This window comes from Natronorubrum marinum (genome assembly GCF_052040125.1).
Lineage (GTDB): Archaea > Halobacteriota > Halobacteria > Halobacteriales > Natrialbaceae > Natronorubrum.
In genome coordinates, this window is record NZ_JBPPFV010000002.1 from 616,037 (window position 1) to 670,661 (window position 54,625).

General features: G+C 64.6%; 59 protein-coding genes (2 of these 59 cut by a window edge). 30 read left to right on the forward strand and 29 right to left on the reverse strand.

Features of this window, described 5'->3' with window-relative positions:
* Positions 1-45, reverse strand: the 5' end (the start) of a protein-coding gene (locus ACSFC5_RS12680) for a DUF7342 family protein (RefSeq protein ID WP_440765614.1). It extends 465 nt beyond the left edge of the window; 45 of the gene's 510 nt are visible here — the first part of the coding sequence; the start codon lies at positions 43-45; the stop codon falls past the left edge of the window.
* Between the two features lie 254 nt (positions 46-299).
* Between ACSFC5_RS12680 and ACSFC5_RS12685 the strand changes: the two genes are divergently transcribed.
* The 6 genes from ACSFC5_RS12685 (at position 300) to ACSFC5_RS12710 (ending at position 6,218) form a co-directional block, all read left to right on the forward strand.
* Positions 300-1,268: an MBL fold metallo-hydrolase gene (locus ACSFC5_RS12685; RefSeq protein WP_440765615.1), complete on the forward strand. Its 969-nt coding sequence runs from the start codon at positions 300-302 to the stop codon at positions 1,266-1,268.
* A gap of 209 nt (positions 1,269-1,477) precedes the next feature.
* Positions 1,478-2,830 (forward strand): ABC transporter substrate-binding protein, encoded by a 1,353-nt coding sequence (locus tag ACSFC5_RS12690; RefSeq protein ID WP_440765616.1) that lies wholly within the window; start codon positions 1,478-1,480, stop codon positions 2,828-2,830.
* A 54-nt stretch (positions 2,831-2,884) separates the two neighbouring features.
* The gene (locus tag ACSFC5_RS12695) at positions 2,885-3,730 is read left to right on the forward strand and encodes a branched-chain amino acid ABC transporter permease (protein ID WP_440765617.1); all 846 of its coding nucleotides are present in this window, start codon (positions 2,885-2,887) and stop codon (positions 3,728-3,730) included.
* On the forward strand, positions 3,723-4,772 hold the full coding sequence (locus ACSFC5_RS12700) for a branched-chain amino acid ABC transporter permease (RefSeq protein ID WP_440765618.1): 1,050 nt from the start codon (positions 3,723-3,725) through the stop codon (positions 4,770-4,772). The genes ACSFC5_RS12695 and ACSFC5_RS12700 overlap by 8 nt, the downstream gene beginning before the upstream one ends.
* Positions 4,769-5,500, forward strand: coding sequence for an ABC transporter ATP-binding protein (locus ACSFC5_RS12705; protein WP_440765619.1), 732 nt, complete (start codon positions 4,769-4,771; stop codon positions 5,498-5,500). The genes ACSFC5_RS12700 and ACSFC5_RS12705 overlap by 4 nt, the downstream gene beginning before the upstream one ends.
* A gap of 1 nt (position 5,501) precedes the next feature.
* Complete coding sequence (locus ACSFC5_RS12710) at positions 5,502-6,218, forward strand: ABC transporter ATP-binding protein (protein WP_440765620.1); 717 nt, start codon at positions 5,502-5,504, stop codon at positions 6,216-6,218.
* Positions 6,219-6,271: 53 nt separating this feature from the next.
* On the opposite strand, the gene ACSFC5_RS12715 is transcribed toward ACSFC5_RS12710, so the two are convergent.
* On the reverse strand, positions 6,272-6,733 hold the full coding sequence (locus tag ACSFC5_RS12715; RefSeq protein ID WP_440765621.1) for an acyl-CoA thioesterase: 462 nt from the start codon (positions 6,731-6,733) through the stop codon (positions 6,272-6,274).
* Positions 6,734-6,836: 103 nt separating this feature from the next.
* Positions 6,837-7,628, reverse strand: a complete 792-nt coding sequence (locus tag ACSFC5_RS12720; RefSeq protein WP_440765622.1) for an N-acyl homoserine lactonase family protein — start codon at positions 7,626-7,628, stop codon at positions 6,837-6,839.
* 126 nt (positions 7,629-7,754) lie between these two features.
* Between ACSFC5_RS12720 and ACSFC5_RS12725 the strand changes: the two genes are divergently transcribed.
* From ACSFC5_RS12725 to ACSFC5_RS12735, 3 genes are all read left to right on the forward strand, one after another.
* Positions 7,755-7,889, forward strand: coding sequence for a transporter (locus tag ACSFC5_RS12725; RefSeq protein WP_440765623.1), 135 nt, complete (start codon positions 7,755-7,757; stop codon positions 7,887-7,889).
* Positions 7,890-7,993: 104 nt separating this feature from the next.
* Positions 7,994-9,298 carry an NAD(P)/FAD-dependent oxidoreductase gene (locus tag ACSFC5_RS12730; protein ID WP_440765624.1) on the forward strand — a complete coding sequence of 435 codons (1,305 nt, stop codon included), beginning with the start codon at positions 7,994-7,996 and terminating at the stop codon, positions 9,296-9,298.
* A 97-nt stretch (positions 9,299-9,395) separates the two neighbouring features.
* On the forward strand, positions 9,396-9,554 hold the full coding sequence (locus ACSFC5_RS12735; RefSeq protein ID WP_440765625.1) for a hypothetical protein: 159 nt from the start codon (positions 9,396-9,398) through the stop codon (positions 9,552-9,554).
* Between the two features lie 21 nt (positions 9,555-9,575).
* Here ACSFC5_RS12735 and ACSFC5_RS12740 read toward each other — a convergent pair whose 3' ends face one another.
* From ACSFC5_RS12740 to ACSFC5_RS12750, 3 genes are all read right to left on the reverse strand, one after another.
* A complete protein-coding gene (locus ACSFC5_RS12740) occupies positions 9,576-10,283 on the reverse strand; it encodes a metallophosphoesterase (protein WP_440765626.1) in 708 nt (235 codons plus the stop codon).
* Positions 10,280-11,290: an archaeosortase A gene (gene artA / locus ACSFC5_RS12745; RefSeq protein WP_440765627.1), complete on the reverse strand. Its 1,011-nt coding sequence runs from the start codon at positions 11,288-11,290 to the stop codon at positions 10,280-10,282. Before artA ends, ACSFC5_RS12740 begins: the two co-directional genes overlap by 4 nt.
* A gap of 139 nt (positions 11,291-11,429) precedes the next feature.
* The gene (locus ACSFC5_RS12750) at positions 11,430-11,783 is read right to left on the reverse strand and encodes a hypothetical protein (RefSeq protein WP_440765628.1); all 354 of its coding nucleotides are present in this window, start codon (positions 11,781-11,783) and stop codon (positions 11,430-11,432) included.
* Positions 11,784-12,482: 699 nt separating this feature from the next.
* On the opposite strand from ACSFC5_RS12750, the gene ACSFC5_RS12755 reads away from it, so the two are divergent.
* The 3 genes from ACSFC5_RS12755 (at position 12,483) to ACSFC5_RS12765 (ending at position 14,289) form a co-directional block, all read left to right on the forward strand.
* On the forward strand, positions 12,483-13,169 hold the full coding sequence (locus tag ACSFC5_RS12755) for an OB-like fold-containing membrane protein (RefSeq protein ID WP_440765629.1): 687 nt from the start codon (positions 12,483-12,485) through the stop codon (positions 13,167-13,169).
* Complete coding sequence (locus tag ACSFC5_RS12760; RefSeq protein WP_440765630.1) at positions 13,162-13,671, forward strand: metal-dependent hydrolase; 510 nt, start codon at positions 13,162-13,164, stop codon at positions 13,669-13,671. Before ACSFC5_RS12755 ends, ACSFC5_RS12760 begins: the two co-directional genes overlap by 8 nt.
* 63 nt (positions 13,672-13,734) lie before the next feature.
* Entirely contained in the window at positions 13,735-14,289 is a 555-nt protein-coding gene (locus ACSFC5_RS12765) for a metal-dependent hydrolase (RefSeq protein WP_440765631.1), read from the forward strand.
* 75 nt (positions 14,290-14,364) lie between these two features.
* Here ACSFC5_RS12765 and ACSFC5_RS12770 read toward each other — a convergent pair whose 3' ends face one another.
* Positions 14,365-14,535, reverse strand: a complete 171-nt coding sequence (locus ACSFC5_RS12770; protein WP_440765632.1) for an HVO_0758 family zinc finger protein — start codon at positions 14,533-14,535, stop codon at positions 14,365-14,367.
* Positions 14,536-14,857: 322 nt separating this feature from the next.
* Between ACSFC5_RS12770 and ACSFC5_RS12775 the strand changes: the two genes are divergently transcribed.
* Genes ACSFC5_RS12775 through ACSFC5_RS12785 form a run of 3 tightly spaced genes read left to right on the forward strand, consistent with a single transcriptional unit; the run spans position 14,858 to position 17,166 of the window.
* Positions 14,858-16,033, forward strand: coding sequence for a glycosyltransferase family protein (locus ACSFC5_RS12775; RefSeq protein WP_440765633.1), 1,176 nt, complete (start codon positions 14,858-14,860; stop codon positions 16,031-16,033).
* Positions 16,034-16,059: 26 nt separating this feature from the next.
* On the forward strand, positions 16,060-16,539 hold the full coding sequence (locus ACSFC5_RS12780; protein ID WP_440765634.1) for a DUF7109 family protein: 480 nt from the start codon (positions 16,060-16,062) through the stop codon (positions 16,537-16,539).
* Between the two features lie 33 nt (positions 16,540-16,572).
* Positions 16,573-17,166 carry an NUDIX hydrolase gene (locus tag ACSFC5_RS12785; protein WP_440765635.1) on the forward strand — a complete coding sequence of 198 codons (594 nt, stop codon included), beginning with the start codon at positions 16,573-16,575 and terminating at the stop codon, positions 17,164-17,166.
* 46 nt (positions 17,167-17,212) lie between these two features.
* Here ACSFC5_RS12785 and ACSFC5_RS12790 read toward each other — a convergent pair whose 3' ends face one another.
* The gene (locus ACSFC5_RS12790; RefSeq protein WP_440766305.1) at positions 17,213-17,899 is read right to left on the reverse strand and encodes a DUF502 domain-containing protein; all 687 of its coding nucleotides are present in this window, start codon (positions 17,897-17,899) and stop codon (positions 17,213-17,215) included.
* 205 nt (positions 17,900-18,104) lie between these two features.
* On the opposite strand from ACSFC5_RS12790, the gene ACSFC5_RS12795 reads away from it, so the two are divergent.
* From ACSFC5_RS12795 to ACSFC5_RS12805, 3 genes are all read left to right on the forward strand, one after another.
* Positions 18,105-18,884, forward strand: a complete 780-nt coding sequence (locus ACSFC5_RS12795; RefSeq protein ID WP_440765636.1) for a DUF7388 family protein — start codon at positions 18,105-18,107, stop codon at positions 18,882-18,884.
* Between the two features lie 389 nt (positions 18,885-19,273).
* Complete coding sequence (locus tag ACSFC5_RS12800; RefSeq protein ID WP_440765637.1) at positions 19,274-20,038, forward strand: creatininase family protein; 765 nt, start codon at positions 19,274-19,276, stop codon at positions 20,036-20,038.
* The gene (locus tag ACSFC5_RS12805; protein ID WP_440765638.1) at positions 20,035-21,228 is read left to right on the forward strand and encodes an NAD(P)/FAD-dependent oxidoreductase; all 1,194 of its coding nucleotides are present in this window, start codon (positions 20,035-20,037) and stop codon (positions 21,226-21,228) included. Before ACSFC5_RS12800 ends, ACSFC5_RS12805 begins: the two co-directional genes overlap by 4 nt.
* Before the next feature lie 25 nt (positions 21,229-21,253).
* Here ACSFC5_RS12805 and ACSFC5_RS12810 read toward each other — a convergent pair whose 3' ends face one another.
* Together ACSFC5_RS12810 and ACSFC5_RS12815 are read right to left on the reverse strand one after the other, a co-directional pair.
* On the reverse strand, positions 21,254-21,715 hold the full coding sequence (locus ACSFC5_RS12810; protein WP_440765639.1) for an Hsp20/alpha crystallin family protein: 462 nt from the start codon (positions 21,713-21,715) through the stop codon (positions 21,254-21,256).
* A gap of 168 nt (positions 21,716-21,883) precedes the next feature.
* Positions 21,884-22,042 (reverse strand): DUF7559 family protein, encoded by a 159-nt coding sequence (locus tag ACSFC5_RS12815; protein WP_440765640.1) that lies wholly within the window; start codon positions 22,040-22,042, stop codon positions 21,884-21,886.
* 201 nt (positions 22,043-22,243) lie between these two features.
* Between ACSFC5_RS12815 and ACSFC5_RS12820 the strand changes: the two genes are divergently transcribed.
* Positions 22,244-23,971, forward strand: a complete 1,728-nt coding sequence (locus ACSFC5_RS12820) for a radical SAM protein (RefSeq protein ID WP_440765641.1) — start codon at positions 22,244-22,246, stop codon at positions 23,969-23,971.
* A 171-nt stretch (positions 23,972-24,142) separates the two neighbouring features.
* The gene (locus ACSFC5_RS12825) at positions 24,143-24,547 is read left to right on the forward strand and encodes a TRAM domain-containing protein (RefSeq protein ID WP_006092272.1); all 405 of its coding nucleotides are present in this window, start codon (positions 24,143-24,145) and stop codon (positions 24,545-24,547) included.
* Between the two features lie 184 nt (positions 24,548-24,731).
* Here ACSFC5_RS12825 and ACSFC5_RS12830 read toward each other — a convergent pair whose 3' ends face one another.
* On the reverse strand, positions 24,732-25,385 hold the full coding sequence (locus ACSFC5_RS12830) for a helix-turn-helix domain-containing protein (RefSeq protein ID WP_440765642.1): 654 nt from the start codon (positions 25,383-25,385) through the stop codon (positions 24,732-24,734).
* Positions 25,386-25,489: 104 nt separating this feature from the next.
* Between ACSFC5_RS12830 and ACSFC5_RS12835 the strand changes: the two genes are divergently transcribed.
* Positions 25,490-25,843: an ArsR/SmtB family transcription factor gene (locus tag ACSFC5_RS12835; protein WP_440765643.1), complete on the forward strand. Its 354-nt coding sequence runs from the start codon at positions 25,490-25,492 to the stop codon at positions 25,841-25,843.
* Positions 25,844-25,990: 147 nt separating this feature from the next.
* Here the strand turns inward: ACSFC5_RS12835 and ACSFC5_RS12840 are convergent, their stop codons facing one another.
* The 4 genes from ACSFC5_RS12840 to ACSFC5_RS12855 all read right to left on the reverse strand — a co-directional run bounded on the left by ACSFC5_RS12840 (position 25,991) and on the right by ACSFC5_RS12855 (position 28,858).
* A complete protein-coding gene (locus ACSFC5_RS12840; protein ID WP_440765644.1) occupies positions 25,991-26,758 on the reverse strand; it encodes a geranylgeranylglyceryl/heptaprenylglyceryl phosphate synthase in 768 nt (255 codons plus the stop codon).
* A 78-nt stretch (positions 26,759-26,836) separates the two neighbouring features.
* The gene (locus ACSFC5_RS12845; protein ID WP_440765645.1) at positions 26,837-27,619 is read right to left on the reverse strand and encodes a YkgJ family cysteine cluster protein; all 783 of its coding nucleotides are present in this window, start codon (positions 27,617-27,619) and stop codon (positions 26,837-26,839) included.
* Positions 27,620-27,667: 48 nt separating this feature from the next.
* Positions 27,668-28,462: an MBL fold metallo-hydrolase gene (locus ACSFC5_RS12850; protein ID WP_440765646.1), complete on the reverse strand. Its 795-nt coding sequence runs from the start codon at positions 28,460-28,462 to the stop codon at positions 27,668-27,670.
* 114 nt (positions 28,463-28,576) lie between these two features.
* Entirely contained in the window at positions 28,577-28,858 is a 282-nt protein-coding gene (locus ACSFC5_RS12855; RefSeq protein ID WP_440765647.1) for a MarR family transcriptional regulator, read from the reverse strand.
* Between the two features lie 323 nt (positions 28,859-29,181).
* On the opposite strand from ACSFC5_RS12855, the gene ACSFC5_RS12860 reads away from it, so the two are divergent.
* Together ACSFC5_RS12860 and ACSFC5_RS12865 are read left to right on the forward strand one after the other, a co-directional pair.
* The gene (locus ACSFC5_RS12860; RefSeq protein ID WP_440765648.1) at positions 29,182-29,889 is read left to right on the forward strand and encodes a class I SAM-dependent methyltransferase; all 708 of its coding nucleotides are present in this window, start codon (positions 29,182-29,184) and stop codon (positions 29,887-29,889) included.
* A gap of 172 nt (positions 29,890-30,061) precedes the next feature.
* On the forward strand, positions 30,062-30,967 hold the full coding sequence (locus ACSFC5_RS12865) for a glycosyltransferase family 2 protein (RefSeq protein ID WP_440765649.1): 906 nt from the start codon (positions 30,062-30,064) through the stop codon (positions 30,965-30,967).
* A gap of 103 nt (positions 30,968-31,070) precedes the next feature.
* Here ACSFC5_RS12865 and ACSFC5_RS12870 read toward each other — a convergent pair whose 3' ends face one another.
* Complete coding sequence (locus ACSFC5_RS12870) at positions 31,071-31,859, reverse strand: enoyl-CoA hydratase/isomerase family protein (protein WP_440765650.1); 789 nt, start codon at positions 31,857-31,859, stop codon at positions 31,071-31,073.
* 271 nt (positions 31,860-32,130) lie between these two features.
* A complete protein-coding gene (locus tag ACSFC5_RS12875) occupies positions 32,131-32,910 on the reverse strand; it encodes a DUF7839 domain-containing protein (protein ID WP_440765651.1) in 780 nt (259 codons plus the stop codon).
* Positions 32,911-33,208: 298 nt separating this feature from the next.
* On the opposite strand from ACSFC5_RS12875, the gene ACSFC5_RS12880 reads away from it, so the two are divergent.
* Positions 33,209-33,709, forward strand: a complete 501-nt coding sequence (locus tag ACSFC5_RS12880; protein WP_440765652.1) for a hypothetical protein — start codon at positions 33,209-33,211, stop codon at positions 33,707-33,709.
* A gap of 336 nt (positions 33,710-34,045) precedes the next feature.
* Here ACSFC5_RS12880 and ACSFC5_RS12885 read toward each other — a convergent pair whose 3' ends face one another.
* Positions 34,046-34,888: a hypothetical protein gene (locus ACSFC5_RS12885; protein WP_440765653.1), complete on the reverse strand. Its 843-nt coding sequence runs from the start codon at positions 34,886-34,888 to the stop codon at positions 34,046-34,048.
* A gap of 141 nt (positions 34,889-35,029) precedes the next feature.
* On the reverse strand, positions 35,030-36,211 hold the full coding sequence (gene glmU / locus ACSFC5_RS12890) for a bifunctional sugar-1-phosphate nucleotidylyltransferase/acetyltransferase (protein ID WP_440765654.1): 1,182 nt from the start codon (positions 36,209-36,211) through the stop codon (positions 35,030-35,032).
* A 153-nt stretch (positions 36,212-36,364) separates the two neighbouring features.
* On the opposite strand from glmU, the gene ACSFC5_RS12895 reads away from it, so the two are divergent.
* Entirely contained in the window at positions 36,365-37,480 is a 1,116-nt protein-coding gene (locus ACSFC5_RS12895; RefSeq protein ID WP_440765655.1) for an outer membrane lipoprotein-sorting protein, read from the forward strand.
* Between the two features lie 131 nt (positions 37,481-37,611).
* Here ACSFC5_RS12895 and ACSFC5_RS12900 read toward each other — a convergent pair whose 3' ends face one another.
* The 4 genes from ACSFC5_RS12900 to ACSFC5_RS12915 form a co-directional block, all read right to left on the reverse strand.
* Positions 37,612-39,150, reverse strand: coding sequence for an aldehyde dehydrogenase family protein (locus ACSFC5_RS12900; protein ID WP_440765656.1), 1,539 nt, complete (start codon positions 39,148-39,150; stop codon positions 37,612-37,614).
* Between the two features lie 117 nt (positions 39,151-39,267).
* Positions 39,268-40,209, reverse strand: a complete 942-nt coding sequence (locus ACSFC5_RS12905) for a phosphatase PAP2 family protein (RefSeq protein WP_440765657.1) — start codon at positions 40,207-40,209, stop codon at positions 39,268-39,270.
* Positions 40,210-40,322: 113 nt separating this feature from the next.
* Positions 40,323-40,853 (reverse strand): DUF8593 domain-containing protein, encoded by a 531-nt coding sequence (locus ACSFC5_RS12910; protein ID WP_440765658.1) that lies wholly within the window; start codon positions 40,851-40,853, stop codon positions 40,323-40,325.
* Positions 40,854-41,040: 187 nt separating this feature from the next.
* Positions 41,041-41,850: an RIO1 family regulatory kinase/ATPase domain-containing protein gene (locus ACSFC5_RS12915; protein WP_440765659.1), complete on the reverse strand. Its 810-nt coding sequence runs from the start codon at positions 41,848-41,850 to the stop codon at positions 41,041-41,043.
* 171 nt (positions 41,851-42,021) lie between these two features.
* Between ACSFC5_RS12915 and ACSFC5_RS12920 the strand changes: the two genes are divergently transcribed.
* From ACSFC5_RS12920 to ACSFC5_RS12930, 3 genes are all read left to right on the forward strand, one after another.
* Positions 42,022-43,224 (forward strand): DUF7544 domain-containing protein, encoded by a 1,203-nt coding sequence (locus ACSFC5_RS12920; protein ID WP_440765660.1) that lies wholly within the window; start codon positions 42,022-42,024, stop codon positions 43,222-43,224.
* 327 nt (positions 43,225-43,551) lie between these two features.
* Positions 43,552-44,694 (forward strand): acyl-CoA dehydrogenase family protein, encoded by a 1,143-nt coding sequence (locus ACSFC5_RS12925; RefSeq protein ID WP_440765661.1) that lies wholly within the window; start codon positions 43,552-43,554, stop codon positions 44,692-44,694.
* Positions 44,695-44,710: 16 nt separating this feature from the next.
* Positions 44,711-44,938, forward strand: coding sequence for a hypothetical protein (locus tag ACSFC5_RS12930; protein WP_440765662.1), 228 nt, complete (start codon positions 44,711-44,713; stop codon positions 44,936-44,938).
* A gap of 45 nt (positions 44,939-44,983) precedes the next feature.
* Here ACSFC5_RS12930 and ACSFC5_RS12935 read toward each other — a convergent pair whose 3' ends face one another.
* The 3 genes from ACSFC5_RS12935 to ACSFC5_RS12945 form a co-directional block, all read right to left on the reverse strand.
* Positions 44,984-45,772 (reverse strand): DUF6517 family protein, encoded by a 789-nt coding sequence (locus tag ACSFC5_RS12935; RefSeq protein ID WP_440765663.1) that lies wholly within the window; start codon positions 45,770-45,772, stop codon positions 44,984-44,986.
* Positions 45,773-45,939: 167 nt separating this feature from the next.
* Positions 45,940-46,443 (reverse strand): DUF2062 domain-containing protein, encoded by a 504-nt coding sequence (locus ACSFC5_RS12940; protein ID WP_440765664.1) that lies wholly within the window; start codon positions 46,441-46,443, stop codon positions 45,940-45,942.
* A gap of 118 nt (positions 46,444-46,561) precedes the next feature.
* The gene (locus ACSFC5_RS12945) at positions 46,562-47,818 is read right to left on the reverse strand and encodes a Glu/Leu/Phe/Val family dehydrogenase (protein ID WP_440765665.1); all 1,257 of its coding nucleotides are present in this window, start codon (positions 47,816-47,818) and stop codon (positions 46,562-46,564) included.
* A 1,478-nt stretch (positions 47,819-49,296) separates the two neighbouring features.
* Between ACSFC5_RS12945 and ACSFC5_RS12950 the strand changes: the two genes are divergently transcribed.
* Positions 49,297-50,580, forward strand: coding sequence for a Cdc6/Cdc18 family protein (locus tag ACSFC5_RS12950; protein WP_440765666.1), 1,284 nt, complete (start codon positions 49,297-49,299; stop codon positions 50,578-50,580).
* Positions 50,581-50,874: 294 nt separating this feature from the next.
* On the opposite strand, the gene ACSFC5_RS12955 is transcribed toward ACSFC5_RS12950, so the two are convergent.
* The 3 genes from ACSFC5_RS12955 to gdhB form a co-directional block, all read right to left on the reverse strand.
* Entirely contained in the window at positions 50,875-51,570 is a 696-nt protein-coding gene (locus ACSFC5_RS12955) for a cytochrome C biogenesis protein (protein WP_440765667.1), read from the reverse strand.
* A gap of 81 nt (positions 51,571-51,651) precedes the next feature.
* Complete coding sequence (locus ACSFC5_RS12960) at positions 51,652-52,236, reverse strand: TlpA family protein disulfide reductase (RefSeq protein ID WP_440765668.1); 585 nt, start codon at positions 52,234-52,236, stop codon at positions 51,652-51,654.
* 92 nt (positions 52,237-52,328) lie between these two features.
* Complete coding sequence (gene gdhB, locus ACSFC5_RS12965; protein ID WP_440765669.1) at positions 52,329-53,615, reverse strand: glutamate dehydrogenase GdhB; 1,287 nt, start codon at positions 53,613-53,615, stop codon at positions 52,329-52,331.
* Between the two features lie 154 nt (positions 53,616-53,769).
* Between gdhB and ACSFC5_RS12970 the strand changes: the two genes are divergently transcribed.
* On the forward strand, positions 53,770-54,625 hold the 5' portion of the coding sequence (locus tag ACSFC5_RS12970; protein WP_440765670.1) for an NAD-dependent succinate-semialdehyde dehydrogenase. 545 nt of this gene lie beyond the right edge of the window; the window shows 856 of its 1,401 coding nt (coding positions 1-856); it begins with the start codon at positions 53,770-53,772; its stop codon lies beyond the right edge, outside the window.

A 54,625-nucleotide genomic window follows, 5' to 3' on the forward strand; every position in this document is an offset into this window, starting at 1 on the left:
ATCCTCCTTCCACTCCTCTTTAACGACGTCATTGACATCAGCCATACCCACGGAACACTACTGTACGAGTAATAATCAATTTGCGGCTCAATATATCAGTGTTAGCGAGTCATAGTCCGCTCAATCTCCGTGATTCAAATCACCTCATCGAGAGGCTCACTAGTCTCGACTGGTTTTGACCGCCGATTGTCGTCGACAACTCCACTCCCGTCCACCCGTGGGCGGTGAATCTGGAAGGGGCCAGAACCGATGTGCCGCTACCAGTACAATTACGAACGGACGACCTGTGCTGTGTCGACATGGACCGTATCACGTTGGGGAACGACGAGTTCGAGGGGCGTAACAACGCGTACGTCCTCGCCGACGAAAATAGCGAGACACCGAAGTCACGTGACGACAAACTCGCGCTCGTCGATACCGGACTCGCGACGGAAGGGATTCGAGCGGAACTGCGGGAGGGACTGGCCGAACGCGGCTACGCGTTTTCTGACGTCGACGACATCGTTCTGACTCACTTCCACGTCGATCACGCGGGACTCGCCGGCGAGATTCAGTCGGAAAGCGGCGCGACAGTGTACGCACACGAGGCCGACGCGCCGCTCGTCGAACAGGAACCCGACGCGGTGGCTGCCCTCGAGGAACGACGCCGGGAGTATTTGGATCGGTGGGGCGTCCCCGACGACGCCCAGGAGTCGTTGCTGGAGTTCCTCGAGCGAGCCGCCCACCTCGAGGGCGAACCGGCCGAGGTCACGCCGATCGAGGACGGCGAGGTGCTCGAGGTCGGCGGTCGAACGCTCGAAGCGGTCCACGCACCGGGTCACGCGGCGGGGCTCTGCTGTTTCGAAGTCGAAACGGGTGGACGGTCGGACGCGTTCGTCGGCGACGCCGTCCTCCCGGTTTACACCCCGAACGTCGGGGGCGCGGACGCGCGCGTCGACCGGCCGCTCGAGAAGTACCTCACGACGCTCCGACGGCTCGCCGACCGGGAGTACGACCGGCTCTGGCCCGGCCATCGGGATCCGATCGACGACCCGCGCGACCGAGCGCTCGAGATTGTCGATCACCACCGCGAGCGAAGCGAGGAGGTCCTCGGGATTCTCGAGGAGCACGGCCCGGCCAACGCGTGGGAGGTGAGTGCACACCTATTCGGCGACCTCGAGGGGATTCACATCGTCCACGGGCCGGGTGAAGCGTTCGCCCATCTCGATTACCTCCGTCGGGAAGGGACGCTCTCGGTCAGCGAGGAGAGATACCGGTTGGGAGAGTGATCGGCTGCGACGGGAATTTTGGTTTCACGAACGATTGACGTAATCGCTCTGTGTTTGTAAAGGAGGTGACGATCGTTCCCACCCCGCCACAGTGTGTCTGTTTCGCGACACATATTCATTGGTAAATTTAGACGGGAAAATTGGTAACAACCCTCAGAGTTAAGGTGACATGATTAATATACCAAGATGGATGTCCTAAGTGGTATATAATGGATAACGATAATCAACAGAGCGGATCTGACAGTGGTGGACGGTTTGGGATCGGACGACGGAACTTCCTCGGAGCGGCCGGGGCGACGGCAGTAACGACCTCGTTGGCCGGCTGTTTCGGGGGAGTTGGCGGCGGCGACGACGATATCTTTCGGATCGGACACCTCGGGCCGACGGAACTCCAGATGGGACGTGGTGCAGAGCGGAGTGCGGAGCTCGCGGTCCAGGAACTGAACGACAACGGCGGAATTCTCGATCAGGAGGTCGAACTCCTCTCGGAAGACACTGGTGGAGAACCGACGGAAGGGGAGCGGGTGACTGAAAGTCTTGTTCAGGAAGACCAGGTCGATCTCCTCGTGGGGACCTTCGTCAGTGAGGTCACGCAGGGACTCATCGATTTCGTCGCGGAGATGGACGTGCCGTTCGTTATTACGGGCTCGGCCGACCCCGACACGATCACGCAGAACCACGGGCAGGACTACGAGCACTACAAAAACGTCGTCAGAACTGGACCGATCAACTCCGACCTGCAGGCCGAGGGGATGGCAGGGTACGCGAACTACCTCAACGACCTCCACGGCTGGGAGGACTTCGCGATCCTGTCCGACGACGCCGCCTGGACGACGTCGTTCAGGGATATCCTTCCGGACCAGATCGAAGAGAACGACGATCTCTCGGTCGTCTACGACGACAGAATGTCGGTCGAGACCGAAGACTTCAGTCCGTTCCTCGACAATGCCGAGTCGGAAGACGCCGACGTCGTCCTCCGGTTCATCGCGCACGCGGGTGCAGCAGCCTTTACGAGCACCTGGGCCCAGAACGAGTATCCGTTCGCACTCGAAGGGATCAGCGTGCCCGGAATGTCCCCCGAGTTCTGGGGGGCTACCGAGGGTGCCTGTCTGTACGAAACGACGTCCCAGTCCGGCGCCGGTGGCGTCGCACCCCTGACCGACCGAACGATGGACTTCATCGAGGCCTACGAAGCCGAATACGTCGGCGATGGGCAGGATCCACCGAGCAAGCCCATGTACATGGGATTCAACTCCTACGACGGAATCCTCTTCTACGCGGAGGCGGCCGAAAACGCCGGCACGGCCGACTACGATAGCGACCTCGACGATATCGTCGAGGCCATGCTCGACCTCGAGTTCACCGGCGCTGCGGGTGACATATCGCTCTACGGTGAAGATTCGGACTTCCCACACGACGTCCGGGAGACCAGAAACGAGGACGACGTGATTTCGAACTTCCCGGTCACGCAGTGGCACCCGGACGGCGACGACGGTGTCGTCGAATGCGTCTACCCGGAACAGGATGCAACTGAAGAACATATCGCGCCCGATTGGCTCTGATTCGTAGCCCAAGGAATGTTAGGACAACTAGTCACAATTTTGGTATTGGGGGCGATGATCAGTGCCGTCTACGCGCTGATTGCGATCGGATTTACCATGATCTTCGGCGTCGGTGGTGTGTTGAATCTCGCACACGGCGCGTTGATCATGGTCGGTGCGTTCGCCTACCTCGCGCTTACGTCCAGTGCTGGAACGTTTGCACTGCCACCGGTCGTTGGGTTCGTTCTAGCGGTTGCGATTACAGCCGGTGCATCGTACGTCCTCTACGCGGGGCTCGTGAAGTATATCGAAGACAACGTCGTGATCACGTTCCTCGCGACGGTCGTCGTCGCACTCCTGCTGACGGAACTGGTCATCATCCAGTTCGGCGCCGCGCCATCACAGCTCATCCCGGTCGTCTCGGGATCGGTCTACCTCGAGGGCGTCGGGACACGGATCCGGTACGTACAGCTGCTCGCGTTCGCGGTCTCGTGGATCGCGATCGGACTGCTGTGGTATTACGTGACCAAAACCGACGAAGGGCGGTCGATTCTCGCGACGTCGATGAGCACTCGCGGTGCGGAGCTCACCGGTGTCGACCTCGAGAAGATCAAGTCCCGAACGTGGTTGATCGCCGGCGCCTTCGCCGGAATCGCCGGCGTCTTTCTCGGGACGCTGCAGTCGACGGCACCCGAGATGTGGCTCAATCCACTCGCATTGGCCTTCATTATCGTCGTCATCGGCGGTATCGGCAGCATCAAAGGGTCCGTCGTCGCGGCGTACCTCATCGGCTACCTCGAGACCGCATCGATCGAGATCCTCGGTCCGGGTTTCCAGGGGGTTCTGTCGCTGATCGTCCTCGCAGTCGTCTTGCTACTCTTGCCACACGGTCTCTACGGGAGGGAACTCGTCCATGAGTAATGCAACAGATCGGATACAGAGTGCGACGGGCCGTATCGATCAGTCACTCCAGCCGCTTGCGGACGTATACAACCGCCCGTTCGGCAAGTACTTCGGCGAGATGAACGGACTGCAGTTCGTGCTGGTCTTCGGCTCGCTCGTCGCACTGCTGACGGCCCCCTTCTGGGGGACCTTCGGCTTCGTCAGAGCGCTGACCGTGGCGGCCATCTGGGCGATCTTTGCGATGAGTTGGGACATTCAAAGCGGCTACACCGGCTACATCAGCTTCGGTCACTCGGTACTCTCCGGCGCCGCAGCGTACACGACGGCGATGCTCGTCCACAACGTCGATCCGGGGATGTCGATGGCGATCACGATTCCGCTATCGATCCTCGCCGCGCTCGCGGTCGGACTCCTGATCGCGCTGCCGTCGTTACGGTTGACCGGACCGTACTTCTCGCTGATCACGTTCGTCGCCGTGTTGATCTTCTACCGGCTCATCCCCTCGTTCAGCCAGTACACCGGCGGCGAAACCGGGATCCAGGCCGTCGAGGTGTTCACGTACGATCCCCTCGCTCGGTTCTACTACATGGTCGTGCCGATGCTGGTGATCGCCGTCGCGCTCACGTTCATCGCTCGATCGAACATCGGACTGGTGCTGATAGCTATCCGCGAAAACGAGGCCGCAGTCAATGCGGCGGGTATCGACGCGACGAAGTTCAAGATCTTCTCGTTCGCACTGAGCTCGATCCCGATGGGCATCGGCGGCGTGTTGCTGGTTCACTTCACCGGCGGCGTCGATCCGACCACTTTCATCGTGGTCGATCGGAGCATCGAGATGATCGCGATGGCCGTCCTCGGCGGGATGAGTTCGATCCTCGGCCCGCTCGGTGGTGCGTTCTTCCTGATTCTACTCCGGGATTTCGCCCTCGCCGGCCTCTCGTCACCGGTTCGGTGGACGGCCTTCTGGGCGCTCGTACTGATCGTGTTAGTGTTCGCCCGAGACGGCCTGTTCCGGATGCTCTGGAACGCGCTCGATCACTACGGTGGTGATCGACGATGAGTCTTCTCACCGTAGACGGAGTGACGAAGCGGTTCGGGGGACTCGTTGCAGTCGACGACTTCTCCATGGACGTCGAAGAGGGCGAGATCGTCGGGCTGATCGGTCCCAACGGCTCGGGGAAGTCGACGGTGTTCAACTGCATTATGAGCATCTACGACGTTACCGACGGGACGATTCGGTTCAACGGAACCGACATCACGGACAAGAAGACCCACGAGGTCGTCAACGGCGGCCTCTCGCGAGTGTCTCAGGAGTCCAACCCGATCGATCTCTATCCCGTCGCCGGGAACATCAAGCTGTTCACGCTGCCGAACAAGATCACCTCGCTTCGCGGCGGTGCGAGCGACGAGGAGATCTACGGGTACGCGGCCCGCGTCGGCCTCGAGGACAAACTCCAGGAAGAGCCCGGCTCATTGCCCCACGCCGACGTTCGGCGCCTGGAAATCGCGAAGGCGCTGGCGACGGAGCCAGAGATGCTGTTGCTCGACGAGCCGTTCGCCGGGATGAACCAACAGGAGATCAGCGAACTCGCCGCCCAGATCGAACAGTTCCGCGAAAACGGAATGACGATCGTCGTCGTCGACCACAACATGGGCGGGCTGATGGAGCTGGTCGACCGGATCGTCGTGATCAACAACGGGGACAGACTCGCGTCCGGTACGCCGGAAGAGATCGCGAACAACGAAGCGGTTCAGGAGGCGTACCTGGCCGGAACGGAGGAGATCTAGAATGACCGACCCATACCTCGATGTACAGGACCTACACGTCTACTACGGCAAGTCACACGCCCTGAAGGGGATCTCACTGACGGTCGAAAAGGGTGAGATCTACGGCGTGATCGGCCCGAACGGCGCCGGCAAGACGACCATGCTGAACGCCATCGCCGGCTTCGTCGAGTACGAGGGATCGATCACCTATGACGGGATCGATCTGGCGACGGTACAACCACAGCAGATCGTCCGCGATGGCCTGATCTACTGCACCGAGGACCGGGATCTGTTCCCGTTCTTCTCGGTTCACGAAAACCTCTTGATGGGAGCGCAGTTCCGCGACGACCGCGACGCGGTCCAGGAGGACCTCGACATGGTCTACGATCTGTTCCCACGGCTTGACGAACGTCGAACGCAGGAGGCCGAAACCATGAGCGGTGGCGAGCAACAGATGCTCGCCATCGGCCGGGCGCTGATGAGCGATCCCGATATGCTCATGCTCGACGAACCGACGATCGGACTCGCGCCCGTGATCATCCAGGATATCAGCGAGGCCATCGAAGCGTTACAGGACGAAGGGCTGACGATCCTTCTGGCCGAGCAGAACTCGACGTTCGCGCTGCGCCACGCCGAACGGCTCTCGCTGATCGAAACCGGCGAGATCGAACTCGCGGGAACGTCCGAGGAGTTCCACGACAACGAGTACGTCCGGGAAGCCTACGTCGGCATCCACTAACGCCGCACGGTCATTTTTTCGTCGAGAACCACCTCGCTACTCGAGCGGCCGCGCTACGAATCAACGCCCTCGAGACCGCCCTGAAACGCCGCGACGGCCTCCCGAAACGCGTCGGGGACGGCGATCGGCTCCTCGGTCTCGAGGTCGACGGCGACCTGCGTGACGGTGCCGTCGGCGACGAGGCCGTCGTCTCCCTTCCGTTTCACGCGGTACTCGAACGTCAAACTCGCCGTGCCCATCTCGACGACCCGCAGTTCGTTGACGAGGACGTCGCCGAACTCGGCCGCGTCGCGGTAGTTCAGTTCCGCGTTGACGACGTGGACCTGCCAGCCGTCGGCTTCCATCTGCTCGTAGCTGTAGTCGATCTCCCGGAAGAACTGGGAGACGGTCTCGTCCTGGAAGGTGAAGTACTCGCCGTAGAAGACGATCCCCTGTTGGTCGGTCTCGGCGAACCGGACGCGATTCTCGAAGACTGGCTGGAACGCCGGCCGGTCGGTTTCCTCAGCGGATTCCATACCCCCAATCGCCGTTCCGAGGGTAAAAATCGTACCGGCTACGGCAGTCCCGCCGCGGCGCTCGACGCGGAGTGGCGACGAGCTATCCGACTCGTTCGCGACGCTACAGCGACGCCAACGTCTCGAGGTCGTCACCATCGTGTCCGCAGATGACGGTCGCGTCGTGCCGTCGCTCGAGGTCTTTGACCGTCCGGAGGCTCTCGAGCCAGTGGCGTTTGCTCCAGAGTAACTGCCCGCCCATCGGCTGTTCGTCGTGATAGTTCGCCCGCGTGTAGGCCTGGTCGCCGGCGAGGACGACGGTACCGGCGTCCTCGAGTTCCAGTTGGACGCCGAGCAAACCGGGTGTGTGCCCCGGGAGGTGGAGGAACTCGAGGTCCTCGACGAAGTGCTCCCGGTCGCCGTGGACGATTTCCCAGTTCAGATTGCGGTCGAAGTCGCCGGCGACGTAGGCCTCGTCGCCCGCGTCGGTCTTGGCGCTGTAGTAGGCGAACTGCAGTTCCTCCTCGTGAACGTAAATGGGCGTGTCGGTGCCCTCGAACGCGTAGAGCCCGCCCGCGTGATCGAGATGGAGGTGGGTCTGAATCACGCAGTCGATGTCGGAGATGTCGTAGCCCGCGTCGGCGAGGTCGTCCTCGAGCGGCCGCAGCCCGGTGTGTTCGAACGCGGCGTAGAGCTCCGCGGGCCAGTGACCGGCATCGGCCTCCGGATGCGAGCCGGTGTCCCAGAGGATCGTCGCTTCGGGATGGTCGATGACGAGGTTGTAGACGGGGCCGTCGCCCATCACCGTCTCCGGGTTCGGCTCGTCAACCGTCCCCAGCGTTGCCCCCTCGATGATGTTGTTAACGTCGGTGGTGATCGTGCCGCGCTCGATCGGCGTAACGGTCGCAGAAACCATGGTTGACACTGTGTCCGGCCGGGCATAATTCCGGCGGCGAGAGTCCTCGCTCGAGCGTCGGCCTCGCGGATCGCTCGCTGTGAATGCCGGCCACAAGTCTACCTGATAGTTCGTCGTAGCTGTCACATGGTTCGCACCTCGACGATCATGATCATCGCCGGTATCGTGCTTCTGCCCGTCCCGATCCCGCCGTTCGCGACCATCGCCGGACTCCTCCTGATCGTCGCGGGGATCGGTCTCCGGGTGTTGACCGATCTGTAGCCCGCAGTCGAATCGGCTTCACGCGATCGTCGAGCGCCGCGACCGCCGAACCGGTTGCATGGGTAGGTCCACGATTTTACGTCTCTCGACGTGAGGAGTTGCATATGCAGACGACTCCACGGGTGCTCGTGGTCGGCGGCGGACTCGCCGGTCTCGTCGCGTCGCGCCACCTCGCCGGCGGCGGAGCCGACGTGACGCTCCTCGAGCGCGATGAGACGGTCGGCGGCCGGGTCCGGACGCTCGAGCGGGACGGCTACCGATTCGATCGCGGTTTTCAGGTGCTCTTTCCCGCGTATCCCGCAGTGCGGCGGGAACTGGACCTCGAGGCCCTCGACCTCCGCCGGTTCACCTCGGGCGCAACCATCGCGCGACCGGGCCGACGGTCGGTACTCGCCGACCCGCGCCAGCGACCTGGCGCGATACCCGCGACGCTGCGCAACCGCGATATCACGATGGGCGATCGGCTTCGCGTCGCTCGACTCTGGTGGGCATTGCGGGGAACCGATCCGGATCGCGTCTTCGACGATGCGCGCGAGGAAGACGTCTCGATCGAGCGCTTCCTTCGCGAGCGCGGCTTCTCCGACGGGTTCGTCGAGGAGTTCGTCGCACCGTTCTACGGCGGGATCACCCTCGATCGATCGCTGTCGACCTCGAGCCGGGTCTTCGAGTACACGTTCGCGACGCTCGCGGCGGGCGGGGCCGCTGTTCCGGCGAGGGGGATGGAAGCGATTCCGGCACAGCTCGCCGAGCGCGTCCGGGATGTCGGCGGCGCGATCGAAGCGGGTGTTGAAGTGACGGCGATCTCGAGCGGTGAGTCGACGGCGACCGTCGAAACGGCCGACGGAGCGACGCGCGACGCGGACGCTGTCGTCGTCGCCACCGATCCGCCCGCCGCACGGGAGTTGACCGGTCTCGAGTCGATCCCGACCGACGCGCGGGGCTGTGTCACCCAGTACTACGCGCTACCGGACGGGACAGATCTCGAGACCGGCAAGCGATTGGTGTTGAACGCACACGAGGACGAAGGACCGAACCACGTCGTTCCGCACAGCGCCGTGGCTCCCGAGTACGCGCCCGACGGGAGGACGCTCGTCAGTGCGACCTACCTTGGCGAACCCGAAGACGACGACAGGACACTAGCCGAACGGACGCGGCGGGCGCTCGAGTCGTGGTATCCGAAACGGCGGTTCGAGGGCCTCGAGACGCTACACACCGATCGAATTCCGTTCGCCCAATTCGACCAGCCGCCGGGGATCTACGACCGGCTACCCGACGCTCGCGATCCGGACGGCCCGGTCTACCTGGCGGGCGACTACACCCGCTGGTCGTCGATTCAGGGCGCGATGCGCAGCGGGCGGGACGCGGCCGGAGCGGTGCTCGAGGACCTGTCTCAATACCCCGTCGCGTGACGAGCACGCGATACCCCGCCGCGTCGTGGACAGTCGAATTCGGCGGCCGATCGATCAGGGGCAGCCACTATCCGTCAGCGGGTGGTAGCCTCGCGGAATGACGGGAAACGGCACGGGACGACCCGAAGGAGTCGATCGACGGCTCGCCCGGCTGTTCGTCGCCGTGGTGAGCGTCTCGCTCACGGTCGGCGCGTTGGTCGTTCTGGCGGCTCATCGATTCGGAGTCGCGGTGATCGAACGGCTGCGTCGGCGCTAATCAGTAGCTCAGCGGCCACAGTCATAGGAGCCGCCGACACTCCTCCAGCGGCGGAAACCACAGCGGCTCCTCGCTCGAGTCGTCCCAGACCGCCGGATGGAACCGGCCGGGGTCGGTGACCAGCGGCGACTGAAAGTCGCGGCCGTACATGCCGTTGACGGTCGCGCCCGCCGCCAGCCTCGTAAAGGCCGGACAGACGATCACGTCGGCCCCCTCGTAGACGCCCGGCCCGTAGAGAAAGCACGGGAGTTTGCGCCCGTCGACGGAGAGCGCGGGGTGGTCGTGGCCGACGACGTACCGGTCGGCCTCGAGGGCGGGAGCCTCGTGACCGTGGCAGACGACCGTCTCGCCGTCCGCGAGACGGTACTCGGGACTCGTTTCGCCGTCGAGCGGCCCCTCGAGCATCGTGTCGTGGTTACCGGGCGTGACGACGAGGGAGGCACCTGCGTCGTCGACGACGCGCTCGAGGGCGGTCAGGTCGCGTTCGACGCCGCGCGGGAGCCGGTTGAAGGAGTCGAGGAGATCGCCCGCGACGACGACGGTTTCCGACCCGGTGCGAGCGAGCAGGGACTCGAGTCGCTCGCGGACGTCCCGTCCGTCGTCGATCGGCGCGTCGACGCTCGAGTCGGCGGCTTTACCGAGGTGGACGTCCGCAATGACGAGCGCGTCGGCTTCCGGGACGACGAGCGCGCGTTCGAGGGGCGAAACGGGGAGATCGACGCCGGTCACTGCTTCTCGGAGCCGCCGTCGGCGCGAACCTCGTCCGTGCCGAGCGCCTCGAACAGGTCGTACTCGTTGCCCGTCAGGATGAAGAGGACGTCCTCGAGGGGCACTAAGATCTCGGGAAGGATCTTGACGAGCAGGTAGGTGATCCCGACGAGGGCGACGATCGACAGCGACTGGGCGATGTAGTTGTGGGCGACGAGGAAGGAGACGCGGCTCTCCTCGGCTCCCATGTAGGTGGTCATGAACGAGACGAGCCAGTCCTGCTGGAACCAGCCCCACGGGGAGGCCAGCCCGATGAAGACGTTGCGCACGAGGTTGAGGAACCAGATGACGCCGACGGCCATCGCGAAAGCGACCGTTTTCCGCCGAAGCGGCGCCTTCACGGCGGCGACGAGCCCGCCGAAGATGGCCATGCTGCCGAGTCCGGTACAGGCGAGGATGATGTAGGTAGTCCGTCCGGTCACCGTTTCGTCGGAGTCGAAGTTGAACCGACTCTGGTAGCCGTTCGCTCCCTCGTTGAGACCGGGGCTGTGGCCGAGCAGTTCCATCCCGTAGTGGGTCTGGACCGCGGTCGTCTCGATCAACCACGTTCGGACGACGGGAATCGTCTCCGCGGGGAGGTAGATGAGCCCCATGAACGCGACGGCTTTCGTCAGGAGGAACAGCGAGTCACGGCCGTCCCACAGGAGGTAGCCCGTGTACGCACACAGCGGGAGCGCCGCGAGCGCTAGTATCGTCTGGAGCGGGCTCTGGACGTCGTAGTAGTAGTACGGCACCATCGTCAGCCAGAAGACGCCGAAGGTGAGCCAGGCCCCCATCGCGAGGTGTCTGGCCGGCTCGGAAACGCCCTGCCATCGGAGGACCAGGGCCGCGAGAAACGCCGCGATCGCGACCCATGCGAGTAGATCCGTCAACCCCATCGAGCCGATGATTGCCGGCGTCAGCGTCGCGCCTGCGGACTCGAGACCCGCGACCGATCCCGTCTCGGTCGCGGCGGAAGCGGGCGACATATTCATGGAAGACTGAAGAAGGGCGTCGTTATCAACCTGACGCCCTGTATCAGATCGTTCGCACGGAGGTCCGGTAGCCACCGAACGTCAAACGAAGTGAGCGAGAGCCACGAACTGTTCGGTCGATGCGTAACTCGGTTCAATCGTTACTGTAGACGCCTCCGGCGTCGATCGCCGTCCGCGCGTAGAGGTCGATCGTCGAGAGCGCGATGATCGTGAGCGGAAACGCCACGTCGGCGAAGCTGACCGCCTCGAGCCGGAGGGCGGTTACGACGATCGGCTCGGTGAGCGTCCCGGCGACGAGTAGCGTGCCGGGGGTGAGAAACACGAGCGCGAGTCCACAGAGCGCGGCCCAGCTACACCCGCGTTTCCACTGTCCGTTGTAGAGGTGACCGGTGCCCGGGAAGCAGACGGCCAGGAGGTACGCCGGCCACGTCCGCGCGCGGTCGCCGAGCCGCCGCGGCAGGCGCACCGTCACCTGCAGAAGCGTCATCGGCGTCGCCTCCCGCAAGCCGCAGTTCGGTGTGCGACGAGGACCGGTCCGACTGTTCTCTGTGCATCCATACTAGCCGGCTCCACGCTCTCCCTGAAAAACGTCAGTCAGACGGCCGTACGACGCGACGCCGTCGCCAGCCCGCGGCAGGTCCACGACCTCCCGCCGACGAACGGCGCAGGGCCTCCCCCGATCGCATATAATAGCCCACGGAATCCACCGTCCCGTTTTTGTAGACCGGTCACAGAACACGGCTATGGACGCCCAGTACGGCGGACCAACTCGTCCATCGAGCCACCGCCGAGTCGACGAGTCGACCACGTGTTGTTCCTGCGGAACCGAGATCGGACCGCACGAGCGACGCCTGACGTGGCGGGTTCGCGACGGCGACGACCGTTTTCGGTATCATTACTGCAGCGACGCCTGTCTCCCGACCCCTGCGTTCGGATCGGATTGACATCCCGCTGCGGACTCGAACTGCTCGAGTCGGTCGGTTACCTTCTCGGAACACTCGGGCTGGTAGTCGGCGTATCACTCTGCCGATCGCCAGCGTGGTCGGCGCGTTCGTCTACCGAGCGATCGTCACGCTGGAGCCGTTCGAAGACGACGTAATCGAATCCACCGTCGTCACCCGCGAGCGGCGATCGACGGGAACGGAAGACATTTGTCGCAGCTAACCGATCCACTCGAGGAACACGCATGTCCGAGCCGTACGGCCAGCGCGGTCGCGTCCTCGCCGGACTCGTCCTTCTGGCGCTGCTCTCCGGCTGTCTGGTCTGGGCGGGCGCGACGACCGGCGATCTGACGGAGAGTCGATATCCGGACGAGGTCGAGGTCACGCCGGACCGCGAGTCGTACGTCGGCGACCGGGTCGTCCTCGGCGGGTTCGTCGTCGACACCGACCCGGTCGTCATCGCGACGCGTGCCAGCGGCTACGGCCGGTTCACGCTCGTGGGCGCTGACGCACAACTCAAAAACGATGACGGGCCGCTCGAGGAGGGCGATCGAGCGACCGCGTTCGGAACGCTCGAGGACGAGTCGACTCTCGTCGTCGAACGCACGATAACTCGCGAGCCGTCCGAGACGGGGTACATGCTGCTCGTATCCGCCCTGGGAGGGCTCGTGAGCGCGTGGTGGTTCGTCCGCCACTGGCGCTTCGACCGGGGCGCGTTCGCGTTCGTGCCGCGAGCGCGACCGCTCGGTCTCCGAACCGTTCGCGAGGGCAAAGCGAGCGTGGACCGCCGATCGCCAGTCGAAACGGAGCGCCGGTCCGAAACGCCGCGAGAGGGTGACACCTCATCGTCCCAAGACGACGGTCGATCCACAGTCGAACACGCGAACCAACGCGGACGAGCCGCCTCGGACGGAGGTGACCGACGTGCCTGACGTCCTGACGCACGTCCTCGTCGGCTACGTCATCGGCACGCTCCTCACCTTTCGAGCTGAGTCGCTGCGGCCGCCACACGTCGCGCTGGTCGTGATCGGCGCGCTCTCGCCGGACTTCATGAAGATTCAACTTCTGTTTCCGGACGGCTTTGTCGCGTGGACGCTCGGCGTGCCGTTCTCCTGGAGTCCGCTGCACACCGTCGCGGGCTCTGTTCTCGTAATCGGGCTGGGTAGCCTGCTCGTGGCACCGGCCGAGCGCAAACGGGCGCTCGCCCTGCTCGCGGTCGGTGCGATCTCACACCACGTCCTCGATCTCCTGCTGTTGGCACCGGCGGGGGAGTCCTACGCCGTCTTCTGGCCGCTGCTCGAGTACCGGTTCCCCTCGGCGGATCTGTACCTGAGCAGCGACCGCTGGCCGGCGGTCGTCGCCGGCTGCTGTGCCCTCGTCGTCTGGCTCGTCGACCGCTCTCGCACCGCCGTTCCGGAGACGACCCTCGAGTAACCTCCCCATCGCCCGCGACCGACCGCACCAGTTATATTTCGCCTCCACCTCGTCCCGGCCAGCATGTGGCCACTCGGACACGTCGCCGTCGCCTATCTCTGCTACGCGCTCGCGACGCGGGCTCGTTTCGACGCGCCGCCGGCGCACGTCCCCGTACTCGTGCTCGTCGTCGGGAGCCAGTTTCCGGACCTCGTAGACAAACCGCTCGCGTGGTATCTGGGCGTCATCCCGACGGGGCGGACGCTCGCACACTCGCTGTTCCTCCTCGTCCCGCTCTCGATCGCCCTCTACGCGCTCGCCAGCCACTACGACCGCAACGAGTACGGCGTCGCCTTCGCGATCGGCGCACTCTCGCACGTGCTCGTCGACGCCGTCCCCGCACTCTGGGACGCCGAGGTGACTGCGAACCATCTCCTCTGGCCGGTGATTCCCGTCGAGGAGTACGAACAGGGACCGCCGACCGTCCTCGGTCTCCTGCGGGAGTCGATGGGCGATCCGTTCTTCCTCTCGGAGTTCGTCCTCGCTGCCGTCGCCGTCGCGCTCTGGCGGCGTCACGGCTATCCCGGTCTCGAGCCGCTCCACGCCGCACTCGAGCGAGTGCGGCCGACCGCAGGATAGCAGCTTTCGGTCGTCCTCAGCCGACGGCCAATAGTACGTTGCCAGCCGTTCTCGGCGTCAACACCGGTGAGGCGACTACCGAATCTCCTTCCACTCCGCAGCGCAGTCCGGACAGATCCGGACGGTTTTGATCTCGTTCGGGTCGTTCTCGGTCTTCAGGGGCTTTTCGCAGTCACCACAGACGAGCCGATCGTACGTGTCCTTCTCGAGTTCGCCTTTGCGGAGTGCCTTCCGGACTGATTTCATGTTCGCCCCCTACGAAGGTGGGGGAGAAAAAGACCGGTGCTTATTTCGAGGGTATGTCGTCACTGATCCAACAGTTTCCCTGCAGTGAGTTTCGGTCCGAAAGAAGCAGCCGAACGTACGGGACGGGAGTGACGGACGAAGCGATGGTGGATTGCGGTACGCTCGCGTCGGCAGATCCTCTTCCGGCCAAGATCAAGGGTCGACGATACGCCGCAGACGATGCGGTCCGCTCATCCGACTCACCGACAGCTCACTCCCTCCCCTCGCGGTCTATCTGGCCGGAGCCGTGGGCGTTTTACCGGTCCGGCCGAACACTCCACCGATGGAGTACGTACAGGAGCGAATCGCCACGCTCCACGCCTTCGGTGGAACGGGTAGGGAGTCGGGCGACGGCCTCGCCGGCACGACCGCCGACGCGGTCGCCGAGACGTCCGTCGTCGTCCCGATGACCGCCCGGGAACACGAGAATCCCGCCGCCGAGCGCGTCCTCTCGGAACTCGAGAGCCTCGAGCCCGGCCCGGCCGCCGTTATCGTCCCGGTTCGAGCCGACGCCGACGAGATCGGTCCGTTTCGCCGGTGGCTCGAGTCGTTCGCCCTGCCGATTCGGGTCTGTTGGTGTACCGCGCCCGCGGTGGAGACGTTGCTCGCGGACGCGGGGCTGGCGAACGGCTTCGGGAAGGGTCGGGACGTCTGGCTCGCGCTGGGCCCCGCCGCCGAGTTCGGCGAGTACGTCGTCGTCCACGACGCCGACGCCCGGAGCTACGAGGCCGCACACGTTCGCCGGCTGCTCGCCCCGCTCACCATGGAGTTCTCCTTCTCGAAGGGGTACTACGCCCGCGTCGAAGACGATCGGCTCTACGGGCGACTGTTCCGCCTGTTCTACGCGCCCCTGATCCGAACGCTGGCAGCCGATCACGACGCGCCCGTTCTCGACTACCTCGAGGCGTTTCGGTACGCGTTAGCCGGGGAGTTCGCCGTCACCGCCGACCTCGCCCGACAGCTTCGTGCGCCGCGCGCCTGGGGGCTCGAGGTCGGCACCCTCGGCGACGCCTTCGATCGCGCCGGCTTCGACGGCTCCGCGCAGGTGGATCTCGGTCGCCACGAGCACGATCACCGCGCGGTCGCCGGTGACACCGGTCTGGAGGGAATGAGCCGCGAAGTCGCCGCGGAACTGCTCCGCGTTCTCGAGGAACACGGTGTCGGCCCGGACTACGAGACGCTTCAGGAACGGTATCTCACGACCGGCGATCGGCTCGTCGAGCAGTACGACGCGGACGCTGCGTTCAACGGGCTCTCGTACGACGCGGCGAGCGAACGCGACCAACTCGCGCGCTACGCGGACTCGATCGCCCCGCCCGGCCCCGACCGCCGGCTACCGCAATGGGATGATGCGCCCTTCGATCCGAGCGAGGTGCTCGAGGCGGCCCAGCCGTGGCGGGCGAACCGACCGACCGGTCCGCGTCGATCCGAGCGGATCGACACCGGCGCACAAGACTAATCTGCCCACCCTTCGTTGTGGCGGGTATGAACGCGACCGCCGACGAACTGGCAGGGGTCGTCGACCTCTTCGGCGGGCTGACCCGGCCGGAACTCGAGCGGGCGCTCTCGGAAGCCGCGTTCCGCGCCGACGGCCAGTCGGTGGACGAGTCGGCGCTCGAGGCGGCGATCGACGACGCCCTCGAGAGCTTCGCCCTCGTCGAGTACGAGCGGCGCGTCGACGACGAGCGACAGTCCCTGCTGGTCGCCGGCCCGACGGCGTTTCCGTCGGTACCCGACCACGCCGAGGACGTCCCGCACATCCTCGATATCGACCGCCGTCGACTCGACCGCGACGTCCTCGGCGAGCGAGTTTACGAACAGTTCGTCGACGCCACCGAGACGGCCGTCGATGCCGACGACGACGATCGAACCCGCCACCTGCTCGACGTCAGCTACGACGTCGAAGCGTGGGCGCCGGTCGATCTCGCGAACGAGCGCGACCGACTGGAGGCGAGCCTCGAGTGAGCCCCGAATCACCGTGAACGCGGACGAACACCCATGTCACAGAAGAGCCTAACCCTGGAGCCGATCGCGAGCCACGAACCGCTCGAGATCGACGACCAGGAATACGACGCGGCCGTCCTCGCGCCGATCATCGAGCGCGACGGCGAGGATCACCTGCTGTTTACCCGGCGGGCCGATCACCTCGGCGAACACCCCGGTCAGATGAGTTTCCCCGGCGGCGGCGCCGAACCCGTCGACGATTCGATTCTCGACACCGCACTGCGGGAGTCGAACGAGGAGATCGGACTCGAGCCCCGGGAAGTCGAAGTCGTCGGCCAGTTAGACGATATCCGGACGATCACGGAGTACGCGGTCACGCCGTTCGTCGCCCGTGTCCCCGACCGGGAGTACGTCGGCGACGGCAACGAGGTCGCCGAGATCGTCGTCCTGCCGCTGTCGGGACTGTTGGATCCAGATAACTACGAGTACGAACGGCGAGATCACCCCTACTACGGCGACGTCGTCATCCACTACTTCCACGTCGACGGCTACACCGTCTGGGGCGCGACGGGTCGGATTCTCGTCCAGTTGCTCGAGCTGACGACCGAGTTCGAAGCTCCTGAGGGGCTCGATCGAACGCACTACTGATCAGTTCGGCTACTGGGGAGGTGTCGCAGCCGATTTTCGAGACTGACTACTGTTGTGGCGGGTTCCCGTCCGACTGCATCTCGCCGACGACGGAGAGCGACGCGTCGTCGAGATCGTGCTCCGCGCGATCCGCGTCGCCGAAGCCGGCGCTCACGACGCGCGTCAGCGCTTCCTCGACGCTCTCGTCGAGCTCGGTGATCTCCTCGGGTGCAACCTCGAGGACGAATCCCGTCGTGATGTTCGGCGACGTGGGCAAAAAGAGGAGGACCCGTCCGTCCGGCGAGGTGCGGCCCGTCTTGAACGCCGTCATCCGCAGTCCGCCCCAGGTGTCGATCTTGACCGGCGTCTGGAGGACGTCTCCCGTCCCGATCGTCGTCTCGGTGGCCGTCTTCGAGGCGTTGTAGACGACGCGGATGACGGGGACGCGGTTCGCCAGATAGTCGACGATTCCCTCGAACAGTTCGCCCGTCGTCGTCTCGGTCGTCTGGCCGATGGCGTACATCGCGAGCGCGAGGGTCGCGACGAACGCGAGCACGCGGAGGAAGCCGGCGAGTTGCTCGCGAGCGTACTCGCCGACGCCGGGGAGGAACACCTCAAGCGTCTCGGCGTTGAGCAGTATCCCCGGCGTGAAGTTCGCGATGAACGAGTAGAGCGTGTAGACGATGAACAGCGTCACGAGGACGGGCCCGATAACGATGAGTCCGCGTCCGAAGTCCCCTTTCACCGAGTCCAGTGCTCCACTCACAGTCTGAGTCAGGGTCCCCTCCTACGAGTAGATTGTGGACTCGCGACGGCCGAAATCGAACCCGCGTCGGAACGCCAGATTTTTGCGCGCCGGTCGCAGAAGACGTCTATAGTCGCGCAGACGCCGACACTTCCGAGTCGCCGATCGACGCCGCTTTGCCGGATCGCCGCTGCGTCGCGCGAGTACGCCACCGATGTTAACTACGAGCACCGTCACCCGCGCCGGACTCGACGCGATCGCCCTGAAACCCGCCGAGTGCGACGTTTCGGCCGCCGAAGCGCTCCCGGTCGAGACGATCGCGATCGACTACGAGGGACGTGACCACCTGCCCGCCCGCGAGACCCTGACGTCGCTCTCGAGCGACGCGAACGTGTTAGTCACGACGCCCGTCCGAGCCGACGGCTTCGACCCGCTGGGGGACGACTCGCTGAGTTCGGAGTTACCGGACGCGATCGGCCGCGTCCTCGTCGCGGGCCACCCCGCCTACCTCACCGACGAGGAACGGGAGCGGGCCGTCGCGCCCCGCCTCGGTGCCGCCCTCGAGACCACGCCCGACGCCTGGGTCGGCACCGAGAGCGTCGAGCGGATCGCGATGGCGACCGGCGCGACCCAGTACGATCTGCTCTCGCGGACGACCCATCGGGAGCTCCGAGCGCTTCGTTCGGCCGGGTTCGACGGCGGAATAGCCGTCTACGCGCCGACGGTCCTGACCGACGACGAGGATCGCATCCTCGAGGCCGTCGGCGAGTACGTCTCCCGTCGCCGCCCGGTCGCGCGGGCGCTGCCCGACGACGCCGCGACCGGTGCGAGCGCAACCGGTCGCGCTCGAGAGATCCTGCTCGAGGCGGCCGACGACTACGCGCTCGCCGGCACGCCCAACAACGTCTGTGCACAGACCGACGCGCTGCGGGAGGCCGGCGCGACGACCGTCGTGGGGTATCCGGCGCAGGGCCTCGAGCCGTTTCTCTCTTGAACCGCTCACGGTCAGGTATCGCGGGTCGGTGGCCGGCCACGTATCACTTCGAACGGCACGCTCGAGCGGCGTCTCGAGGAGCGGTGACGAAGCGTGTGCTGCAGTTGCTGGCAACGATGAGGGCCACGTCCTCCCCAGCCGATTTCTGCTCACGGGTGCGAAGCACCCGTTTGCACGGTTCGCGGGACCGACGGTCCCGCGCTAACGCTCGTTCTCTCCGGTCTCTCGCTCATCCCTCGCACGAATTCGCCTCCCGCCCTCGTTTGCGCTCGGCCGGTCGACAGCGCGCGCCACAGCACGTGGATCGACTGGCCCGATTTCGACGCGGCCCCACGGTCACCGCGTCGAATGACCGACACTATAAGTGATGCGGATGCGCAGGACAGCGCATGTCACTGCTCGCCGAACACACCACGACGACCGCAGCCGAGGCGCTCGAGCGGGCCGAGGTTGCGGTGCTCCCGACGGGGAGTACCGAACAGCACGGCCCGGCGCTGGCGCTCGGTATGGACCACCTGGCCGCCGAGGCGTTCGCCCGGACGGCCGTCGATCGCGACGATGCAGTCGTCCTGCCGACGATTCCCGTCGGCGTCAGCGAACACCACCGTCAGTTCGACGGCACGCTGTACGTGACCGCGGAGACGTTCGAACGCTATATCGAGGAAACGATCTCGAGTCTCGCCGCACACGGCGTTCGGAAGGCCGTCGTCGTCAACGGCCACGGCGGAAACTCGGACGCGCTGCGACGGGCCGCACGCACCCTGCGCGACGAGGAGACGGCGTTCGCGCCGCCGTGGAATTGGTGGGACGGCGTCGCGGACGTCGCCGACGACCTGTTCGACGAGGAAGGCGGCCACGCGGACGCGATGGAGTCGAGCCTGCTCTGGCACCTCCGCGAGGATCTCGTCGATCCGGACGCGCTCGAGGCGGCCGAGGCCGGCGCGAGCGAGGCGTGGGGCGAGTCCGTCCACGGCGCCGCGCTTGGCTTCGACACGATCGACTTTTCGGAGAGCGGGGCGGTCGGTCGGCCGACGCAAGCCGACCCCGAGAAGGGAGCGCAACTGTTCGACGCCGGCCGAGACCAGTTGCACGCGCTGCTCGACTGGCTCGTCGACCGACCGCTCGCGGACTGCTGGCCCCGTGATCACAAATGAGCGGGAATCGCAACGGCGACAACCCCGAACTCGCCGTCGGTGCAGACGCCTTCGTCCAATCGGGTGCCGGCCTCGAGATCGCCGTCGTCGGCGCGGGGGCCGTCGGCGCGACGACGGCCTACGACCTCGCGTCCGAGGGGGCTGACGTGACGCTGTACGAGAAGGGATCGATCGCGAGCGGCTCGAGCGGCCGCGCGGCGGGCGTCTGCTACGACGCCTTCGCGGACCCGCTCGACGCCGAGATCGGGGCCGACGCGATCGAGCGGTTCCGCGACCTCTCGGGCGACGATACCTTTCCGTTCGTCGAGTGCCCGTACGTCTGGCTCGCCCGCGAAGGCGATTCGGAGCGCGCCGACGCGATCCGCGAGCAGGTCGGGCGGATGCAGGAGAACGGCATCGTCGCGCTCGAGGCCACGGGCGACGACCTCGCTGATCGGTTTCCCTCGCTACGGACGGACGACGTCGAAGTCGCGGGCATCGCCGGCGGGGCGGGCTACACCGATCCCGCAACGTACACGGCCTGTCTCGCCGCCGCGGCGAACGGGGCCGGCGCGACGCTCGAGCCGGATACCCCGGTGCAGATTCGCACCGATCCGTCGCGAGTCGTCCTCGAGGACGGCACCGAACGCGAGGTCGACGCGGTGGTCGTCACCGCCGGCGCGCACGCGAAACGGCTCCTCGCGGACGCCGGCGTCTCGATCGCGATGAAACCCTACCGGGTGCAGGCGCTCGTCGCGAGCGGCGACCTCGCGGAGCCGATGTGCTACGACGCGACGGACTCCTTTTACTTGCGCCCCCATCCCGACGGCTTACTCGTCGGCAATGGAACCGAATACGTCGAGGCCGATCCGGATGACTACGAGCGCGACGCCGATCCCGACTTCGCCGAGGAGTTGCTCGAGCGCGTCTCACACCGGCTCCTCGACGCGGATCTCGAACTCGAGCGGGCGTGGGCCGGTCTCTGTACGGCGACGCCGGATCGGGATCCGCTGGTCGGCGAGCTACGGGACGGGCTGTACGTCGCGACCGGCTTCCAGGGCCACGGCTTCATGCGCGCGCCGGCGATCGGCGAACGGCTGGCAGCACAGGTGCTCGGCGACGGCGGAATCGAGGCGTTCGATCCGACCCGGTTCGACGGCGACGAGTCGTTCGAGATCGTCGACGGGATGTCGATCGAGTCCGAACAGTAGTTGAGGGGAAAACAGAGGCGGCGAGTCAGTCGTCGACGGCGATTTCGTCCGCTTCCGGCGTCGACGCGGGCTCGGAGTCGGCGTCGTGCTCCGATTCTTCCGTCTCGATCGAGGCGTCCTTCGGAATGTCGATGCGCAGCGTGCCGGTTTCGGTCAGCGTGGCCTCGCCGGCGTCCGGATCGACGACCGCGTCGTTCGGTAGTTCGGCCTCGCCGTCGAGTTCCATACCGCGGCCGGGAAACCGCATCTCGTAGCCGTCGCGGAACTGGCGGAACCGCTCGATTCGAATCTTGACGTTTCCTTCCAGATAGCGGACCTGTACGTCGTCGGGTTCGGCACCCGGCGCGTCGAAGACGACCTGATAGCTCGTCTCGTTCTCGAGGACGTCGACGGGCAGCGAGCGGTGTTGCTGGACGCGGCCGTTCGCGCGGCCGACCTGTCGGTAGAGGGCGTTACCGATCGATTTTCGGAGGTTACCGGGGCTCATGGGGCGTCACCTCTGAATCCGGGGCTGGAGACCGCAACGGGGACCGTAAGGAGGGTCGAGGACATGGCTTACCATCGGCTACACTAGCCCCATTCATATCTCTTTTGATAGAACAAAATAAACGTCTGACGAGTTCCGCGTTCACGAAACGTCGGCGGCGGTGTGAAGCTATAGTTCGACTCGCTCGAGAGAGTCGCTGCCCCCACAGACCGGACACGAGAGGTCGGTCACCTCGAGGTCGTCGGGCTTGTCGTACGTGTAGTGGTTCTCGAACAGGTCGAGAAAGCAGTCCTCCGCGGTACAGACGAGTTCCTCCGTCGGTGGCATACCCTCTCTTGGGTCACGACGACTATCAACGTCCGGGTTACGGAACCATCGGTTCGACGCTACTGGCTTCCGCTACTCGCTGCGGGTCGCCCGTACGAACCCCACCCGCGAGCAGCGAGCGGTTCATCGACGGTGAGCCTGAGGTGGACACGTTCGTTCGGTGTAGTCACCGTTTTACCACTCGAGGCGCTACCCGACGACATGACTGACCCCGAGACCCTGTCGGTAACGATCGTCGACGGTTACGTCGACGAGCCCGCCCACTTCGGGGTGCCGCCGTACATTTCGACGTACCCGCGATACGCGGCCGGCGCGCTGATCGATGCGGGGGTGCCACGCGAGCAGATTACGTACCACACGATCGATCGGCTCCGCGACGAACCGGACTCCTGGCGGGACGTCGACGAGGCCGACCTGCTAATTTATTTGGGCGGGATGACCGTCCCCGGCAAGTACGTCGGCGGCACGCCCGCCGAGCCGGACGAAGTGCGAAAGATGGCCTGGACGGCAGGCGGCACGAGCCTGATGGGCGGCCCCGTCAAGTTCGGTGTCGGCGACGAGAACGCCGGCGCGACCGAGACCGAACGGCAGGATCTGGACTTCGACTTCGTCGCCAAAGGCGACGTCGAGGCCGCCGTCTACGACCTCGTCGAGAGCGGTCTCGAGGGATTCAACAACCGGATGCGCGACGTCGACGAGGTGTCGCGGTGGGCCCAGGAGGGGGCGTTCATCGTCGAGCAACACCCGAACCACCCGGACCACCTCATCGCGGAACTCGAGACCTCGAGAGGCTGTGCCTACCGCTGTTCGTTCTGTACGGAGCCGCTCTACGGCAATCCCACGTTCCGGCCGCCGCCGTCGGTCGTCGGCGAGGTCGACGCCCTCTCGGATTACGGCGTCAAACACTTCCGAATCGGCCGGCAGGCCGACATCCTCGCCTACGGTGGCGACGGCGAGGCACCGAACCCCGACGCCCTCCGACAGCTGTACAGCGGCATCCGGGAGGTCGCGCCCGGCCTCGAGACGCTCCACCTCGACAACATGAACCCGATCACGATCGTCGAGTGGCCCGAGGCGAGCCGCGAGGGGATTCGGATCATCGCCGAGCACAACACGCCCGGAGACACGGCCGCGTTCGGCCTCGAGTCGGCCGATCCCATCGTGCAGGAAGAGAACAACCTGAACGTCACCGCCGATGAGTGCTTCGAGGCGGTCAAAATCGTGAACGAGGAGGCCGGCTGGCGCCCCGGGGAAGACCCCGAAGACGCCCCGACGTTCGGTGCCGACGCGCCGCGCCGGCTCCCCAAACTCCTCCCCGGAATCAACCTCTTACACGGTCTCAAGGGCGAACGCGAGGAGACGTATCGACGAAACCGCGAGTTCCTCCAACGAGTGTACGACGAGGGCTACATGCTCCGGCGGATCAACATCCGGCAGGTGATGGCCTTCGACGGAACCGACATGAGCGATACGGGGGCCGAGATCGCGAACGAGCACAAACAGCTGTTCAAGCGGTACAAAACCCGGGTCCGCGAGGAGATCGACCAGCCGATGCTTGAGCGCGTCGCCCCGCCCGGCACCGTCCTCCCGAACGTCCACCTCGAGTATCACCAAGACGGCAAGACCTTCGGCCGCCAACTCGGCACCTACCCGCTGCTCGTCGGCATCCCGGGCGAGCGCGAACTCGGGCGGACGATCGACGTCGCCGTCGTCGACCACGGCTACCGCTCCGTCACCGGCGTCCCCTATCCGCTCGATCTCAACGACGCATCGATGGACGAACTCACCGCCATCCCCGGAATCGGGGATCGGACCGCGGGCGACATCGTCATCAACCGCCCCTACGAGACCGTCGCGGACGCCGACCTCGAGACCCAGTTCGATCTCTCGCAGTTCGTGACGACGCGGGGTCTCGAGCACGCGCGGTGACCGACACCTCGAACGTCTCCGTTCGGCTCTCTCGAGCCGATTCAGTACCTTTCTCGGCCGTACGGCATCTGTTACCGTCCGACGCCCGACCTTTTTTCCAACTGTTCAGTGTCTCGATCTGTCGGTAGTTCTATTACGAATGAGCATAAGAGGTGAAATCGAGGGTCTACTGTGGAAATATCTGAAAAACTCCTGTGTCTGTTCAGTGCGGACGTTTCAGCAGAGGAGGATCGTTACGTCATCGAAGTACCACGTCAAGAGGTCGAAACCGGCGACATCGACCCGGAAGAAGTGTATCGAGTCGCACTCATCTCACGGGAGGAGTCGACCGAGACCGAGGAGACGACGGCCCAGCCACAGACGGCACCGTCGGAACCGCAGCCACCGGTCGACGTCGGCGAAACGCGCTACGTCGAGATCGAAGACATCGGGAAACAGGGAGACGGTATCGCTCGCGTCGAACGCGGCTACGTCATCATCGTTCCCGGCGCCGACGTCGGCGAGCGGGTCAAAGTCGAAGTCACCGAAGTCAAATCGAACTTCGCCGTCGGCGAGATCATCGAGGAAACGTTCTAATCGACCAGTTGTCCGGGTTTTCGAGCGGTCTGCGGCCACGCTCGACCCCGGTCCGTGTCAGCTCACTGCGAGACGCGTCAACGAGAGTTGGTGTTGCAGTGGCGTCGTCCGAACAGTCTGTGGGACCACCGGCCCGAGCGAGCAGGCGTCATCGATTGTCCCTGCGAATCGAGACGGGGCAGCATTAGTGGTCGTTCACGTCGAGGGCCGCTGCGACGAGACTCGATTGGCCCCGTCGTAACAGATCGGAGACAGTCGAAACCGCGCAGTCGAGTCGATCTGCAATGTCCTGAAGCGTCGCCGTCCGCGGAATTTCGTAATAGCCGAGTTCCCAGGCGACCTCGAGCGCTCGTCGTTGATCGACCGTGAGCGGAGCGTGTGCGATCTGCGGGACGGAGCCGACGGAGATTACGTCGACCGTCAACTCGTCCGGGATCTCCTCGCGGAGCTCCCGAAAGTCGCTGGACGTGGTCACGAGCGAGACGACCATTCGTCGATCGGACAGATATTCGATCGGCGGAATCACCGCGAGCGTGTCGCGTTGAAACGCCGTCGCGAGCGCTCGATTGTACATATCCAGTTCGTTTCTGAGGTAGGAGTAACAGCCGTCGTCGCCGTCCGGATAGATCTCGTACTCGTCGATATCGAGCTCCGTCCGGAGCGCCGATTCGTACACGTCTGGGTCGCCTTCCACGTAGTTGATCGTCGTTTCGACACCGTCGCTGATCGTGACGTACAGAATCAGCTCTCGAGACACCGCTGGAGCGGTACAGACGAGCGAGTGGATTGGATGGATCGTCGCCTCCGTGTGCGTAATCGCGATCCGAATTGCGTTCATTACGTTCGGCCTCGTCCGTACGCCTCGTCTCGGCGAAGTCACTTATATAATTGCGAAATGATTCGTGCGAACAGTTTGGCGGGGCCGAAGCAGTGTTTTGGACGATGGCACGGAACGGAACGTCGGAGAACTCGACACCATCAACCGACGAATTGCTCGAACTGCTCGGTGACCGGTACGCTCGTCGGGTCCTCCAGACGATACTCGACGAGCCGATGGCCGTGCAGCAGATCGTCGAGACCACGGGGATATCGAAGCCAACGGCGTATCGCCGCCTCGACCAGTTAGAGCGAGCGGGGCTCGTCGCGTCGAAGATGCTGCTCGATACCGGCGGGAACCACTACAAACAGTACTGGACAACGCTCGAGAGCGTGACCCTTCGGATCGGTGAAGACGGGGTAACGACAACTGTCCGGACCGACCGTACGCAGCGGAGCCGGGAACGCAGGCTATCGTAACGATCGAAGTCGGTTGTAGACCGAACCCAGGGTCGGCGTTCGATCGGATGCGTACCGACTGAACGGGTTTCGTCCGAGGATACGTACCGGCCATATGGCTGCCGTCTGAGGATACGTACCGACCGCCAGCCGCGACGTTCCGCCGGCTCACGCCCTCGGAATCGTGTCCCGGAACGTTTCCAGGTCGTCGTGGAAACAGTCGCCGACGACGACGGCGTCCGCGCCGGCCTCGAGGATCTCCATCGTCTTCTCCTGACTGTCGATGCCGCCGCCGTAGAGGAGCGTGGTATCCTCGAGATAGCGCGCCGCGGCTTCGACGTCTTCGGATCCGCCATAGCGGCCGGAGTACTCGACGTAGAAGATCGGAAAGCCGTAGAACGCCTCCGTCGCGAGCGCGGCGCCGGCGACCTCGTCGGGCGTGTAGGTGGTCTCGACCCCGGAGGTGGTCGCCGCCGCGGAGTCGAGGTGCTGGACGACGTACCCCTCGCCGATCAGACTCGTCGTGAGTTCAGCGATCGCGTCAGCACCTTTGGACGCGACGAAATCGCCGACGACTGGGAGCCCGGCCCCGAGAAGTTCCTCGGGCGTGCGTCCGACCTCGGTGAAGAGATCGACGTGTTTGCCGACGAAGTGCTCTCGGTCGCCGTTGTAGACCGCCGGAACGGCGACGAAGTCCGCAGCGTCGATCGTCTCTCGCGAGACGTGGTCCGAACTGTACGGCTCCTGAAAGACGGGTGTCGAGGGATGCGCGTTGTCGATTGCCCGGATCGCCTCGAGCGTATTCGCCTCCGTGACGTCGTCGGAACCGCCGACGATCACCAGATCGGTGCCCTCGAGAACGTCGAGATTATCCGGTAACGACTTCGCAGGGTCGACTTTCGTGATGTGGCTCACCCTGTCCCAGTCGAGTGTCATGCAGAGCCCTTCGAAGAACGGTCCCAACTCCTTGTCGGTTTCGCGGTCGGTCGGAGATCGACCCTGCTGGGCGACGACTCAGTCGTCGAGCGGCGTCCCGTCGATCCGTTTCGCCCCCTCGGAGTCGTGGACGACGACCTCGCCGGGGTCCGGTGGGGCGGGCTCGTACGTCTCTCGGACGGCGATGGCTTCCTCGAGTTCGCGGACGGCGCGTTCTTTCAGCGCGCGAGCGAGGTCCTCGGCGTCCTCGCGGGCGATGTCTCGCCCGAGTCCCTCGCACTCGTGGGCGCGGACGACGCCTTCCTCGCCAACGGCTTCGCCCATCGGCTGGCTTGTTCCGGCCAACGCAACGCTGAACGGGTACGTCCGACAGATCAGCGGTCGATCGTCGTGGGCAGCGCAGGCCCCGGTCCCATCCTCGTCTTCCTCGTAGAACGTACAGTCCCCGCAGCTGTCGGTCTGGAGCGCCCACTCGAAGGTCTCGCCCTCGAGGTCCCCGTCGTCGGTCTCCGACAGGCCGTACGGCATCGGGCGGGCAACGTCGCGCCAGTCGTACTCGCCCTCGTGACCCTCGCTATCTCGCGGTTCCACCGTCTGCTCGCGGCTCGACGAGCCGCTCACACGGTCCGAGGGACTCTCGGAGTCCCTCGCTACTCGATTGTCCGCGGCCCGTTGGGCCGCGCTTGCCTCGAGGTCGCGCACCTCGTCCGGAAACACCGTCGCGGTGTGTTCGTCCTCGCCGTGGCCCTTGCAGCAGGCCCCACAGCGGGTACACTCGAAGCCGATCGACTCGATGGCGTCCGCGAGGTCGTCGACGGCGAGCTGGCGGGCCTCTTCGAGTTCGGCCTCGAGCGATTGCATACTGGATACTCCCTGCGAGGGCAGAAAAGGCAGTCGCTCCCTCGCCGTTCAGTCGGTCCGCGCGGCCGACACCGCTCGCTCGCCGTCCCACGCGAGTCGCCCCTCGACGTCGAGTTTCTCGAGGTGGGCCACGACGGTCGCCCGCGCGAGATCGCGGACGCCGGAGAGATCCTTTGCGTAGGCCGCGTCGAGGATCTTCTCGAGCGTCCGTGCACCGGCGTCGACGGCCTCGAGGATCTTCCCTTCCCGACGCTTCCGGTGGGTGAGCAGTCGCTCGAGGGTCTCCCGTGGTGCATCGATGTCGGGCCCGTGGCCGGGATAGAGCGCCGGTGGATCGTCCGCCCAGAGACGACGCAGGGTCGTCACGTAGGCGCGCATGTCGCCCTCCGGCGCGCCGACGACGACGCTGCCCTCGCGGACGGCGCAGTCGCCACACAGGATCGGTCCGTCGCGGCCGGCCTCGAGTGCGACGTGGTCGGGCGCGTGGCCGGGCGCGTCGAGGACGCGAACGTGGTCGTCGCCGAGCGGAATCGTCGTTCCCGGGGAGAACGTTCGATCGGGATCGACGCCGGTCGCCTCGCGGAAGCGGTCGACGCGGCCGTACCGCGCCCAGACGGTCGCGTCCGTTTCTGCGGCGTACGCGTCGACGGCACCGACGTGATCGGGATGGGTGTGCGTGACGAGCACGTGTTCGACGTCGCGGTCACGGACCGCGCGGTCGAGTTCGTCGGTTCGCGCCGCGGGGTCGACGAGCATCGCGGACTCGTCGCCGAGCAGGTAGGCGTTGGTCGCCCCGCCCGGCGCGCGGGTCGCGACCGGAATCGCCAGTCGAGTGAGATGCATATCTCGAGCGTTGGGCCGGGCGAAAAAGTGTGTATCGGCGGGTCGGTTCGACCGACGTCGGCGGACCACCCCCATCCGTACCCCCGTACAGATGTGGACCGGGCTGCCGAGCCGTCAGTGTTTGAGGAAGTAAACCTGTTTGCGCGCGTCGCGGAAGCTGTATCGGGAGCCGACGAGACCGACGTCCTCGAGGCGGTTGAGCGCGTAGCGGACGGTTCGGTCCGGCAGGAGCGACTCCTCGGCGAGTTGGCCCTGCGAGAGCGGCGAGTCGGTCTCGAGCACTTTCGCGACTAGTTTCGCACTCGGCGGCAGGTCACGGAGGCGGTCGCGGTATTCGTCCGCTGAAAGGGTTTCTTCGGCAGCACCGGCACGGTCCTCGGCTGTACTCATGCTCATACCTACCACAGCGGAATGGCCAGTGGTAAAGCTTCCCTATATGTAGATACGAATAGTCCAGTTTGTATAAGGAGTATGAATGAGGTATTAACACAGAACTCGAATCCCGCCGCCGTCCCCCGATCGTGATTATATACGGGGTCGCTCGAGAGCCGATTCGACAGCGAGCGTCCGTCAGTCACTATCGCTGGACTGTCAGTTAGACCCGCTAATTCCGACGGATCGTCAGCACCGCTCGGCTCGATTCGGTCGACACTCGCGTATCCACTCGCCGATAGAGTCCAGTATCGTTTTATCCTCCGGCTACTGTAGTTGCGCCCAGTGTGAAAGGACAGGAGTGGTACCAGGCCGACGACGTCGCCGAGGAGTACGACGACAAGCGATTCTCCCAGGGCGGACAGCTGATCGACCGCCGGGAGAAAGCAGCCGTCCTCGAGGCCATCATGCCCGTCGAGGACCGGAACATCCTCGAAATCGCCTGTGGTACCGGGCGGTTCTCGGTGATGCTCGCCGAGCAAGGCGCCGACGTCGTTGGACTCGATATTTCGGCGGCAATGTTACAGCAGGGCCGGAAGAAGGCTCAGAACGTCGAACTCGAGGGGACACTCGAGTTCTTGCGAGGTGACGCGGGACGGCTTCCGTTCCCGGACGATCACTTCGATACCGTCGTCGCGATGCGGTTTTTCCACCTCGCGGACGATCCGAGGGCGTTCTTAGAAGAGATGCATCGCGTGTCGCGCGAGCAGATCGTCTTCGACACGTTCAATCGGTTCAGTTCGCGCAGTATCTACAACTGGGCGCTGCCGATGGGATCGCGACTCTACTCGAAGAGCGAAGTCGCCGTCTTGCTGGCCAAGACGAACCTGACCCTGGTCGACGTCGAAGACGACTTCATCGTCCCCTACGGGTTCTATCGGTCGATTCCGAACGTGCTCGCCTCACCGATCCGGACGCTGGACGAGACCATCGGGAAACTGCCGGTCACCGACCACCTCGCGTCGGTTTCCTACTGGAACACCCGGGTTCGCTGACGGATATCTGCAGTCGTCCGCGACCCTGTCTCGGCTTCTCTCAGCCGCCGGTTTCTCTCTCGCAGCCGCGAGTTTTTCGTTCGTGACGTGTGGACGGCCTGAGACGAGACGGTAATCGTCGCTCAGCGGGAAACCCCCCTGTTTTTACTACCGACGAACGCTACCACAAGGTATGGAGCTCTCGGTGGTGGTATCGACGCTCAACGACCGGGAGCAGTTAGTATCGTGTCTCGACGCGCTCGCGGAGCGAGCACCCCCGTCGACGGAAGTCATCGTCGTCAACGGGCCGTCCTCCGACGGCACGACCGGCGTCGTTCGCGACCGCACCGACGTGGACGTGCTCGTCGAAATCTCGGAGCGAAACCCGAACGTCTCGAGAAACGCCGGTCTCGGCACGGCCACCGGCGACGTTGTCGCCTTCCTCGACGGCGAGTACGCGATCGAACACAGCTGGTACGAAGCCGTCGAACGATCGATCGCCAACGGCACGGACGTCGTCACCGGTCCCGTCACGGGCGGCGGCACCGATTACGAACTTCGAACGCCACGATCGATCAAGGGTCGCAGCGTCACGCACTTCGACGGCGACAACGTCGCGTTCGACCGAACCGTCCTCGAGGCGCTGGACGGGTTCGACGAGTACCTCGAGGTCGACGGCGAGCGGGACTGTGCCCATCGCGTGGCCGGTCTCGGCTTCGACGTCGCCTGGGCCGCGGAGATGGCCGCCAGATGCGAGGTCGGGACCGACGGTGGCCGGGCCGACCCCGACTGGGGAGCGACCTACCGCTCACTGTCCTACCGACTCGCAAAGAACTACGGACCGCGACCGACAGTCCTCGGACGAACGGTCGGGAGCGCGCTCCGCGACGGGTTTGCGAGCATTCGCGGCGTCGTCGCGGGTGAGGAAAAGCCGACCGGCTGGGTCTCCAACGGTACCGACGTCATCAGTAACGCGGCTCGCGGGCTCGGAGACGGCCTCCGCGCTCGCTACACCGACCGGTCGGCACAACGAAATCCGAACGGGCTGTCAGTGCGTCACGACCGAGCGGTGCAGTTGTACGATCGCCGCGAGGAGTGATACGGATTGCTGTAACGATGTAGGGGCCCGACCGCAGGACGGCTCACGGTCGGGCCGGAAATGACTTACGGTAAACCGTATGAGCCGCGCTGCCGCTGATTGCCTACTCGCCGCGGAACGTCGGCTCTCGATCCTCGAGTCGCGCTTCGAACCCTTCACGGTAGTCGTTGGTGTCGTCCAGTTCGTGCCCGAGCTGCCGTTCGTAGGCCAGTCCCCGATCGAGGGGCATCTCGAGGGCGGCATTGAGCGCTTTCTTGGCGTTTCTGAGGCCGAGCGGCGCCTTTTCGCACAGCCCGTCGGCGAAGGCCTTCGCTCGTTCGTCGACGGCGTCGACGTCGACGACCTCGTGAACCAGTCCCATCTCGGCGGCGTCCTCGGGGTCGACGAACTCGCCCGTCATGACGATCTCTTTCGCATTCGAGAGGCCGACCAGTCGCGGCAGGCGCTGGGTCCCGCCGCCGTGTGGAAAGGTCCCGAGTCGGACCTCGAGCAACCCGTACGTCGCCTCGCGGCCGATGATCCGGAAGTCACAGGGGAGCGTAAGTTCGAACGCCCCCGCGGGCGCGGCGCGTTTGATCCCGGCGACGACCGGTTGACGGGTCTCCTCGATGGTCTCGAGGAGTTCGGGAAAGACGTCGCGATCGATCTCGGCGTCGGGTTCGACCCGGTCGCGCATCATCTCGAGGTCCATGCCGGCACAGAAGACGGGCCCCTCGCCGAGGAGCGTCGCTGCGCGGACATCCTCGTTCGCGTCGACGCGTTCGAACGCCTCGATCAGATCGCGCATGAGGTCGACCGTCATCGCGTTTCGCTTGTCCGGTCGCGAGAGGGAGACGTCCGCGCGCGTGTCGTTCCAGTCGATCGCCGCGAGTCCGGTGCCGATGGATTCCATGTCTGTGCGATCGATTGCCAGCCACGTAACGGTAGTTGTTAGGCGCGTCCCGTTGTTCGAACGCGTCGTGAAATCGGTTTTCAGTTCGGTGCCGGAGTGCTCGCTCCGATCCGATCAGGTCACGTTCGGTGGCGCACGCTGGCTGCGAGGTGCAACAGCGTGAGCAACGTGCTCGAGTCGCTCCTCTCCGATTCCGAAGAAAACCCGACACGCGAGCCGTCACCGCCGTAATTTCGGATGACGAATCGTCGGCCAGGTTGGAACGAATCGACTACCCTTCGAGCACTTCGTAGGAGACGTCCGCGTCTCGAAGCGTATCCGTGACCCGGCCGACTTCGTTGGTGGTGGCGACCGCGGCCACCTCGAGACCGCGTTCGGCGCCTTCGGCGGCGACCTCGCCGGCCGCGAACGGGACGGTCGGATCGCTGCCGGCCTGTCGGCAGGCGACGATGGCCTCGACGCCGGCGGCGACGACGAGGTCGGACTCCGCACAGTGCTCCGAGAGCGTCTCCGAGTCGACGGCGCGACTCCCGCCGGTGCGAACCGCAGGAATCTGCAGGACGGTGACGGAGCCCGGATCGAGTTCCATGACGCCTTCAAAACTCGTGACGCCGACGTCGGTGCCGGCCTCGGCGTCGGTCGTCGCGACGCCCGTCGCCGGCCCCTCGCCGCTGGGGGTCGCGTGGAGCAACCCGTCTCGAACCGAGAGCGTGACGGTGTCGCCCTCCGCGATGTCGTCGGTCGCGATGTAGGCCGCCTCGCTCATCGCCCCGAGCACGTCGCCGGTGACGTGGTCGGCGAACCGGCGCACGTCGTCGGCGGTCCGAAAGAGTACGTCGACGCCTTCCGGCGTGACGCGGTAGCGCGAGCGTCCCTCCTTTTCGACGAGCCCGTCGTCGACGAGTTCGCGGATGTACTCGCTGACGGCCTGACTCGTCACGCCGACTTCCTCGGCGATCTCTCCCTGGCTGACGGCGGGCTGGCGCTCGGCGATCTGGACGAGGATCCGAAAGCGCGTTGCGACCCGCTTATTGTCGAGGACGTCGACCATACGTCGATAGTTCGGCGAGCGCCCCAAAAAGGTACGCGGTCTCGGCGATCCGCTCTCGGCGGGACGATTCGGCCCGCGAGGAGGTCCGGACCGCGAGGACGTCGAATCTGACGGCGTGGTCCTCTCGGCTGAAGGAGGGCGTGACCTTCACGGCCGAAAGCGGGTATGCAAGCGACGTTCATATGCGAGCGCGACCTCACGGACAGACACGGAGTCGCGATCGGTCCCCTCGACGGGGCCGACGCTTCGATCCCCAACGGTCCCCCTCCCAGACGGGTAGACGAGTGTAGACAAACTCATGCATCGACGAACAGCCCTCGCGGCGATCACCGGCACTAGCCTATCCCTCCTAACGGGGGGCGCTACCGACTGGACCGCCACACCACCTGCCGCCGTCGACGAACCGCTGACCGACGACACCGTCGGCCCGGCCGACGCGACCGAACGGGCGGCGACCGACCTCGAGAGCGACGTTTCCTTCGAGGGGGACGTCGTCGAAATCGTCGAGTGCGGACGGACCTGCCGCGAGGCCACCACGACGCTCACTAACACCGGCACCGCCGACGCGACCGCCGTTCGGGTCGACGCCACCGTCGTCGCCGGCGAGACGCTCGTCTGGGAGACCGACGAGGAGATCGGACGCCTCGAAGCCGGCGAAACCGTCACTCGGACCCAGCGTATCGATATCGGCGTCGTGAGCGCTCTCGCGATCGAAAACAACGACCGAACGGTCACGATAACGACGACGATCACGTCGGCACAGCGGACGGAACAGTTCGTCACCGAGACGACGGTGTAGTTCGGTGGCGACGCACGTCCAGTAGACTAATTAGCCTCCACTCGAGCCAAGAGTACGTGGGCTAGACTGCGGTTGACACACCAGTATCACACACCACTGCGGTCCCAGCGCCCACACCGCGACTTCGATGCGGAAATCACGGCTAGCCGACGGTATCGACCGAGCAGCGTTCCCGCTGTAGCGTAGTATATCGGTGTTGATGATAGTCTTTAACCCGATACGATTTGGCGGTGGCGGACGATCGAACCGTCGCCCCGTCCGGTGAAAACGACGACAGTACGTGTCCGTATTCGACGGCGAATCCGCGCACCCGTGCTGGGCGGACGGACGACGGAGCTACTGGGTCGAACTCGAGGCCTGAACCTCAGTCTGTCCGGCCGTAATCGGTCTGAGGAGTCGACGAAGCAGCGAGTAACAACAGCCGAAAACGAACCCGAAGGCGAGCAGACCGATCAGACTCTGCCAGTGGAGATACGGGAACGGCCGCGAGAGTTCGAAGAACCGCTGCATCCAGAGCGGGAGGGCAACGACGATTCCGAACAGCCAGCCCACGACGGCGACCAGCATGCCGACTGAGATCCCGGCGACCGGATCGGTCGCACGCATCGTTTCGTCCGCCAGCGCGATGATTGCCGCGATTGCCGCCCCGGTGACGATGCTCCACGCGAGCAGCAACATCACCCCTGCACGGGCGCTCTCTCGGCCGTACAGCGTGGCGACGGACTCGAGCCGGTTCGTCGCGTACAATCCAACACCGAGAGCAGCCCCGGCGATCAGGGCCGCGAGCGCGACGCAGACGATGGCTGCGACGAACTGGGTCCCCCGCGAGTCGGTGGCGGATCCGTTCCTGCTTCCTGCAGCCGTAAACACGGTGATCGCGACAAGAAAGAGGAGTATCGATCCGACGATGAGTTCGAGCGTCATCCCGGTCAGCGCCGGCTGATCGAGCGTGTAGTGGAACGCGAACGGGTCGGCCCACCGCGAGTCGTGGAGAGACTCGAGGGTGCGGTCGAGAACCGGAGCGACGTAGTGGACGTCCGGAACGAGACCCCAGAGGCCGCCGGCGAGGATCAGCCACAGCTGATAGCGACGAACCGTCCCGAATCGGAGCGCCAACGGCGCCGTCAGCAAGAGGAGGAGCGACGCGCCGACGAGGAAGTGGACGAGAGCTAGGGCCATTGCAATCGAAGTGAGGCGACCGTACGTCGGGAGACTCCTTTAGTAACCTCGCCGTACAGCCCCTCGAACGATGTCGTGGGCCCGGCACGCGGTCTCGAATCGCGACCGTGCGCGCTGGACGAGGCGTTCGCTCGCGTTCGCCTACCGATCTCGTTCGACCGTCTCACCGGGCAGCGTCGTCGCACCGGTATCGAGTTTCAGCCCGGGTGAGAGACTCGAGTTAATCCCCGTCTTCGCGCCGTCGCCGGCGACGACCCCGAACTTTCGCCGTCCGGTCGAAATCCGCTCGCCTTTGACGGTGAACTCGATGTCCGCGTCGTCGTGCCGGAGGTTCGCGACGTTCGTCCCGGCCCCGAAGTTGACGTCCCGCCCGAGCACGCTGTCGCCGACGTAGGAGAGATGGCTGACCGACGCGTTCCGAGAGAGCACGCTGTTTTTCACCTCCGCGGCGTGGCCGACCTTCGCCCCCTCGTCGATCAGGGTCGCCCCGCGGACGTAGGCGTTCGGCCCGACGGTCGCACCCGAACGGATCAGCGCCGGTCCCTCGACGACGACGCCCGACTTCACCGTCGCGCCGTCCTCGACGACCACGTCGCCCTCGAGATGGGCGTCCTCGCTCACGTCGCCGTCGACCCGGCGCTCGAGAGCCGCGATTTTCCACTCGTTGGCCTCGAGCAGTTCCCAGGGCCGGCCGACGTCGAGCCAGCGCTCGAGGGTGATGGGCGTGACGTCGAACTCGTCGATCACGCGAGCGACGACGTCGGTGATCTCGTGTTCGCCGCGCTCGCTTTCGGGGACCTCGAGCCACTGACGCGCCTCCTCGGGGAAGGCGTAGGCCCCGGCGTTGGCGAGGTTCGTCGGCGGATCGGCGGGTTTCTCGACGATACCGGTAACCGAGTCGCCCTCGGTGCTGAGGACGCCGTAGTTGCGCGGCTCCGCGACTTCGATAGCACAGATAGCCGGACACTCGGTAAAGAGCCGATCGATCGCCGCAGGATCGTAGAGATTGTCGCCGTTCAGGACGGCGAACGGGCCCTCGATGTGCTCGCGGGCTGTATTGACCGCATGGGCCGTCCCGGCCTGTTCGGTCTGGACGGCGTAGCTGACCGGGACGCCGCGGTACTCCGCGCCGAAGTAGTCGCGAACCGTGTCGGCTTCGTAGCCGATCACGAGGACGATTTCATCCGCGCCGGCGTCGACTGCGGCGTCGATAGTGTGGGCCACGAGCGGCCGGTCTGCCACCGGCAGCATCGGTTTCGGAACCGAATCGGAGAGTGGTCGAATGCGCGTGCCCTGACCCGCCGCAAGAACGACTGCTTTCATGTGTTCTGCTGTTCCACGAACCGTCGGATAAGCGATTCGCCTCCCGGAGGCGAGATTCCTTCCATTCCTGACAGCAATCGGCCGGATATTCCGGTCGAGAAAACGCGACTCCCGATTTATAAGGTCGGATTCCTGAAGTGAGACCGAGAACCGATGAAGCGAGCACATGTTTCGACAGTGGTCGTCGCTCTCCTGTTGGTCACCGCTGGCTGTCTCGGCGCGGTGGGATCCGGGGACGACGACGCGAGCGTGGACGACGACGGCGACGAGCAACTGCCCGACGAGGAATTACCCGATGCCGACGAGTTGCTCGAGGCCGCGCTCGAAGCCGAATCGAACGTGGAGACCGTTCAGGGAATCCAGACGACGACGATGGACGATGGAACGGAGACCGTCACGACGACCCAGGAGATCTGGGAACGTGGCCCGGATCAGTACCGAGCTGATATCGTCGAGAGCGACGAGCCCGAATCGATTGACGTGATAGTGTCCGACGGCTCCACAATGTGGATGTACGATGAGGACGAGAACGAGGCCGTTCGGATGGAGTTCGGCTTCGATCAGGCCGATCTGGAGGCGTTGAACGACGGCTTCGTCGACGCTTTCACGGCCGACACGGACGCGTCGGTCGAAGGAACCGATACCGTCGCGGACCGCGACGTCTACGTCCTCGAACTCACCGGCGACGGCGACGACGCGCTCTACGAGTCGGCGACGCTCTGGATCGACCAGGAGACCGACTACCCCCTGAAACAGGAGATTACGCCCGCAGTCGGCGAGTCGGTGACGACGACCATGACGTTCGAGGAGGTCGCCTTCGACGAGGAGATCGACGACGAGGTCTTCGCGTTCGAACCGCCGGCGGACGCCGAGATCAGGGAGTTCGACGAACTCGTGCCCCAGCAGTACGCGGATGTCGACGCCGCCGACGCCGAGGTTCCATTCGACGTTCCGCGGCCTGACGTTCCCGCCGAATACGAACTCGAGAGCGTCCTAGCCGGAGAGAACATGGTGGGCTGGAGCGCGACGCTGCAGTACACGGACGAGGAGGGCTCGTTCCTGACCGTCGGCGTCGCCGACGAGGCGCAAGATCCCGTCTTCGAACCCGACAGCGATCCCGTCGAGATCGGCGACGTCGACGCGACGATCCGCGAGGTCACCGAGACGAGGACGATCCTCAAGTGGGAAGACGACGGGCTCACCTACACCGTCAGCGGCGAACTCGCGGCGGACGAACTGATCGACGTGGCCGAATCGATCGCGGGCTGACCGTACACCGCGGACTTTGTTCGGACGGGTCTCAGTTGCGAACCGGCGAACGCGAGGCGACTGCTACAGCGACCGTCTCTCGCCGAGGATCAGTACGTGACGAGTGAGACGATCAGCGCGCGACTCCGCATTCAGTCCTCGCCTGTCGTGATATCGGCCGACAGACCCTGTGCCATCTCGATCTCTTTGGAGTTGTTCAGCGTCCAGGCGGTGCGTTCGGTGACCGCCTCGATGGCCTCGCGCGCGCTCGGATAGCCGTTCCCGGACTTCTTGACGCCGCCGAAGGGTAACTGGACCTCCGCGCCGATACACGGCAGATTCGCGTACGCGAGCCCGAGGTCGGCTCGGTCGCGGAAGGCGTTGAGTTGGCGGTAATCCTCCGAGATGACGGCTCCCGCGAGTCCGTACGGCGTGTCGTTGTGGATCTCGAGTGCGCGGTCGATATCCCCCGAATACTCGACGAGGGCGACGTGCGGGCCGAAACACTCCTCTTTCAGACAGCGCAGGTCGGTGTCGTATTCGATCTCGTAGACGAACGGGCCGACCCAGTGACCGTCCTCGTGGCCGTCCGGAATCTCCTCGTCGCCGAGTTCGAACCGATCGACGAGCACCTCCGCGCCCTCCTCGACGGCCAGTTCGTTGTGCTTGCGGATCTTCTCGACGTGGTCCGCTTCGATGGCGGGCCCCATGAACGTGCCATCCTCGAGCGGGTCGCCGACCGCGATATCCGCGGCGATATCGACGTATCGCGATTTGAACTCGTCGTAGACGTCTTCGTGGACGATCAGGCGCTCGCTCGAGACGCAGCGCTGGCCGGTCGTCTTGAACGACGACATGATCGCGGAGTGGACCGCGATGTCGAGGTCGGCCTCCTCGGTAACGATGATCCCGTTCTTCCCGCCCATCTCACAAGCCGCGAGTTTCCCGGGTTCGCCGCCGACTTTGCCCGAGATTTCGTGGCCGACCTCCGCGGACCCGGTGAAGAGGACGGTGTCGACGCGCTCGTCGTCGGTGATCGCCGCGCCGGCGTCGCCGAAGCCCTGAACCATGTTGAAGACGCCCTCGGGAATCCCGGCATCGTCCATCATCTCGGCGATAGTCTGGCCGCACCACGGCGTCTGCTCGGCGGGCTTCCAGACGACCGTGTTGCCTTCCACCAGCGCGATGGCCATATGCCAGAACGGAATCGCGACGGGGAAGTTCCACGGCGTGATACAGCCGATGACGCCGCGGGGTTTGCGGCGCATGTAGGCATCTTTCGCCCCCACCTCGCTCGGGACGACGTCGCCGTGGGGGTGTCGGGCGTTGCCCGCCGCCCACTCGACCATGTGCCAGGCTTCGGTCACGTCCGCTTTCCCCTCCGAAATCTCCTTCCCGCACTCCTTCGTGACGATCTCGGCCAGTTCCTCGTGGCGCTCGCGCAGTTCGTGGTAGATGTCCCAGAGGTACTCCGCGCGATCGATGTAGGAGAGCGATCGCCACTCCTCGAAGGCGTCCTCGGCGGCCTCGAGGGCGGCGTCGACGTCGTCGACCGTCCCGCGCTGGAACGTCGCCAGCGTCTCGCCGGTAGCCGGGTTTCGACTGTCGAACGTGTCTCCGTCGCCATCTCCATCAATCCATTCACCACCGATGTAGTGGCCGTACACCTGTTCCGTGGCTTGCTGGCTCATACTCGGACGGACGACGAGCGGCGTAAAAAACCTGGTTGTGGATCACACCCACCGCGGGACGGCGTCCGGACGAGACTGACGAATCGCGGTTCTTGCCGTTCCCTATCCGATCCGCCGTTAGTCCGACCGTCTCGGATGGCGGACGCGAGCGTACAGCCCCCGTACTCGATCCGAGTGCCGAGCGATCGGGACCACGAGGGCGAGCGCAGTGACGAGGCCCACGACGCCGGCCGCGGTCGATAGCGAGACGGACGCGCCGTCTGCGAGGGCGACGACGAGCGGAATCGCCCCGACCAGCGCCGCGCTTCCTCGCACCAGGATCGGGCGAACCAAACTCGAGCGCGACGGCGCGGCGGCGAGTTGCCGCCCGAGCATGACCAGTTGCCAGCCGCCGAAGGCCCCCAGCGATCCGGCGAGCAAGAACACCGCGCTCAGGGATCGATCGCTCGTCACGAGGAAGAACGCGCTGAATCCGATGCCGAGCGCGAACGTGACCGTCGCGCGGTCGGCGAACTCTCGCCGCAAGAGTGTTCGAGCGACAAGCAGGAGGGCTAGTCCGACCGCAACACCGACGACGACGTCGACGACGTAGTGGACGCCGAGCGCGACGCGAGTAAAACAGACCAGCGAGACGAGCGACGCGGCGACGCCGTACCGGAGCCGTCTCGAGCCGACCGAGAGGACGCTCGCAAGCCCGAAATAGACGATCGTCGTGTTGACCGCGTGACCGCTCGGAAAGCCGTAGCCGCCGGCGGTCGCCGTCGCCTCGTATAGCGGCTGGACGAGCCACGGTAACAGCAATGGGTCGAGCAACGGTTCCTCGGGACGCGGGAGCCCGAACACCTCCTTGAGTCCCTTGTACAACCCCATTCCGGCCAGCGTGACGCCCGCGACGGCGGCGATGTCGTCCCGATCCGTTGCGTCGAACCAGTAGAGTACGGTCAGGACGAGCACCAGAAACCAGACATCGCCTAATTGGGTGAGCAGGGCGATAACGACAGCCAGCCACTCGGGGATCGACTCCTGGACGAGATCGAATTCGCCGATGCCACGGGACATTTGCTCGGAGTGCGGTCAGCGATCGGGACCGCCGTCTGTCGCCCGATCTGCGATCACGCGGCTCGATGCGCTCGGGACCCCTCGACTCGACGCGCTCGAGACTGCACCCTCGCTCATCGGTCCTCCTCCTCGCCGCGGTCTTTCGTCACCGTTCGATCTCCTTCCGGCGGCTGATCTTCGCTCTCGGGGTGGCGTTCAGCCCCCGATTCGGTCATCTCGTCCGTCTCGGGCTCCATCGCCTCGCCCGAACGGCCCTTGCCCGCAGCGGCCGTCTCGTCGGTTTCGTCGGCGTCAGTTTCGTCGCCCCGTTCACCGGCGGCTCGTCGATCGCGTCCCCCACCCTCGTGGTCGGCGGACTCGTTGCGGTCGAAGACGGGATCGGTCTCTCCGTCGGTCGTCCACGTGCTCTTCCCCTCGAGTCGAACCGCATCGGCAGTCACCTCGCGGACGACGGCGCCGCCGATCGGGACGATGTTGTCAGTGTCGGCGTTCCAGTCGAGGGCGGCTTTGAGAGAATCCGTCACGTCCGCCTCGAGGTCGACGTACGCCGTCTCGTCGCCGGTCATCGTGACGACCCCGATGGAGTCGCCAGCGGCCGTCTCGACCCGTTTGCCGACATCGGCGTCAGTAAATCGAGCGCACATGCACACGAGTAGTGTAATCTTCTCAAAGCGTGTGGTGCCTGCACTGGCCAGCGACTCGGCGTGATGCGCGGTCGCTGTGTATCACTCCCTGAGCGGAGTTACGGCACGATCTCGGGCTCGGTCCGAGTCCGGCGACGATCACCGATAGCGGACGGAGAACCCCGTTCGCCGTGTCTGTCAGACCCGGTTAGCGCTGCCCCCGGTCCGCCGCCGTCTCGAGTTCGGTCCGTAGCGTCGTCGAATCGAACTCGTGATCCGGGCGAAGGCGGACGAAATCGAGGAATCGGCGCGCCGAGAGCAGCTCTTCGGGCTCGTAAACCACCGCGGCCGCTCGTACGGCGTCCCGAGCGCCGATTCGGGGCTCGAGGACGGCCAGCGCACAGGCGAGATCGTAGGCGGTGGTCTCGGGGACTCGGTCGTCGTGGACGTTGGTCGCGTCGATGAAGTAGAACTCGTCCTCACACAGCAGGATGTTCTCGGCGCGCAGGTCGCCGTGGGCCATGCCGTGATCTCGGAGGGTGGCCAACATGTCGAACAGTTCCGTCGCGCGCTCGGCGACGAGCCAGTCCGGCGCGTCGTCCAGCGACCGAAACTCCGGCAGATACTCGAGGACGAGCACGCCCAGCCCGTTGACCTCGAACGCTTCGATCGGCTGGGGTGCGTTGATGCCGATCTCGCGCATCCGCTCGGTCGCCTCGTACTCGTGTTCGACCATCTCGCGGGGCGTGTCGAACCGGCCGAAGAAGCCGCCGGTGCCCGCCGAAACCGCGCCGACGTTCCGCCCCGTCGTCAACACCGCGTGGACGAGCGCGTTCTGCCGCGAGACGATCTTGACGAACCACCGCTCGTCGATCACGCAGGGCGTCGACAGCCAGTTATCGGCCTCGAGAAACTCCACGCGAACCTCCTCGCGGTCGTACCGATCCGCCAGCGTCCGGATCACGCGCTCGAGGCGGCCCCACTCGACGCTTCCTCGGGCGAGCCGGCGGATATCCATATATCGGATGTGGGTGCTCGGGTGTTAAATGCGTCCCGAACTGTCGCTGGGAAGATGTATTCGATGACGAGATTCTCAGCGCAGTTCGCTGGGACCTGATCGAACTATCAGGCCGCAAGGGGACGACGGAACAGTATCATTATCAACAACGGAATGAAATGAACGGATAATATGGATGCGATCGACGATCTCAGCGACGCACTCGAGACGACTCGAAACTTCCTGACGCCGGTCAGTCCAGGGCTGTGGCTCAAACTCGCGATCGTCGTCTTCTTCGTGAGTTCGCTCGGAATGGGCGGCCCGACGGTCCCCGGCGGAGACGTCGGCACGTTCGCCGACGAGCCGACGTTCGAAGAAGAGACGCCCAGCGAGGTCGAAGAGTTCGAAGAGGAGTTCCCGGTCGAAGATCTCCTCATCCTGCTGTTGGTCGTCGGCGGGATCATCCTGTTTCTCTGGCTGCTGTACGCGATCATCAGCGCCGTGATGCAGTTCGTCTTCATCGAGTCACTCCGGTCGACCGAGGTCCACGTGAGACGATACTTCAAAGCGAACCTCGGGAACGGACTCCGGCTGTTCCTGTTCAGAGTCGGGCTGTTTCTCGTCGTCGGAATCCTCGGAACCGCACCGGCGGCGGTGATTTGGCTCCAGGGTGGTTTCGATACCATCTCGGGCGCTATCGTCGCGGTGTACGCGCTGTACGGAATCGGACTGTTCCTCGTCTACTCGCTCGCCCGACGGTTCACCGACGAGTTCGTCGCGCCCGTCATGTTGCTCGAGGATCGCGGCGTCCTCGGCGGCTGGCGTCGGTTCTGGTCGACGCTGACGGGTAACTGGACGGAGTACCTGGTCTATCTGGTTCTCGTCTGGATCCTCTCGCTCGCGATCACCATCGGCGTCTGGTTCGTGATCTTGTTCGGCGCGTTCGCACTGCTGATCCCCTTTGCCATCGTGATCTTCCTGCTGGTACTCGCCGCCGGCGAGATCGGTGCGATTCTCTCGGTGCTGGTCGGCATCGTCGCGTTCCTGACGATTCTGCTGTTCGTCGCGCTCGTCTGGACGCCGATCGCCACCTACTTCCAGTACTATGCGCTGTTGTTGCTCGGCGATACGAACGCTGACCTCGATCTCATCCCCGAGCAGCGCGCCGCGGTGCGCGCCGACGGCGGCGAACCCGCCGAGCGAGGCTCCGCCTGGGACGACGACGCTCGAGACGACCACGACCGGTTGGACCGCGACGAGGGTCGAACGAGCGACGACGACCGCGAGTGGGATGACGACTCGGATCCGTGGAGCGACACGGACGAGACGGACGACTCGGATCCGTGGGACGACTCGGACGAGTCCGGCGGCCGCGACGACGACCGCGGCTGGTAACGACTCGGGCGACTCTCCGAAGCTGAGGCGGTCACCGTTCTATTTTCGGGAGTGATCGAATCGCAGATTGCACGCTCACGACACGTGCGTAGCGAGCCGAGACGGTCCCGTCGCTCTCGTCTCAACGGGGCCGAACGGGATCGAGACGGGTCTACGCGGGTGATATATTGGTGGACAGAAACTGCGAGTACCCCTACCCGCTGTCCACCGTCCTACCAGCATAGGGATCAGAAGAGGCAATATGCTTTGTGGTCGAACGACGTCGACGGGCCGGCCGTCGACGCGCTCTGTCGGTGCGTTTATTCCGTCCCTCGGCAAGTATTGCGTATGGACACCGAGCTACCCGACGAGCACCGGATGGTCCGGGAGACTGTTAGGGACTTCTGTGACGCGGAAATCGAACCGATCGCTCAGGAGATCGAAGACGAACATCGATTCCCCGCGGAGATCTTCGAGCAACTCGCCGAACTGGACATGATGGGCGTCCCGATTGACGAGACGTACGGCGGTCTCGGTGGCGACACGCTCATGTACGCGCTGGTCGCCGAGGAACTCGGTCGGGTCTCCGGCTCGATCGGGCTCTCCTACGTCGCGCACACGTCGCTCGCGTCGAAACCGATCGAGCAGTTCGGCACCGACGCCCAGAAGGAACGCTGGCTCCGTCCGCTCGCCGAAGGCGAGTACCTCGGCGGCTGGGCGCTGACCGAACCCGAGAGCGGCTCCGATGCGTCGGATATGGACACCGTAGCGGAAAAAGAGGGCGAGGAATGGGTATTAAACGGCACTAAGCAGTTCATCACCAACGCCTCCGAGGCCGGCTCGGTTCTCGTTAAGGCCGTCACGGACCCCGACGCGGGCTACGACGGCATCTCGACGTTTATCGTTGATCCCCGCGAGGACGACGGCTTCGAGGTGAGCACGATCTGGGAGAAGATGGGACTGAACGCCTCGCCGACCTGTGAGATTCGCCTCGAGGACGTCCGACTCCCCGAAGACCGGCTTCTCGGCGAGGAAGGCGAGGGCTGGAACCAAACGAAGAAGACGCTCGACGGCGGCCGCATCTCGATCGCCGCACTCTCGACGGGGTTAGCACAGGGGGCCTACGAGCACGCGAAAACCTACAGCAAGGAGCGCGAGCAGTTCGGCCAGCCGATCTCGAAGTTCGACGCCATCCGCGACAAGGTCGTCGACATGCACCGCAAGACCGAGCGGGCGCGACTGCTCACCCGTCGGGCCGCTCGCACCTACGACAAGGGCGAGCCGGTCACTCGCGAGTCGGCCCTCGCGAAGCTCGACGCCAGCGAGGCCGCCCGCGAGGTCGCCGAGGACGCCGTCCAGGTGCTCGGCGGCTACGGCTACACCACCGACTTCGCCCCCCAGCGGTTCTACCGGGACGCGAAGCTGATGGAGATCGGTGAGGGCACGAGCGAGATCCAGCACCTCGTGATCGGTCGCGAGCTGGGACTGTAACTTCCCAGAGGACACCGTGAGTTACACGCTCCTCGGACTCAGTCTCGTCGCACTCGGCCTGGCCGGCATCCGGTACGCACCCGCCATCGTCGCCGCCCAGCACCGACAGGGGATGGCCCCGCTTGCCGACGACGATCGGGCAGACCTCGAGAACGCGGACCGAGTTCGGGTCACGAAAGGGGCCGGCGCCGTGCTCGTCGCCACGGGACTGGTCAGCGTCGCGTACGGGTCCGGTCTCGTCTGAGCGACGAACCGAGAATCAGTGGTGCGGCGAGTGTCGAATCGGCGACTACTCGAGGGTGCCGAGGATCCCGTCGTCGTCCTCGCTCTCATCACCGTCGTCCTCGCCGTTCCCACCGTCGTCGCCATCGTTACCGTTCGCATCGTCTTCGGATCCGTCATCGTCCGTCTCGTCGCTTCCGTCGTCGTTCGTGTCGATATCGGCGGTCACGCCCTCCATGAGTTCGAGGACGTTCGACTCTTCTTGCATGCGGAGATCCTGCGGATAGACGCCGATAGTCACGAGCAGGTCGTCGTCGTCGGTCGGGACGGCCTCGCTGACGTGGAGGTCGACCGGAAGGTCGTGGCCGTCGAACGTTGCGTCCGCGTCGAACCGCGATCGAGTCGTTTCCCCGCCGAGGATCGTGATCTCGCCGTCCTCGTCGTGAGAGATGTCGCCGATATCGTCGTAGTTGTCCTCGACTAACTCGATGATCTCCTGGGCGGACATGTCTTCGACCGGATTGACGTTTCGCCCGGCGATACTGATCTGTGGCGTCGTGAGGACGATGAAGACGGCCGCACGCTGACCGTCAAGCGGCCCGATGCTCACCGACTTCTCGTGTTCGGTCATGTAGTTCGTGACGGAGATCGTCTCCGTGGCGATACTGGCGCCGACTTCCTCCTCGACGACGATGTCGTCGATGTCGGTCTGCGCGTAGCCCGTCTCGTCGCGAACGCTCGCTTCGACGCCGACCGGCGACGACTCGTGTTCGTCCATGCCGACCAGACCGAGACAACCTGCAAGGCTCGTCAGTCCCGCGATGGACAGTCCGCCAAGTACGGTTCGTCGTTTCATTTCCTCCCAATCAATAGTCAGTTCATATGAGTTTGTTGGAATGGAGAACGTCAGTTAGAACGGTAACAGTTCCCGTCGGTCGAGGCGAGTCGTCGGGGCCGACGTGAGTCGCCAGCGAGGACGAGAGTCTGCGGCAGAAACGAATCGAAAGCGGTGCGTTCGGCTGTCTATTCCCGTCGGAAGAACCCGATCAGGACCGATAACAGCGACGGTTCCGTTCGCCGTCTTGATCGTCGGCGGTGGGCCCGCGTCAGGTGTAAGAGAGTGAGATACCCGATCGACGAGAGCGCGACCGCGATGATGAGGTTTCCGACGAGTAACTGCTTGATCGCGACCCACGCCGATTCGGTGGCCGTTCCGTCGAGCGAGCCGACGGACTCCGAACCGAGCAAGAGCGCGCCGACGTGAAAACTCCCGAGATATACCAGCGGTTTCACGAACGGGTTGAGCACGGCGACGGAGGCGAATATCGCAGGTTTGCTGATCCACGACCAGATCGAGATGAAGACGAAAAATAGCCCGATTCCGAGCCCCCCGGTCGGCATCGCCGTGATGAAAATGCCGATCGCGAAGCTCGCTGCGACTTGATGTGGGGTGTGTTCCTCGCGGAACGCTGCGAGGAGTTGGCCGCGAACACGATCACGATAGTCGGCGAGCCGTTCGCGTACCATTCGCTCTGTGGGTCGGTGGCCAGCGACGGGCAAAAAGATACCGAGTCGCGACGCGACGTATCAGAGCACAAGCAAACATGCACGGACGGATTTGGCGTTCAATTCAAGCCGAGGCAGTTTACGGGAACGTCCCGGCTTCCTCGAACGAGTCCGCGACCCGCCGAATCGCCACGACGTACGCGGCGGTACGGGGATTCTCGAGGTCGTACTCCTCGAGCGTCGCGACGAGGGCCTCGAAGGCGTCGACGATAATCTCCTCGAGTTCCTCGTTGACCCGCTGTTCGGTCCAGTAGAAGCGCTGGCGGTTCTGGACCCACTCGAAGTAACTGACCGTCACCCCGCCGGCGTTGGCGAGGATGTCGGGAATGACGAAGACGTCTTTACCCTCGAGGATCGCGTCTGCTTCGGGCGTTAACGGCCCGTTCGCTGCCTCGGAGATGACGTCAGCTCGCACGTCTTCGGCGAGGCCGGCGTCGATGGCGTTCTCGAGGGCGGCTGGGATCAACAGATCGACGTCCAGCGTGAGGACCTCGTCGTTCGTCAGTTCCTCCTCGCTCTCCTCGTAGCCGACGACGCTGCCGGTCTCGTTCTTGTGGTCTTTGGCCGCGACCGGATCGAGCCCGGAGCCGTTGTAGATGCCGCCGCTCGAGTCGCTGACCGCGACGACGGTCGCACCCATGCGGTCGATCAATTTCGCGGCGATCCAGCCGGCGTTACCGTAGCCCTGAACGGCGACGGTCGCCCCCTCGAGGTCTTTGTCGAGGTGGTCGAACGCCTCCCGGGCGGCGATCACCGTCGATCGGCCGGTCGCCTCGACGCGGCCCTCGCTGCCGCCGCTGGCGATGTTCTTGCCCGTGATGACGCCCGGCTCAGTGGTGTTCTCTAAGGTCTCGTACGTGTCTTTGATCCAGTTCATCTCCCGCTGACCCGTGTTCACGTCGGGCGCGGGGATGTCGCGGTCCTCGCCGATCATGGGACGCAGTTCCGTCGCGAACGCGCGGGTGACGCGCTCGAGTTCCGCCTCCGAGTACTCGTCGGGATCGATGATGATTCCGCCCTTTCCGCCGCCGTAGGGGATTCCCGCGGTTGCACACTTGTACACCATCCAGCCGGACAGCGCCTTCACCTCGTCGCGGGAGACCTGCGGGTGGTACCGAATGCCGCCCTTGTAGGGCCCGCGGTCGCCGTTGAACTGCGAGCGAAAGGCTTTGAACCGCTCGAGCGAGCCGTCGTCGAGTTCGACCGTGAGATTGGTCTCGAGCACGCGCTCGGGATGTTTGAGCCGCTCGATGACGTCGTCACCGACCTCGAGGTGGGTTGCGGCCTCGTCGATCTGTGACTGGAGGCTTTCGAATGGATTCGCGCCCTCGGTCATATTAGCCTCTTTTTCGGAGGGGAGGATAAGCGTAGCGAATATCTATCATGGTGCACAGTACCCCGTTCACCCAGGGACTCGATGTGTCCTAGTATAGTGGTCAGACGATCACTTTTGGTCGATCGGCACCGTCTGGTCCCAGATGCATCCCGCCTCGCCGATAAACGAGCCATCGAGTCGCAAATAGGGGAAACCGTGTCACCAGCGCCTGTTCGTGTTACCGGCGCGTGTCGTGTCACTGGCACGTGTTATGTCACCGTCGTCGATCCGAGAACGTTCGTCGACGGACACCCCTCGTTCAGAGTGTAACGACCTGAGCAGGTACCGACTCGAGCGGGTGCCCGTGTCCGGTCGCCGGTTCGAGCGCGCCGTCGCACGTATCAGGGAGAGACCCGTCGTTCAGAGTGAAATGGGGACGATTCGACGGCTCGTTTCGTCTCTATCCACGTGGTGCGTTGAGCGGTGGCGAACGGTTCCGAACGGAAAGACCGAGACATTAGGGCCGTGACGTCGGTCTATTCTCTCGATTCCGGATCCTTTCACTCTGAACGGGGGGTGCGACCCGAGGTAAGTCTCTCGAGAATCGTATTCGAGTAACCGATGTGCCGGGTCGGGTAAGACCCCCACACCCAGTTCAGAGTGAAACGGGTAACGACTGGGGTGGGGCGACTGTGGCCAGTCCGCGCGGACACTGCAGCGGTGGCGATGAGACGAGTTATTTCTGGGAACGACGCAACCTCCAAGATCGAAATAAACGTTCACTAATAGGTGATTCTTTCTACTATCATAAAATATAATACTACTATACTAGCTAGATGGATCCCAATAGAAGAGAGAAGAAGTGGAGATCGCGGACCGCGAGGTCCAGAAGATGGGTTCTCATCCATTAACTCTAATTAACTCTAACTGACTTTAACTCCCTCTGGTACGTCTATAGTAACAACTGGAACTGTTTACGCACCGATCGCTGGAACTGTTTACGCACCGATCGCATAGCTCACGGGTCGTCCCTCCCCGTCTGCTCACGGGCCTCCGGCTCGTTCGCGCGGTATGCGGGACCTGTGGTCCCGCACTATTCGCTCGTCCGCGGTTCTCGCGTCACTCGAACCGCGTTTCCGTCCTGCGATCGGGTGTGCACTGACTTTCAGTGGCTACTACAGTCTATGCCGTCGTTGGTCGACTGGTCTGCAGTCCATCTTTCCATTGCATCTCCGCTCCGTTGTGACTCCTCTCACCCACACCTGCACGCGATTTTCACTCTGAACGGGGGGTGTGGGGGTCGTGATCACGGTCGGCGGCGAGCGCCGATGGTCTGGTCGACGTCCGAGTCGGTCTCGAGACTGCTTCAGTCTGAACCCGGGGTCTAGCTACCTCGATCGATATCGGCCGAATTAACGCGTACCAATACAGCTACCTGCCGCCTATCAGTCTGAACTACCTTCCATAGATTTATTATGTCCGTCTTCGACGACCGAGGTATGGCTGATCAGGCTGGGGACCCGCTCTTCCACTCTCACGATCCCATCTTCAATCGGAAGGAACTCCTCCACGTCGGTCACGTTCCCGACGAAGACCGTATCGTCGGTCGGGACGACGAGATCGAATCCGTCGCGGCCGAAGTCGGTGCGATCACGCGCGGCGATCCGCCGAACAACGTGATGATCTACGGCAAGACCGGCACCGGAAAGAGTCTCATCTCCCGACACGTCGCGACGCGAGCACAGGACGCCGCTCGAACGAACGAGATCGACTGCGGCGTTCTCTACGTCGATTGTTCCGAAGCGAACACGGAGACGCGTGCGACGCGCCAGCTGGCGCTCAGTTTGAAAGAGCAGACCGAGTATCAGGAAGGGATTCCGGTCCGCGGCGTCGGTACGATGGAATACTACCAGCACATCTGGCAGATTCTCGAGTCGTGTTTCGACGCGATCATCGTCATCTTAGACGAGATCGACAAACTGGACAACAGCAACATCCTCATGCAGCTCTCGCGCGCTCGAGAGGCCCAGAAGACGGACGCCTACATCGGCGTCATCGGCATCAGTAACAAGGTCAAGTATCGGGAGACGCTCGACGAGCGCATCGACAGCAGTTTCGGCCACCGCGAACTGTTCTTCCACCCCTACGACGCCTCCCAACTCAGGGAGATCATGCGCAACCGCGAGGACGCGTTCCAGCCGGAGGTCTTAGAGGACGGAACGATCGAACTCTGTGCGGCACTCGCAGCCAAGAAACACGGTGACGCACGGAAGGCGATCGAGATCCTCAAGGAAGCCGGCGAACTCGCGCGCCGAACCGGCTCGGAGACGGTCTCGGAGGACCACATCCAGCAGGCCCAGGAGGTCGCCGAGATCAACCGGATCGAGGAACTCACGAGCGGCGCGACGGTCCACGCGAAACTCGCCCTCTACGCGCTGGCGAGTCGCATCATCACCGGCGACCGGGAGACGTACAAGACGCGGGAGGTTTACGAGCGCTACGCTGGCATCTGCGAACTGGTCGCCACGGATCCGATCACCGAGAACGGGCTGTACCGACAGCTCAAGGAACAGGCCTTTCTCGGCGTCATCGAGTCCGAGAAGACCGGCGGGGGCCGTTCCCAGGGTAGTTATCTCCTCCACCGGCTCGTCACCGATCCGAAACACATCGTAAAGGCCGTGCGACGGGATTCCTCGCTCGAGGAGTTGCCGACGTACGGCCGGCTTTCCGGTACCGAGAGTTCGTCGAGAGCACACGACGCCGACCTCTCCTCGTTTACCTGAGTTAGCTCCGAGCGATTCCGACCGGACGACCCATCCCACCCACGACCGCGCTTTCACTCTGAACGAGGGGTGGGGGACCGAAACCGCTGCCGCTCGAGTACAGCGATCATCGGAGAGCATGGATCGGCCAGCAGTCCGACCGCAGCGAGAGCACCCGCAGTAGCCCGACAGCAATGAGAACGCCTGCAGCAAGAGGATCCGTCGAGACTCGCCGCAGTGAGAGGACGCACCACTCAGACGACGGTGAGTCGGTTATCGGCTACCGCGACGTGAGACGCCAACTATCGGCTCGAGTCAGCTGAAACCCGGAACGACGCGAAAGACGAACAGCAGGTAGTACAGCGACACGGCGACGAGCACGAGTCCGACGACGCGGTTGATCGGCGTCCCGTATCGGGCGAGCGTTCGGGTTACGCGACGGCTGTACGGTTGCGAGAGGAGCGCGAACGCCAGCAGCGGCGCGCCGATCCCCAGACCGAAAGCGAGAAAACCGAGCATGACCTCGAGGTGGGAGTCGAACGCGGGGAACGCGACCGTCGAGCGGCTGAAAAACAACGCGATCAGTCCGGGATTGCAGGGGACGACGATCGCACCGAAGAAGAAGCCGTACCCGAACGCGGACAGCGTCGGATACCGAGAGTGGGGCGGTTCGATCGTTGGCAGCCGGGAGAACGCGCTCGGCGCGACGAGGAGCACCGTTCCGACGACGGCCAGTACCCCGAACGCGATCGGCGAAACGCGATCGACCGCGTTCGTGACGCTCGTGCCGAAGACCGCGGTCCAGAGCAGTCCGACGGCCATCATGAACGCGATCACGCCCGCGACGACGAGCGCGCCGACCACGGCGACGGGCGGTCCCCGCTCGTGCTCGCCGGTACTCGCCAGATAGGCGACGAAACCCGGATAGAGCGGAATCACGCACGCCGCGGTCAGGGGCGTCGCGAGCCCGAGCAGAAAGAACTCGAGCAGCGCGGCGGCCGTCGACGTCATTGGAGAACGTGCCGTCGCCCCACAGGCGGAGCGGTAGCGAATTCGACGCGAACCGCCGACGGCTGATGCCCGTGCGGGCGGTCAGCAGACATCGTCGATCACCGATTCGAGCTCGGCGGCGTCGGCGATCTTGTCGAATCGGTACGTCTCGCCGGTCGGACAGACGACGAGTATCGGCGAGGCGGTGCTGCTGTTCATCTCCTGGCCGAAGTCGGAGACGAGGCTCCCCGACATCGCTTCCGAGGAGACGCCGAATCGCCATTCGAAGCCGTCCTCCGCCGCGTAGCTTTGCAGGTCGTCCGAACTGACGCGCGGATCGATCGTCAGATCGACGATTTCGGCGTCGGCGTTTCCCCTCGCGTCAAACTCGTCGAACTCGTAGTGCTGACTGTGACAGACCGCACAGCCGATCGTGAACCGGTGTACCACGACCGGCCGTTCGAGCTCGCCGATGGCGAACTCGTCCCCGGTCAGTTCGTCGGTTACCGACGCGGTCAGCCAGGTGGCGCTCTCGTCGACGTCGACTGCTTCGGGTTCGACGTGGGACTCCTCGTCGTTCCCGCCGTCATCGTCACCCGTACAGCCCGCGAGTGCGGACAGCGACCCGGCACCGATCGAAGTGAGGACCGTCCGTCGATCAAGCACGTTGCGGCCAGTCGGAGTCATCGCTCGAATATCGGGCGGACGAAATACAATGGTTTTGGTGTGATGTTCGATTCTGCTCCGGTGAGTCGATTTCGAGATCCGCACTGCTCTCGCTACGGCCAGAGTCCACGCGTCTCGTGGGCGTCCGCGATCCGCTCGAGCGCCACGATGTACGTCGCGTCGCGCCAGGTCACGTTTCGGGCCTCGTACTCCTTTCGAACGGCGTTCCAGGCCCGGAGCATCTCGGTCTCGAGTTCCTCGTTGACGCGTTCGAGCCGCCACTTCCGGCGGTTGATGTCCTGGAGCCACTCGAAGTAGCTAACCGTGACCCCGCCGGCGTTGGCGATGATGTCCGGGATGACGTGGATGCCGCGCTCCTCGAAGATTTCGTCGGCGCTCGAGGTCGTCGGCCCGTTGGCTCCCTCCACGATCATATCGGCACTAACGTCGCGGGCGTTCTCGGCGGTCAGGACGTTCCCGATTGCCGCCGGAATGAGCACGTCGACGTCCAACTCGAGGAGTTCGTCGTTCGTGAGCGTCTCGGGCGCATCGTAGCCCGAAACCATCCCCGGCGTCTCGTCGTGATCCTCGACGTCGTTGGTGTCGAGGCCGTCGGAATCGTAGATGGCTCCATCGACATCCGAAACCGCGACGACGGACGCACCGAGGTCGTCGAGATAGCGGGCCGCGTTGGCTCCGACGCTCCCGAACCCCTGAACCGCGACGGTCGTCTCCTCGCGATCCCACTCGTAGTAGTCGATCGCCTCGCGCGTAACGATGCCGACGCTGCGTCCGGGCGCTTCCTCTCGGCCGTACGAACCGCCGATCACGGGCGGTTTGCCGGTGACCACACCCGGCGTCGTCTCGCCTTCCTGCATCGAGTAGGCGTCCATGAACCAGGCCATCGTCTGTGGGCCGGTTCCCATGTCGGGAGCGGGGATGTCCTGCATCGGGCCGATAACGGGGCGGAGCTCCTCGGCGAAGCGACGGGTGAGTCGTTCCTTCTCGCCCGCGCTGAGTTCCTTCGGATCGACGACGACGCCACCCTTGCCGCCGCCGAAGGGGATGTCCATCACGGCGCACTTCCAGGTCATCCACATCGACAGCCCGACGCACTCCTCTTCGCTGACGTCGGGGTGGTAGCGCAATCCACCTTTGTACGGTCCGCGGACGCTGTCGTGGTGGGCGCGATACCCCGTGTACATCTCTCTCGAGCCGTCGTCGCGTTCTAACGGTACCGTCACGCGATAGACGCTCGTCGGGTGTCGCAGGCGCTCGACGATGCCTGCGTCGACGTCGAGGTGGGCGGCCGCTCGCTCGAGTTGGCGACGGGCGGTTTCGACGGCGCTCTCCGGGCCCGCCGATTCCGCCGGTTTCGCCGTTGGATCTGAGACGGTCATCGTGCGTTCGTCTACGCCGCGGCCGGGGAAGTACGTCGGCTTGCCAACGCACCCTTTCGAGGGCCGGATGCTCGCGACCGTCGATCGAACCGTTTGGGTCGCCCTTCCATAGCCACCCCCGCGTTTGAAGCGCCTCCTCGTGGTCGGACTTTCCATGTCCATCGAGAGCCAGAATCCGGCGACCGGCGAGGTAGTCGACACCTTCGACGAGACATCCGCAGAGGACCGCGAGGACCACCTCGAGCGCGCGATGGAGACGTTCGAGGAGTGGCGCGAGACGCCCGTCGAGCACCGCCAGCAGTTGCTGTCGACGGCGGCCGAGGTCCTTCGAGACGGTGCCGAGGAGTACGCCCAACTGATGACCGATGAGATGGGCAAACCCATCGGGCAGGCCCGCGACGAGGTCGAGAAGTGCGCATGGGTCTGTGAGTACTACGCCGAACACGCCGCCGAGTTCCTGTCGGACGACGTCGTCGCCGGCGAACCCGACGCGCGCACGGTCGTCGCCTACCAGCCGCTGGGGCCGATTCTGGCGATCATGCCGTGGAACTTCCCGTTCTGGCAGGTGTTCCGATTCGCCGCGCCGAACCTCGCGGCGGGTAACGTCGGCCTGCTGAAACACGCCTCGAACGTCCCCGGCTGTGCCAAGGCGATCGAGGATATCTTCCGCGAAGCCGGATTCCCGGAAGGTGCCTTCACCTCGCTGCTCATCGGCTCCGACGAGATCGCAGACGTGATCGCGGACGATCGAATTCAGGGGGTCACGCTCACCGGCAGCGACGGCGCGGGCCGCGCGGTCGCCGAAACCGCCGGCAGCGAACTCAAAAAGAGCGTCCTCGAACTCGGCGGCAGCGACCCCTTCGTCGTCCTCGAGGACGCGCCGATGGAGCAGACGGTCGAGACGGCGGTTCAGGCCCGCCTGATTAACAACGGCCAGTCCTGTATCGCGGCGAAGCGATTCATCGTCGTCGACGACGTCTACGACGAGTTCCTCGAGCGCTTCGTCGAGG

Excerpts from the sequence above, each read along its gene's own strand:
- ACSFC5_RS12685 (WP_440765615.1), top strand. The coding sequence starts at position 300 with ATGGACCGTATCACGTTGGGGAACGACGAGTTCGAGGGGCGTAACAAC.
- ACSFC5_RS12690 (WP_440765616.1), top strand. The coding sequence starts at position 1,478 with ATGGATAACGATAATCAACAGAGCGGATCTGACAGTGGTGGACGGTTT.
- ACSFC5_RS12695 (WP_440765617.1), top strand. The coding sequence starts at position 2,885 with ATGATCAGTGCCGTCTACGCGCTGATTGCGATCGGATTTACCATGATC.
- ACSFC5_RS12700 (WP_440765618.1), top strand. The coding sequence starts at position 3,723 with ATGAGTAATGCAACAGATCGGATACAGAGTGCGACGGGCCGTATCGAT.
- ACSFC5_RS12705 (WP_440765619.1), top strand. The coding sequence starts at position 4,769 with ATGAGTCTTCTCACCGTAGACGGAGTGACGAAGCGGTTCGGGGGACTC.
- ACSFC5_RS12710 (WP_440765620.1), top strand. The coding sequence starts at position 5,502 with ATGACCGACCCATACCTCGATGTACAGGACCTACACGTCTACTACGGC.
- ACSFC5_RS12715 (WP_440765621.1), bottom strand. The coding sequence starts at position 6,733 with ATGGAATCCGCTGAGGAAACCGACCGGCCGGCGTTCCAGCCAGTCTTC.
- ACSFC5_RS12720 (WP_440765622.1), bottom strand. The coding sequence starts at position 7,628 with ATGGTTTCTGCGACCGTTACGCCGATCGAGCGCGGCACGATCACCACC.
- ACSFC5_RS12725 (WP_440765623.1), top strand. The coding sequence starts at position 7,755 with ATGGTTCGCACCTCGACGATCATGATCATCGCCGGTATCGTGCTTCTG.
- ACSFC5_RS12730 (WP_440765624.1), top strand. The coding sequence starts at position 7,994 with ATGCAGACGACTCCACGGGTGCTCGTGGTCGGCGGCGGACTCGCCGGT.
- ACSFC5_RS12735 (WP_440765625.1), top strand. The coding sequence starts at position 9,396 with ATGACGGGAAACGGCACGGGACGACCCGAAGGAGTCGATCGACGGCTC.
- artA (WP_440765627.1), bottom strand. The coding sequence starts at position 11,290 with ATGTCGCCCGCTTCCGCCGCGACCGAGACGGGATCGGTCGCGGGTCTC.
- ACSFC5_RS12750 (WP_440765628.1), bottom strand. The coding sequence starts at position 11,783 with ATGACGCTTCTGCAGGTGACGGTGCGCCTGCCGCGGCGGCTCGGCGAC.
- ACSFC5_RS12755 (WP_440765629.1), top strand. The coding sequence starts at position 12,483 with ATGTCCGAGCCGTACGGCCAGCGCGGTCGCGTCCTCGCCGGACTCGTC.
- ACSFC5_RS12765 (WP_440765631.1), top strand. The coding sequence starts at position 13,735 with ATGTGGCCACTCGGACACGTCGCCGTCGCCTATCTCTGCTACGCGCTC.
- ACSFC5_RS12770 (WP_440765632.1), bottom strand. The coding sequence starts at position 14,535 with ATGAAATCAGTCCGGAAGGCACTCCGCAAAGGCGAACTCGAGAAGGAC.
- ACSFC5_RS12775 (WP_440765633.1), top strand. The coding sequence starts at position 14,858 with ATGGAGTACGTACAGGAGCGAATCGCCACGCTCCACGCCTTCGGTGGA.
- ACSFC5_RS12780 (WP_440765634.1), top strand. The coding sequence starts at position 16,060 with ATGAACGCGACCGCCGACGAACTGGCAGGGGTCGTCGACCTCTTCGGC.
- ACSFC5_RS12785 (WP_440765635.1), top strand. The coding sequence starts at position 16,573 with ATGTCACAGAAGAGCCTAACCCTGGAGCCGATCGCGAGCCACGAACCG.
- ACSFC5_RS12795 (WP_440765636.1), top strand. The coding sequence starts at position 18,105 with ATGTTAACTACGAGCACCGTCACCCGCGCCGGACTCGACGCGATCGCC.
- ACSFC5_RS12800 (WP_440765637.1), top strand. The coding sequence starts at position 19,274 with ATGTCACTGCTCGCCGAACACACCACGACGACCGCAGCCGAGGCGCTC.
- ACSFC5_RS12805 (WP_440765638.1), top strand. The coding sequence starts at position 20,035 with ATGAGCGGGAATCGCAACGGCGACAACCCCGAACTCGCCGTCGGTGCA.
- ACSFC5_RS12810 (WP_440765639.1), bottom strand. The coding sequence starts at position 21,715 with ATGAGCCCCGGTAACCTCCGAAAATCGATCGGTAACGCCCTCTACCGA.
- ACSFC5_RS12815 (WP_440765640.1), bottom strand. The coding sequence starts at position 22,042 with ATGCCACCGACGGAGGAACTCGTCTGTACCGCGGAGGACTGCTTTCTC.
- ACSFC5_RS12820 (WP_440765641.1), top strand. The coding sequence starts at position 22,244 with ATGACTGACCCCGAGACCCTGTCGGTAACGATCGTCGACGGTTACGTC.
- ACSFC5_RS12830 (WP_440765642.1), bottom strand. The coding sequence starts at position 25,385 with ATGAACGCAATTCGGATCGCGATTACGCACACGGAGGCGACGATCCAT.
- ACSFC5_RS12835 (WP_440765643.1), top strand. The coding sequence starts at position 25,490 with ATGGCACGGAACGGAACGTCGGAGAACTCGACACCATCAACCGACGAA.
- ACSFC5_RS12840 (WP_440765644.1), bottom strand. The coding sequence starts at position 26,758 with ATGACACTCGACTGGGACAGGGTGAGCCACATCACGAAAGTCGACCCT.
- ACSFC5_RS12845 (WP_440765645.1), bottom strand. The coding sequence starts at position 27,619 with ATGCAATCGCTCGAGGCCGAACTCGAAGAGGCCCGCCAGCTCGCCGTC.
- ACSFC5_RS12850 (WP_440765646.1), bottom strand. The coding sequence starts at position 28,462 with ATGCATCTCACTCGACTGGCGATTCCGGTCGCGACCCGCGCGCCGGGC.
- ACSFC5_RS12855 (WP_440765647.1), bottom strand. The coding sequence starts at position 28,858 with ATGAGCATGAGTACAGCCGAGGACCGTGCCGGTGCTGCCGAAGAAACC.
- ACSFC5_RS12865 (WP_440765649.1), top strand. The coding sequence starts at position 30,062 with ATGGAGCTCTCGGTGGTGGTATCGACGCTCAACGACCGGGAGCAGTTA.
- ACSFC5_RS12870 (WP_440765650.1), bottom strand. The coding sequence starts at position 31,859 with ATGGAATCCATCGGCACCGGACTCGCGGCGATCGACTGGAACGACACG.
- ACSFC5_RS12875 (WP_440765651.1), bottom strand. The coding sequence starts at position 32,910 with ATGGTCGACGTCCTCGACAATAAGCGGGTCGCAACGCGCTTTCGGATC.
- ACSFC5_RS12880 (WP_440765652.1), top strand. The coding sequence starts at position 33,209 with ATGCATCGACGAACAGCCCTCGCGGCGATCACCGGCACTAGCCTATCC.
- ACSFC5_RS12885 (WP_440765653.1), bottom strand. The coding sequence starts at position 34,888 with ATGGCCCTAGCTCTCGTCCACTTCCTCGTCGGCGCGTCGCTCCTCCTC.
- glmU (WP_440765654.1), bottom strand. The coding sequence starts at position 36,211 with ATGAAAGCAGTCGTTCTTGCGGCGGGTCAGGGCACGCGCATTCGACCA.
- ACSFC5_RS12895 (WP_440765655.1), top strand. The coding sequence starts at position 36,365 with ATGAAGCGAGCACATGTTTCGACAGTGGTCGTCGCTCTCCTGTTGGTC.
- ACSFC5_RS12900 (WP_440765656.1), bottom strand. The coding sequence starts at position 39,150 with ATGAGCCAGCAAGCCACGGAACAGGTGTACGGCCACTACATCGGTGGT.
- ACSFC5_RS12905 (WP_440765657.1), bottom strand. The coding sequence starts at position 40,209 with ATGTCCCGTGGCATCGGCGAATTCGATCTCGTCCAGGAGTCGATCCCC.
- ACSFC5_RS12910 (WP_440765658.1), bottom strand. The coding sequence starts at position 40,853 with ATGTGCGCTCGATTTACTGACGCCGATGTCGGCAAACGGGTCGAGACG.
- ACSFC5_RS12915 (WP_440765659.1), bottom strand. The coding sequence starts at position 41,850 with ATGGATATCCGCCGGCTCGCCCGAGGAAGCGTCGAGTGGGGCCGCCTC.
- ACSFC5_RS12920 (WP_440765660.1), top strand. The coding sequence starts at position 42,022 with ATGGATGCGATCGACGATCTCAGCGACGCACTCGAGACGACTCGAAAC.
- ACSFC5_RS12925 (WP_440765661.1), top strand. The coding sequence starts at position 43,552 with ATGGACACCGAGCTACCCGACGAGCACCGGATGGTCCGGGAGACTGTT.
- ACSFC5_RS12935 (WP_440765663.1), bottom strand. The coding sequence starts at position 45,772 with ATGAAACGACGAACCGTACTTGGCGGACTGTCCATCGCGGGACTGACG.
- ACSFC5_RS12940 (WP_440765664.1), bottom strand. The coding sequence starts at position 46,443 with ATGGTACGCGAACGGCTCGCCGACTATCGTGATCGTGTTCGCGGCCAA.
- ACSFC5_RS12945 (WP_440765665.1), bottom strand. The coding sequence starts at position 47,818 with ATGACCGAGGGCGCGAATCCATTCGAAAGCCTCCAGTCACAGATCGAC.
- ACSFC5_RS12950 (WP_440765666.1), top strand. The coding sequence starts at position 49,297 with ATGGCTGATCAGGCTGGGGACCCGCTCTTCCACTCTCACGATCCCATC.
- ACSFC5_RS12955 (WP_440765667.1), bottom strand. The coding sequence starts at position 51,570 with ATGACGTCGACGGCCGCCGCGCTGCTCGAGTTCTTTCTGCTCGGGCTC.
- ACSFC5_RS12960 (WP_440765668.1), bottom strand. The coding sequence starts at position 52,236 with ATGACTCCGACTGGCCGCAACGTGCTTGATCGACGGACGGTCCTCACT.
- gdhB (WP_440765669.1), bottom strand. The coding sequence starts at position 53,615 with ATGACCGTCTCAGATCCAACGGCGAAACCGGCGGAATCGGCGGGCCCG.